The 57,671-nt window shown below is 55.3% G+C and carries 38 protein-coding genes (2 of these 38 only partly in view); 27 read left to right on the top strand and 11 right to left on the bottom strand.

Annotation, left to right across the window (positions count from 1 at the left end):
• Together H6G52_RS04590 and H6G52_RS04585 are read left to right on the top strand one after the other, a co-directional pair.
• Positions 1 to 1,386, top strand: the 3' portion of a protein-coding gene (locus tag H6G52_RS04590; protein ID WP_190526754.1) for a calcium-binding protein. The gene continues 846 nt to the left of window position 1, outside the view; 1,386 of the gene's 2,232 nt are visible here — the last part of the coding sequence; the start codon falls outside the window, past its left edge; it ends in the stop codon at positions 1,384 to 1,386.
• A 465-nt stretch (positions 1,387 to 1,851) separates the two neighbouring features.
• On the top strand, positions 1,852 to 2,358 hold the full coding sequence (locus H6G52_RS04585) for a Ycf51 family protein (RefSeq protein WP_099534598.1): 507 nt from the start codon (positions 1,852 to 1,854) through the stop codon (positions 2,356 to 2,358).
• Positions 2,359 to 2,493: 135 nt separating this feature from the next.
• Here H6G52_RS04585 and H6G52_RS04580 read toward each other — a convergent pair whose 3' ends face one another.
• The 4 genes from H6G52_RS04580 to hisD form a co-directional block, all read right to left on the bottom strand.
• Complete coding sequence (locus tag H6G52_RS04580; protein WP_190526920.1) at positions 2,494 to 4,431, bottom strand: serine/threonine phosphatase; 1,938 nt, start codon at positions 4,429 to 4,431, stop codon at positions 2,494 to 2,496.
• A 742-nt stretch (positions 4,432 to 5,173) separates the two neighbouring features.
• A complete protein-coding gene (locus H6G52_RS04575) occupies positions 5,174 to 6,148 on the bottom strand; it encodes a vitamin K epoxide reductase family protein (RefSeq protein WP_190526752.1) in 975 nt (324 codons plus the stop codon).
• Positions 6,149 to 6,413: 265 nt separating this feature from the next.
• Positions 6,414 to 7,484, bottom strand: a complete 1,071-nt coding sequence (gene acsF / locus H6G52_RS04570) for a magnesium-protoporphyrin IX monomethyl ester (oxidative) cyclase (protein WP_190526750.1) — start codon at positions 7,482 to 7,484, stop codon at positions 6,414 to 6,416.
• Positions 7,485 to 7,858: 374 nt separating this feature from the next.
• Positions 7,859 to 9,169: a histidinol dehydrogenase gene (hisD, locus tag H6G52_RS04565; RefSeq protein WP_190526918.1), complete on the bottom strand. Its 1,311-nt coding sequence runs from the start codon at positions 9,167 to 9,169 to the stop codon at positions 7,859 to 7,861.
• A gap of 574 nt (positions 9,170 to 9,743) precedes the next feature.
• On the opposite strand from hisD, the gene rpsT reads away from it, so the two are divergent.
• The 13 genes from rpsT to H6G52_RS04500 all read left to right on the top strand — a co-directional run bounded on the left by rpsT (position 9,744) and on the right by H6G52_RS04500 (position 33,019).
• Positions 9,744 to 10,034 carry a 30S ribosomal protein S20 gene (gene rpsT, locus H6G52_RS04560; RefSeq protein ID WP_190526748.1) on the top strand — a complete coding sequence of 97 codons (291 nt, stop codon included), beginning with the start codon at positions 9,744 to 9,746 and terminating at the stop codon, positions 10,032 to 10,034.
• 119 nt (positions 10,035 to 10,153) lie between these two features.
• Complete coding sequence (locus tag H6G52_RS04555; RefSeq protein WP_190526915.1) at positions 10,154 to 10,963, top strand: YchF/TatD family DNA exonuclease; 810 nt, start codon at positions 10,154 to 10,156, stop codon at positions 10,961 to 10,963.
• A 140-nt stretch (positions 10,964 to 11,103) separates the two neighbouring features.
• Positions 11,104 to 14,403, top strand: coding sequence for a DNA-directed RNA polymerase subunit beta (gene rpoB, locus H6G52_RS04550; protein ID WP_099534590.1), 3,300 nt, complete (start codon positions 11,104 to 11,106; stop codon positions 14,401 to 14,403).
• Between the two features lie 99 nt (positions 14,404 to 14,502).
• Positions 14,503 to 16,581 (top strand): DNA-directed RNA polymerase subunit gamma, encoded by a 2,079-nt coding sequence (locus tag H6G52_RS04545; RefSeq protein WP_190526914.1) that lies wholly within the window; start codon positions 14,503 to 14,505, stop codon positions 16,579 to 16,581.
• A 95-nt stretch (positions 16,582 to 16,676) separates the two neighbouring features.
• The gene (locus tag H6G52_RS04540; RefSeq protein WP_190526745.1) at positions 16,677 to 20,696 is read left to right on the top strand and encodes a DNA-directed RNA polymerase subunit beta'; all 4,020 of its coding nucleotides are present in this window, start codon (positions 16,677 to 16,679) and stop codon (positions 20,694 to 20,696) included.
• 185 nt (positions 20,697 to 20,881) lie between these two features.
• Entirely contained in the window at positions 20,882 to 22,012 is a 1,131-nt protein-coding gene (gcvT, locus tag H6G52_RS04535; protein WP_190355558.1) for a glycine cleavage system aminomethyltransferase GcvT, read from the top strand.
• Positions 22,013 to 22,097: 85 nt separating this feature from the next.
• A complete protein-coding gene (locus tag H6G52_RS04530) occupies positions 22,098 to 23,819 on the top strand; it encodes an NFACT family protein (protein WP_190355557.1) in 1,722 nt (573 codons plus the stop codon).
• Between the two features lie 137 nt (positions 23,820 to 23,956).
• The gene (locus tag H6G52_RS04525; protein WP_190355556.1) at positions 23,957 to 24,973 is read left to right on the top strand and encodes a hypothetical protein; all 1,017 of its coding nucleotides are present in this window, start codon (positions 23,957 to 23,959) and stop codon (positions 24,971 to 24,973) included.
• 216 nt (positions 24,974 to 25,189) lie between these two features.
• Positions 25,190 to 25,621: a universal stress protein gene (locus tag H6G52_RS04520; RefSeq protein WP_099531907.1), complete on the top strand. Its 432-nt coding sequence runs from the start codon at positions 25,190 to 25,192 to the stop codon at positions 25,619 to 25,621.
• 129 nt (positions 25,622 to 25,750) lie between these two features.
• The gene (pcrA, locus tag H6G52_RS04515) at positions 25,751 to 28,132 is read left to right on the top strand and encodes a DNA helicase PcrA (RefSeq protein ID WP_190526744.1); all 2,382 of its coding nucleotides are present in this window, start codon (positions 25,751 to 25,753) and stop codon (positions 28,130 to 28,132) included.
• A 216-nt stretch (positions 28,133 to 28,348) separates the two neighbouring features.
• Positions 28,349 to 29,236, top strand: coding sequence for a 4-hydroxy-tetrahydrodipicolinate synthase (gene dapA / locus H6G52_RS04510; protein ID WP_190355554.1), 888 nt, complete (start codon positions 28,349 to 28,351; stop codon positions 29,234 to 29,236).
• A 1,009-nt stretch (positions 29,237 to 30,245) separates the two neighbouring features.
• Positions 30,246 to 30,611 carry a hypothetical protein gene (locus H6G52_RS04505; RefSeq protein WP_190526742.1) on the top strand — a complete coding sequence of 122 codons (366 nt, stop codon included), beginning with the start codon at positions 30,246 to 30,248 and terminating at the stop codon, positions 30,609 to 30,611.
• Between the two features lie 155 nt (positions 30,612 to 30,766).
• Positions 30,767 to 33,019 carry a ribonuclease J gene (locus H6G52_RS04500; RefSeq protein ID WP_242026198.1) on the top strand — a complete coding sequence of 751 codons (2,253 nt, stop codon included), beginning with the start codon at positions 30,767 to 30,769 and terminating at the stop codon, positions 33,017 to 33,019.
• A 271-nt stretch (positions 33,020 to 33,290) separates the two neighbouring features.
• On the opposite strand, the gene H6G52_RS04495 is transcribed toward H6G52_RS04500, so the two are convergent.
• The 3 genes from H6G52_RS04495 to rpaB all read right to left on the bottom strand — a co-directional run bounded on the left by H6G52_RS04495 (position 33,291) and on the right by rpaB (position 35,482).
• Complete coding sequence (locus H6G52_RS04495; RefSeq protein ID WP_190526740.1) at positions 33,291 to 33,911, bottom strand: hypothetical protein; 621 nt, start codon at positions 33,909 to 33,911, stop codon at positions 33,291 to 33,293.
• A gap of 159 nt (positions 33,912 to 34,070) precedes the next feature.
• Positions 34,071 to 34,730 carry a cofactor assembly of complex C subunit B gene (locus H6G52_RS04490; RefSeq protein WP_190526738.1) on the bottom strand — a complete coding sequence of 220 codons (660 nt, stop codon included), beginning with the start codon at positions 34,728 to 34,730 and terminating at the stop codon, positions 34,071 to 34,073.
• 23 nt (positions 34,731 to 34,753) lie between these two features.
• Positions 34,754 to 35,482, bottom strand: coding sequence for a response regulator transcription factor RpaB (rpaB, locus tag H6G52_RS04485; protein WP_099531901.1), 729 nt, complete (start codon positions 35,480 to 35,482; stop codon positions 34,754 to 34,756).
• Positions 35,483 to 36,034: 552 nt separating this feature from the next.
• On the opposite strand from rpaB, the gene radA reads away from it, so the two are divergent.
• Positions 36,035 to 37,567 carry a DNA repair protein RadA gene (radA, locus tag H6G52_RS04480; RefSeq protein ID WP_190526736.1) on the top strand — a complete coding sequence of 511 codons (1,533 nt, stop codon included), beginning with the start codon at positions 36,035 to 36,037 and terminating at the stop codon, positions 37,565 to 37,567.
• 14 nt (positions 37,568 to 37,581) lie between these two features.
• Here the strand turns inward: radA and H6G52_RS04475 are convergent, their stop codons facing one another.
• Together H6G52_RS04475 and H6G52_RS04470 are read right to left on the bottom strand one after the other, a co-directional pair.
• Positions 37,582 to 38,082, bottom strand: coding sequence for a hypothetical protein (locus H6G52_RS04475; protein WP_190526734.1), 501 nt, complete (start codon positions 38,080 to 38,082; stop codon positions 37,582 to 37,584).
• A 345-nt stretch (positions 38,083 to 38,427) separates the two neighbouring features.
• A complete protein-coding gene (locus tag H6G52_RS04470) occupies positions 38,428 to 39,483 on the bottom strand; it encodes an adenosine deaminase (protein ID WP_190526732.1) in 1,056 nt (351 codons plus the stop codon).
• 26 nt (positions 39,484 to 39,509) lie between these two features.
• Between H6G52_RS04470 and H6G52_RS04465 the strand changes: the two genes are divergently transcribed.
• The 6 genes from H6G52_RS04465 (at position 39,510) to H6G52_RS04440 (ending at position 46,348) form a co-directional block, all read left to right on the top strand.
• Positions 39,510 to 39,677, top strand: coding sequence for a hypothetical protein (locus tag H6G52_RS04465; protein ID WP_158234326.1), 168 nt, complete (start codon positions 39,510 to 39,512; stop codon positions 39,675 to 39,677).
• Positions 39,678 to 39,737: 60 nt separating this feature from the next.
• Positions 39,738 to 41,063, top strand: a complete 1,326-nt coding sequence (locus H6G52_RS04460; RefSeq protein WP_190355548.1) for an adenylosuccinate synthase — start codon at positions 39,738 to 39,740, stop codon at positions 41,061 to 41,063.
• Positions 41,064 to 41,314: 251 nt separating this feature from the next.
• On the top strand, positions 41,315 to 41,614 hold the full coding sequence (gene rplY, locus H6G52_RS04455) for a 50S ribosomal protein L25 (protein ID WP_099531898.1): 300 nt from the start codon (positions 41,315 to 41,317) through the stop codon (positions 41,612 to 41,614).
• Between the two features lie 311 nt (positions 41,615 to 41,925).
• A complete protein-coding gene (locus tag H6G52_RS04450; RefSeq protein WP_190526730.1) occupies positions 41,926 to 43,470 on the top strand; it encodes a bifunctional aminoglycoside phosphotransferase/ATP-binding protein in 1,545 nt (514 codons plus the stop codon).
• 178 nt (positions 43,471 to 43,648) lie between these two features.
• Positions 43,649 to 43,957: a hypothetical protein gene (locus H6G52_RS04445; protein ID WP_099531896.1), complete on the top strand. Its 309-nt coding sequence runs from the start codon at positions 43,649 to 43,651 to the stop codon at positions 43,955 to 43,957.
• Between the two features lie 171 nt (positions 43,958 to 44,128).
• Complete coding sequence (locus H6G52_RS04440; protein WP_190526727.1) at positions 44,129 to 46,348, top strand: CHASE2 domain-containing protein; 2,220 nt, start codon at positions 44,129 to 44,131, stop codon at positions 46,346 to 46,348.
• 77 nt (positions 46,349 to 46,425) lie between these two features.
• Here the strand turns inward: H6G52_RS04440 and H6G52_RS04435 are convergent, their stop codons facing one another.
• Positions 46,426 to 49,746 carry an N-6 DNA methylase gene (locus H6G52_RS04435; protein ID WP_190526726.1) on the bottom strand — a complete coding sequence of 1,107 codons (3,321 nt, stop codon included), beginning with the start codon at positions 49,744 to 49,746 and terminating at the stop codon, positions 46,426 to 46,428.
• Positions 49,747 to 49,994: 248 nt separating this feature from the next.
• Complete coding sequence (gene eno / locus H6G52_RS04430) at positions 49,995 to 51,284, bottom strand: phosphopyruvate hydratase (RefSeq protein ID WP_190526912.1); 1,290 nt, start codon at positions 51,282 to 51,284, stop codon at positions 49,995 to 49,997.
• 758 nt (positions 51,285 to 52,042) lie between these two features.
• Here eno and H6G52_RS04425 point away from each other — a divergent pair.
• The 5 genes from H6G52_RS04425 to H6G52_RS04405 form a co-directional block, all read left to right on the top strand.
• Positions 52,043 to 53,758, top strand: a complete 1,716-nt coding sequence (locus tag H6G52_RS04425; protein ID WP_099531892.1) for an AarF/ABC1/UbiB kinase family protein — start codon at positions 52,043 to 52,045, stop codon at positions 53,756 to 53,758.
• A gap of 2 nt (positions 53,759 to 53,760) precedes the next feature.
• Positions 53,761 to 54,324 (top strand): crossover junction endodeoxyribonuclease RuvC, encoded by a 564-nt coding sequence (ruvC, locus tag H6G52_RS04420; RefSeq protein ID WP_190526724.1) that lies wholly within the window; start codon positions 53,761 to 53,763, stop codon positions 54,322 to 54,324.
• An 87-nt stretch (positions 54,325 to 54,411) separates the two neighbouring features.
• Positions 54,412 to 55,002, top strand: coding sequence for a tRNA adenosine(34) deaminase TadA (tadA, locus tag H6G52_RS04415; RefSeq protein WP_190526722.1), 591 nt, complete (start codon positions 54,412 to 54,414; stop codon positions 55,000 to 55,002).
• A gap of 881 nt (positions 55,003 to 55,883) precedes the next feature.
• Positions 55,884 to 56,414, top strand: a complete 531-nt coding sequence (locus H6G52_RS04410) for a Rab family GTPase (protein ID WP_099531890.1) — start codon at positions 55,884 to 55,886, stop codon at positions 56,412 to 56,414.
• Positions 56,415 to 56,519: 105 nt separating this feature from the next.
• Positions 56,520 to 57,671: the 5' portion of an adenylate/guanylate cyclase domain-containing protein gene (locus H6G52_RS04405; RefSeq protein WP_190526720.1), read on the top strand. 924 nt of this gene lie beyond the right edge of the window; 1,152 of the gene's 2,076 nt are visible here — the first part of the coding sequence; its start codon is at positions 56,520 to 56,522; the stop codon falls past the right edge of the window.

Here is a 57,671-nt window from a genome sequence, read left to right as displayed (position 1 = left end):
CGCAACAGTGGCACATTTTTTGATGGCAAGTATTATCTGGAAGCCAATCCGGATGCCGCAGCGGCGGTTGCCAGCGGCCAATTCAGCAGCGCTTTTGCCCACTTCCAAGCGGTTGGTTTTACGAAGGGTCTCAGTCCTTCGCCCAAGTTCAACCAAGATCTCTACCTGGACTTCAACGAAGACCTTTCCAAGGCCTTCAAGGGCGGACAGGTCAAGAATCTGTTCAAGCACTTCCTAGAATTCGGCATCAAGGAAAAACGGGATGCAGATTTCACGAATTCGCCTTTGTCTGACCGGCCCAGCGAGGGAGATGATTTCTTCCGGGGTGGTTCCAACAAAGATGTGTTCAATGGCCTGGGTGGCGATGACAAGATCTTTGGCTTCGGTGGCGATGACATCCTGACGGGCAATGCTGGGGATGACCTGATCTTTGGCGGCGATGGCAATGACTTTATTGTCGGTGGCGCTGGCAAAGATATCCTGGTGGGCGATCAGGGCGATGATTCGATCCTGGGTGGCGAAGGTGACGACTCGATCGAGGGTGGCTACGGTAAGGATGCCCTGTGGGGTGGTGCTGGTAAGGATGTGTTCCTGTTTGGCAAGTTGGATGTGACGGCCACTACGGGTTCCGATTCGTTGACGGGCGGCACGAGCGGATCGACCACGGGCGGCACGACGGGTTCGACTTCCACCACGGGGACTACGCTCGGAACCACCACCGGGACGACGAGCACGGGTACAACTGGTACGGGCACGACGGGCACGACGGGCACGACGGGCACGGGCACAGGTACAACTGGTACGGGTACGACGGGCACGGGCACAACCGGTTCCACGACGGGCAGCAGCTCGATCGACCCCTTGACCGGCGAAGCGACGATTTATGACTTCTCTACGAAGGACGATCGAATTGCCCTGGCGGCGAATTTGGGCTTCAAGTCCGGTGGCGATGTGCTGAAAGCCGTGACCCAAAAGGGCCGCGACGAAGATGGCAACTTCTTCTCGATCGTCAAGGTTTCCTCGGGCTTCTCGCTGAAGATCTACTCCGAAGCAGAATTGGTTGCCAGCAACTTCCGCATCTTTGGCCTGCCGGACACCAACACGGGCGGTAGCACGGGTGGTAGCACGGGCGGCGGTAGCAGCACAGGCGGCACCACGGGCGGCGGCACTACGGGTGGTAGCCTCAGCGGTTCCACCACCAACGTGACGAACATCACCAATATTACGAACATCACCAACATCACGAACATCACCAACATCAGCCTGGGCGGTGGTTTGTTGGGTCTGCCGCCCGGATTGGCGAAACAGATCGTTGGTGGCAAGCGGACGTTTGACACCCTGCCCCCCGGTATTGGTAAGCGCTTCGGCAAGGGTGATGACGATTAAAACCTGAGCCATTGGGGATCGGGGCCAAATCGCAGAACGGTTTCCGATCGCCAAGATGCAGAGGAGCTAATCGGTTGCGCTGATTCGGCTGCGCTCATGTGGTGCGCTTGCATCGGTGGAAGCAAAACCGATAGAGTCTGAGGGGTGGACAGTGAGCCACCCCTTTTTTTGGGTATTCCCAACTTTTGGGTATTCCCAACTTTTCAAAGATCCCATTAGAGGATGTCTGAAAAGCCAAAACTACTGCTTTGTGGGTTTCATCAACCGGCCCAGACAAGGGGCTGAAGCTTCTTGCCCCCGCAACTGTTGGCGATTGGTTCGCCCCTTAGGCTACTTTTCGGGCACTCTCGTAATAGCCAAAAGAATGTTGAAAGATCAATATCTGCAAGACAGCTAAATCTGAAAGATAGCCAATCTAAAAAACAACGAAGACAAAAAATAGCGAAGACAAGGGGAATGCAAGCGATGGATTTCAGTCAACTTTTGAATGGCAAAGGGCTGACGGAACTGGCGATCGAGGGGGCCAAGTGGACTTTGGCGGCCGATGGTCTGTTTTTGCTCTTGACCATTTTGGCGTTTGTGTTGGGCTGGGCCTGGCGGTTTCGACTGGTGGGAGTCACCGCGTTCACGATCGTGGTGGCGGCGGGGTTGTTTGGTTTTGGCCTCAGCCTCCGGGAACGGCCGCGCATTGAGGGAGCCGCCCCCTACCAACTGGTTTATGACACGGGAGCAACCCTCGCCACGATCGCCGTTTCGCCAGATTTACCAGCGGAGGCGTTGGTGGCCACCCTCAAGCAAGCCGCGATCGACCTCTACTCCCCTGGACGAGTGGGGGGTAAGCCTTCGTTGACCATCCGTGCGCGATCGGTCACTCATCCTGAGGATGGGATCTCGAAGCTCCAATACCTAGGGCAAATCGAGCGATCGCTCACCGTTCGCATCGATGAAAATCCCAAGATCACTCTGTTCTAGGAATTTAGCTTCTAGGAACTCAGCCCGCTCCCCGTTCGATCGACCGTGGCTTCCTGGATGTTGGTTAAACCATTGAGGAAGCCTGGCCGACTGGCCCAATTCAGTGCCCAGTTCTACGTCAATCAGCGCCCAGCTCTACATCAACATGCTGTCCATGTTGGGCTGCACCTTCGCTCGAATCAGCAGGGCCGTGATGTTGTCATGGCCATTGTGCTGATTTGCCAGCTCCACCAGTTGCGAAACCCCTTGGTCAAGGTTGGCGCGAGAGCTAATCAGTGGGGCTAAGTGGGTTTGCCAGTGGGTTTCAATCAAGTCGTTGTCGCTCAATCCATCGGAACAGAGCAACAACAGAGCATCTTCATCCAGATCCAAAAACTGGATTTCTGGATCCACTCCGGTGTTATCGCGGGGGCCCAGAGCTTGGGTGAGTTGATAGGCATCGGGGCGGCTGTAGGCGGCATCGGGGTCAATGCCGCGCTGAATTTCCCGCTGTCCGACTTCGTGGTCGGTGGTGATTTGCTCAAGACCCCGACGGCGGGTGAGCCGATAAAGCCGGCTGTCTCCCACGTGGGCCACGGCCACCTTGGAGTTGTGGACAAGCACTAAAACCAGGGTGGTTCCCATTCGTCCACTGCCCGATCGCTGCTCGCTTTGGTTTTCGTCGTAAATGGCCTGATTGGCAATGAAGATGCCCTCTCGAATGGCCTCGATCGGGGGCATTTCAGTTTGCCAATTGGTTTGGAAATAGTCCTGAAGGGTTTTGACCGCCAAGTGGCTGGCCACTTCCCCGCTGGCATGGCCCCCCATCCCGTCGCAGAGGATATAGAGATTGTGGGCCCGAACCGTCCTGCCGTTGGGGGTTTCCAGGCGCTGGAAGTTGGTGTAAATGCCGAAGTAGTCCTCATTATGATCGCGCTGGCGACCAATATCGGTGCGCCCCGCCTCATCCAGACTCGACAATTTCATGGGCAGGACGATCGTGGGTGTATCGTCCTCATCGTCATCCCGCAGGCTGCTGAGGGGAAGATTAGCGAGCGGATTGCCACCGTTAGGAACAACCGAGCTAGAAGGCATGGCCACGCTTTCGCTCAGGCTGGTGGCGGCGATCGCGGCTACGGGGGATTTTTGCTCCAAGTTGTCAGCAATGAGCCGCAGGTGCTGGCGCACCACGTCGGGGCTGGTGAACTGACCCCGAGCAATCAGTTGAGCCAGGTTAATTAGGGAGTCGGCTCCTGGGTGTTCCGCTTGGGTCAGCAACTGTAGCCAGGCTTCGCCCAAGTGCGTGAGGCTGCTGGCGGCGGTAGGCTGCTCCGGATGCGCGGTGGGGTCATGCAGACGCTTGAGGCTCAGAACGCTGTCTTCGTCAACACACAGGTTGTCGAGCACCAGCAGACTGGCGGTACATTGCACGGGAATTAGCTCTTCCCAAAGGTCGAGCATTTCGTAGAGATCGTGCAGGACTTGCAGGGTGGGTGTGTCGGGATCTCGCCACAGATCGCTCAGGGATTTCCAGTCCGATCGATCCTCAATCAACAGAACTTGCCAGCCTTCTCCTTGCCAGGTGTCGTAGACCTGGGGCAAGCGTTGGCCCAGTTGTGAATCGAGCAGCAGATAGGGTTGGGCAATGGAGGGAATCTGGGACTCGATCGAGAGTTCGTAAGTTGCGGGTTGAGAGCTGGGGGGCAAGGTGGGTTCCGCGTCGCCCTCGATCGGTTGGTGCAACCAGCGATCGAAAAATCGCAGTCGATAAGGTTGTTGATCCAGCACTTGGGTTTGATATTGGGCGCTGGCATCGATCGCCCGAATCGGGGTCAAGGGCCTGTAGCGCAGAAAAGGCTGGTCAGGATCATTGGTCTCGGGGGGATTTGGCCAAGCGGCATCCGGCTCCGGTGGCACCAAAAGAGCTTGCAGAACTGTCCCGATTGCTTGGCCACAGTCACTACAGGTGAGCTGACCGACGGGATTCTCAGTGCCGCATTCCGGACAGAGCAGTCGATCGAGCGAGGCACCACACTGCTGACAGTACTTGTTGTCATCAGGGTTTTCACATTGGCACTGGGGACAAATCTGCATAGCAGCCACTGTCAGAGGTCTCAAGAGTGATCAGGGTTGGTTGATCGATGGGTGATCAAGCTTGGGTGATTAAATCGAGTAATCAAATCACGAGGACTATTAAACGGAGCATCTAAACGAAACGCCTAAACAGAACGTCTAAACAGAATGCCTAAACAGAACATCGCGAATAGCCGTTGGCACGCCACCCTGATCGGAAATACTGGATCGAGTCAAGCCAAATGGGCCAGGTCAAAAGTGGCCGCCCCCGGCAAGATGTTTGACGATCTTTTCTGGATTCTAGCTGACTGCTCCTGGTCTCAATCGTAACGCTTCAGAGATTAAGGATCGTGTATAGATACCTCACTCTCTTGAATTGGCTTCGTTACGGCGTAATTAACGGTTTTGGGGGGGCGAGCCTTGAATATGGAAGTCCCAGCCAATTTAGGGCAGCTCCGGTCTCATACGCGCGATCGCGATCGAATGGCATCTGCACCCAGCACCTGAACCCAGTTTTGGAGTTCACCGCGTTCCGTATCCGGCCCCGCTGAGCTAGTGTCCATCTCCGTGGTGCTCGGGGGGGCTTAATCAGCCGCTGCTGACGCAAATTCCGTCTGTTTTAGCTTTTCTAGCGAAAAGTTGCCTGATCCGGCGAAGCATTTGCAAATTTTTCAAGATTTTCGGCCCAACTCCCCATCATGGCCCCAAAATCGACAACGCCCAACCTCCTGAACTCAGGTGTTGGGCTGAAAGTCATTGGGGTTTAAGGACTAGGGGCGGGTTCTGGGATCGGGGCGGCGCGGTTTGGCAGTTCCTGAAGGCTTCCTTGGCGGAAGGTGCGATCGCCCTGATAACCCGACAAATCCGCCAGGCGATCGAGCGGAGTCACCCCTTCATAGAGCTTGCCGCCAATTTTCCAGGAGGGGAAACTGCGAATTCCCGCCGCCCGACAAAGATCCGGTTTGGCGTTCTTGCCGTTGGGATCACACTCCACATAGGGCAGCTTTGCGGCCGCCTCCTTGCCAAACAGTTCTTTCTGCTCGTGGCAGTGGGGACACCAATAGGCTCCAAATTCCTGCGCCCCTGCTTTGGTCAGGTGCTCGGCTAAAGCAATTTCCGCTGGGCCGGAAGTGGTCTTGATGGTGAACATTTCCGAGCCGTTGGAACTGGATCCGCTGGGAGTGGCATAGACCCCCAAGGTTCCCACCAGTGTGATGATGGCCAGCCCGATCGCCGTAAAAATGGGTTTCCCTAAATCATCCCAACGGCGACTGCTGAGGGCCAGGCCAAACAGCGACAGGGAAAAGAACGCCGACCCCAAGCAATAGAGACAAGTCTCGCGAATTTCCGAGACCATCACATACATCAAATAGCCGCTGAACGTGGCCATCGCTGCGCCGCCCGCCACCAACAGCAAGCCGCTCCATTCTTCAATCTGCACTTGCAGATCCTTACGGGCCTGTTGGGTTACCAGGGGAGCCAGCGCCAACAACAACATCGCGCCATAACCCAACATTCCAATCAGCGGCAGCGGTATCCCCAACACCTCGGCATAGGGACTGTTCAGGACGCGATCGCACCCTTCTGTGGGGCAAGCCGCCTTTGCGCCCGTTAACTTCACCACGGTTAGATAGCTGGTGAGCACCAAACCGGTTCCGGCGATGCCCGCAATTACGGTGCGACCGTGGCGATGGAGCCAAGGCAGTTGGCGGCGGCGTTTTGTGCTAGAAGCAGTCATGGCAAGGCACAGAGAACCATCTCGATCGGGATACGGCAGAGCCGTCACTACAGACTTCAGGGTAGCGAACGGCCTTACCGCTGTCTAGGAAGGTCAACGAATCATTGCTTGATAGTGCGCAAATGACCGGCCGAATGGGCCAGAAAAAGCGATCAAAACGCAGAAAAGAGACAAAAGAAGAAGAGACAAAAAAGATGGCCAATGCTCAGCACTGGCCACCCAATCAGCTCGAAATGACAGTCAAATCAGGGCTAATTCCCGAGTTCTAGCGAGCCACCGACCAATTTTGGTCAACCCGGATGGGCGGCATCAGGAACAGGGCAATGAGCTGCCAAGCCGTGTTCAAAATCAACGGCAACTTTTGCAGGGTCTTCACGAAGCCCGGTTCGTTCGAGGCAGCGATTTCACCCAACTTGATGTTGTTGGCGGCACAGCGATCAAGCCGCTCATAGAACTCAGGGTTCTCCACATCCAGGATGATCGGGAACACCCGACCCGCCGTTTCGTTGGTCTTCTTAATTACTTCGATGTCATAGTCGCGAGCGTTCAGCCCGATCGCCGCGTAAAACCCGCTCCGTTGCAGATCGTTCAAGAACATCGTCGCAAACACCGACAGCAGGAAGAACCGGCACCAGAGACGGGCTTTCCAATCGTTCAGGAATTGGGGATTGGCCCGCAGCACCGCATCGAAAAAGTCGCCGTGGCGGTTCTCGTCTTGGCACCAGTTTTCAAAGAAGCGGAAGATCGGATAAATCCGGTCTTCGGGGTTCTTTTCCAGATGGCGATAGATCGTGATGTAGCGCCAGTAGCCGATCTTTTCCGACAGGTAGGTCGCGTAGAAGATGAACTTCGGTGCGAAGTAGGTGTAGCTCTTGCTTTGGGTCAGGAAGCCCAAATCTAGCGACAGGTTGAAGTCCGTCATCGCCTTGTTCAGGAAGCCCGCATGGCGTGCTTCATCCCGCGACATCAGCTCAAACCCTTCGGCCAGCACCGGGTTTTTGCCCTTCAGTTTCCGCGACAGTTCCTTGTAAAGCAAGAAGCCCGAAAACTCAGCGGTGCAGGAGCGCTCCAGAAACTCAATGAACAGCTCGCGGGTTTTGCCGTCAATGTGATCCCAGCTTTGGTTGAACTCCTCATCGCGCACGAAGTGGTGGCGGTTATAGTCCACCCGAAATTCTTCGATGATTGCTTGGAGTTCCTCTTCGTTGGCGGAGATATCCATCGCCGCCATTTCTTCGAAGTTGGTGGTGTAAAAGCGCGGCGTGAGGATCGTGTCCTTGGCGGGAACTTTGACTCCCGGCTGGACGGCTTGCGGTTTTTGGGGAGTGCTAACCATGAATTGCTTAGTGCGATCGAGGTACGGGTTGGGCGGATGACTGAGCCAAAGAGGATCTGGATCGATCTGACTGGCGCAATCTGAACGGATCTATCAGCGTGCTAGGGAAGGGTCGTCAACGGGATGATCAGCAGCGATTTTTTCCTGACAACTGCACAGCGGTTGTGTGGGATCAAAGGCTGCGTTGGGATTTTAAAAACGGCTTGCCAAAGATCACTAAAGATCAAAAGCCTTAAAAAAACTGTTGTTTAGTCTATCAATCTCCTTTGGGGGGATGGGGGATGGGATATGAAGAGTTACAACAACAGGTAACAATCTGCAACAAATCTCAACTTCTAATTGCCCTAAAGTGCCCAATTGCCTGCTGATCCCCCCTATCGTTCGGGACTGGGGCGATCGGTGCGCACCTTCACGGAATAGCCATGGGACGGCAGACCCTCCGCTTCCGCCAATGCCTGCACCGCCGAAGACACGGACGACAGGGCCCCGGCGGAATAGGAAATGATGCTGGAGTGCTTCATGAAGGTTTCCGTGCTCAGGGGCGAGGCATAGCGGGCTGCGCCGGAGGTGGGCAGGGTGTGGTTGGGGCCCGCGAGGTAGTCGCCCACTGCTTCCGGCGTGGAGTGGCCCAGGAAGATGGCTCCGGCATGTTTAATCCGCTCCAGGAGATCCCAGGGTTCCGCCACTTCCAATTCCAAGTGTTCCGGTGCAAATTCGTTAGATAATTCCGCCGCCAGCTCCAGCGTTTCCACCACGACGACCAGGCCGAAATGGGCGATCGCCTTTTCCGTATCAATCCGCCGAGGGTGATCCGCCAGTTGATCCTTGACCTCGCTCACCACCTTTCCGGCCAGGTCGCCATCGGTGGTGATCAGGATTGCGGCGGCCATGGGGTCATGCTCAGCCTGGGCTAGCAGGTCGGCGGCCAGGTGGGTGGGGTCAGCGGTGCGATCGGCAATCACGAGCACTTCTGAGGGCCCAGCGAGGGAGTCAATGCCCACCGTGCCGTAGACTTGCCCCTTGGCCAACATCACGTAAACATTGCCCGGTCCGGTGATCACGTCCACTTTCGGAATCGTTTCCGTCCCGTAGGCGAGGGCGGCGATCGCCTGGGCCCCGCCCACCCGGTAAATTTCCGTCACGCCCGCCTCTTGGGCCGCCACTAGCACGGCCGGGTTCAAAGCGCCCCCGGGCCCCGGCGGGGTCACCATCACAATTCGCTCCACCCCGGCCACCTTGGCCGGAATCGCATTCATCAGCACGGTGCTGGGATAGGCAGCCCGCCCACCGGGAACGTAGAGACCGGCGCGATCGACCGGCGTGTAGCGCTTGCCCAAGACCACATCTCGATCGCCAAATTGCACCCAGCTTTTGGGAACGCGCAGCCGGTGAAACTCCTCAATTTGTCGGCTCGCCAGTTGGATCGCCGACAGGAGTTCCTTAGAAACCTGTTGGTAGGCCGCATCCAGTTCCGACCCCGTGACGCGAAGTTGCTCGGCAGTTAAAATCTGCTTGTCAAACTCTTCCGTGTAGGCTAGCAAGGCCCGATCGCCTTGGCGCTTCACGGTTTGGAGGATCTGACGCACGGTGGCTTCCTTATGCGTCACCTGCTCATCGTGGGTGCGATCGCAAATCCGCCGTAGCTCCGACCGGGCCTCGGCCAATTCGGTAATAATTCGCAACATGGAGTCTTCGCGTCCTGGTCGTCCAATTCGGCGACCTCGCAGCGCCCCGTGGCTACCGACGAGATCGGCGTAGTCATCATTATAGAAACACTCGGCAGCCTGAAAACCTTGGCTCCTGAGAGCAAGGCTTAAAAAGCGATCGGGACTCTGGCGCGATCGCCGGGCTAATGCGGTGAGTATTAAAACATTTTTTAACAAAATTCCGGAGTTCTTTGCACGAGTTCCGGCAGCGGGTGTTATTATGGATCGCCGGGCAGTTCCAACACCGTCCAATCTCTCCTTGTCCAGCCTTGCCAAAGGGTGACTGCCAGAGCCGAAATTTTTTCTTGCTCACCAGCGTCACGACTCACCAGGCCCAAGGAACCAGTGCCGATGCTTCTTGACCGCTCATTGTAGCGGTGTCAGCCTGCGGAGCGACCCTGAGACTTTTCCTGGTCTCATCCTAGAACGAAGGCGCGGAAGACTCGACCACGAGAAACAAGCAAGAACCCAAATCCTCTGGTTTGGGTGTCCCCCTTGCCCCGGCATGGGAATCTAGTGTCAACGTTGCAATCGAAATCCTAAGAGATCGACCGTGGCTAATATTAAGTCTGCAATCAAGCGCGTTCAGATCGCAGAGCGTAATCGACTGCGTAATAAAGCTTATAAGTCGGCGGTGCGAACCCTGACCAAGAAATATCTGTCGTCGGTGGATGCTTACGCGGCTAACCCTTCGCCGGAAGCCCTGGAAGCTGTCCAAGCCAATCTGTCCAACGCCGCCAGCAAAATTGACAAGGCCGTGAAGCGGGGTGTTTATCACCGCAACAACGCCGCGCGCAAAAAGTCGCAGTTGGCCAGCTACCTGAAGAAGGCTGTCGCTGCTTAAGGGTTGGTTGGGCGATGGGGCCTCGCCACCCTTGGTGCGTTGTCCATCGCTGACTGAGACTGCTGGGCTGAGATCCCAAGCATTAACCCTTAGCCGTAGTCGAGGTGGGTAAACGCGCCGTGAAAGCGATCGACACGCACGTTCACGTTAATTTTCCCAACTTTAGTGATGATTTCAGCGCCGTTCGCCAGCGTTGGTTGGCGGCCGGCGTTGACGCGTTGGTTCACGCTTGTGTGCATCCGGGCGAGTTTGGGGCGATTCAGGCGATCGCTCAGGCTTGCCCTGAAGTGTTTTTCGCCGTTGGGCTACACCCACTGGAGGCGGAACATCAGTGGCAAGAGGCGTTGGGCGAGCAAATTCGCACCTTGGCTCAATCGGATCCGAAGGTGGTGGCCATTGGTGAAACCGGTCTCGACTTCTATAAATCAACGGCCCATCAAGTGCAGTTGGCGGCCTTTGGGGCCCAGCTTGATTTGGCCAGCGATTTGGGTCTGCCGGTGATCATCCATTGCCGCGATGCTGCTGAGGAAATGCTTGCGTTTCTGCGCGATCGCCCGGGTTGTCCGGCGGGAGTTTTGCACTGCTGGGGAGGTACCCCTCAGCAGGCATTGCAGTTTGTGGAGCTTGGGTTTCACATCAGCTTCAGCGGCACGGTCACCTTCAAGAATGCCCCAGACATTCAGGCATCCGCCAAGGTAGTGCCGCTCGATCGCCTGTTGGTGGAAACGGATTGCCCATTTTTGGCTCCCGTTCCCCATCGCGGTCGTCGCAATGAACCGGCCTACGTGGTTTCGGTGCTCAACCAGGTAGCCGCCCTGCGGAATCTTGACCCGATCGCCCTGGGTGAGCAGACCAGCGCCAATGCTCGCCAGTTGTTCCGACTGCCCCAGTCGATCGAACCCACCGTTCCCGCCCTGGCCCTCGCCTAGGGCCCCGCAGCCGGGCCGGGCGATCGCCCCTGCGATTTGCCCCTTGCCAAGCCCGGTCACCGTTGTTTTGCTGCTGTTTTGCTGCCCGCGTTCCATCTGCCAACGGGTTTGCACTTGGCATCACCGCCCCCAGGAGACGCATGACCGACAAACTCGCGACCACGACCCCTTCGTTTCTGCTGCCCGACCTGATTGAAATTCAACGGGCCAGCTTCCGTTGGTTTCTCGAAGAAGGCCTGATCGAAGAACTTGATAGCTTCTCCCCGATCACGGACTATACCGGCAAGTTGGAGCTGCACTTCATCGGCAAAAACTACAAGCTGAAGCGGCCCAAATACGACGTTGATGAAGCCAAGCGGCGGGATGCCACCTATTCGGTGCAAATGTATGTGCCGACCCGGTTGATCAACAAAGAAACCGGCGAAATCAAGGAGCAAGAAGTCTTTATTGGCGATCTGCCCCTGATGACGGAACGGGGAACCTTCATCATCAACGGCGCGGAACGGGTGATCGTGAATCAGATCGTCCGTAGCCCCGGCGTTTACTACAAGTTTGAAATCGACAAGAGCGGTCGCCGCACCTACTCCGCCAGCTTGATTCCCAACCGGGGCGCTTGGCTGAAGTTCGAGACCGACAAAAACGACATGGTTTGGGTGCGGATCGACAAGACCCGCAAACTGTCGGCCCAAGTGCTGCTGAAGGCCCTAGGTTGGACGACGGCGGAAATCCTCGATGGGCTGCGTCACCCGGAATATTTCCAACGGACGATCGAAAAAGAAGGCGACTTCTCGGAAGAAGAAGCGCTGATGGAGCTGTACCGCAAGCTGCGACCGGGCGAACCGCCGACGGTTTCGGGTGGTCAGCAACTGTTGGATTCGCGCTTCTTTGATCCCAAGCGCTACGACTTGGGCAAGGTGGGCCGTTACAAGATCAACCGCAAACTGCACCTGAATATTCCCGACACGGTGCGCGTGTTGACCCCGCAGGACATCCTGTCGGCGATCGATTACCTGATCAATCTGGAATTTGACCTGGGCAGCACCGACGACATCGACCACCTGGGCAACCGCCGGGTGCGTTCCGTGGGTGAACTGCTGCAAAACCAAGTGCGCGTGGGCTTGAACCGCCTAGAGCGGATCATTCGCGAGCGGATGACCGTATCCGATGCGGATTCCCTAACGCCCGCTTCTTTGGTCAACCCGAAACCTCTGGTGGCGGCGATTAAGGAGTTCTTCGGCTCCAGCCAACTGTCCCAGTTCATGGATCAGACCAACCCCTTGGCAGAGCTGACCCACAAGCGCCGTCTGAGTGCCCTCGGCCCCGGCGGTCTGACCCGGGAGCGGGCGGGCTTCGCGGTGCGCGACATTCACCCCAGCCACCATGGCCGGATTTGCCCGATCGAAACACCGGAAGGCCCCAACGCTGGTCTGATCGGCTCCCTGGCCACCCATGCCCGCGTCAATCCCTACGGCTTCATCACCACCCCGGTCTTCCCGGTGGAAAATGGCCGCGTCCGGCTCGATCGCTCGCCGATCTACATGACCGCCGACGAAGAGGACGATGTGCGCGTAGCTCCTGGGGATGTGCCCATGGACGAAAACGGCTACATCCTCGGGGAATCGGTGCCCGTGCGCTACCGCCAGGAATTCACCACCACCAGTCCCGATCAGGTGGACTACATCGCCGTTTCCCCGGTGCAGATTATCTCGGTAGCCACGTCCTTGATTCCGTTCCTGGAGCATGACGACGCAAACCGGGCCCTGATGGGATCGAACATGCAACGGCAGGCCGTGCCCCTGTTGCGGCCCGAGCGCCCCTTGGTGGGTACTGGCTTGGAAGCCCAGGCCGCCCGCGACTCGGGGATGGTGATCGTTTCCCGCACCGCCGGGGAAGTGGTCTACGTGTCCGCCAAGGAAATCCGCGTCAAGGATCCAGACGGCAACATCCTGGAATACGAGCTGCAAAAGTACCAGCGATCGAACCAGGACACCTGCCTTAACCAGCGGCCCTTGGTTTACAGTGGCGAGCGCGTGGTGGCCGGGCAAGTGCTGGCCGATGGCTCTTCCACGGAAGGCGGCGAACTGGCCCTGGGGCAAAACGTCACCGTCGTTTACATGCCCTGGGAAGGTTACAACTACGAAGACGCAATCCTAATCAGTGAGCGCCTGGTGGCCGAGGATGTCTATACCTCGATCCACGTCGAAAAATTCGAGATTGAAGCCCGCCAAACCAAGCTCGGCCCCGAAGAAATCACCCGCGAAATTCCCAACGTGGGCGAAGATGCCCTGCGCCAACTAGACGAGCACGGCATCATCCGGATCGGCGCTTGGGTGGAATCCGGTGACATCCTGGTCGGGAAAGTCACGCCCAAGGGTGAATCGGATCAACCGCCGGAAGAAAAACTGTTGCGGGCGATCTTCGGTGAAAAGGCCCGGGACGTGCGCGACAACTCCCTGCGCGTGCCGAACGGTGAAAAGGGTCGCGTCGTCGATGTGCGGGTATTTACCCGAGAACAGGGCGACGAACTGCCCCCCGGCGCGAACATGGTTGTGCGGGTTTATGTGGCCCAAAAGCGGAAAATCCAAGTGGGCGACAAGATGGCCGGTCGCCACGGCAACAAGGGGATCATCTCCAAGATCCTGCCCGTGGAAGATATGCCCTTCTTGCCCGACGGTAGCCCGGTCGATGTGGTGCTGAACCCGCTGGGGGTGCCCTCCCGGATGAACGTGGGTCAGGTGTTTGAGTGCTTGCTGGGTTGGGCCGGTGAGCAGTTGGGGATGCGCTTCAAGGTCACGCCCTTTGACGAAATGTACGGGGCAGAAGCCTCCCGCTTGGCGGTGCATGGCAAGTTGCAGGAAGCCCGCGACGAAACCGGCAAGGACTGGCTGTTTGAGCCGACGAATCCCGGCAAAATCACGGTCTACGACGGCCGAACAGGGGAACCGTTCGATCGCCCCGTCACCGTCGGCAAGGGCTACATGCTGAAGCTCGTCCACTTGGTCGATGACAAGATCCACGCCCGCAGCACCGGCCCCTACTCGCTGGTGACCCAACAGCCCCTCGGCGGTAAGGCCCAACAGGGCGGTCAGCGGTTCGGGGAAATGGAAGTGTGGGCCTTGGAAGCCTTTGGGGCCGCCTACATCCTGCAAGAGCTGCTGACGGTCAAGTCCGACGACATGCAGGGTCGTAACGAAGCCCTCAACGCGATCGTCAAGGGCAAAGCGATCCCGCGCCCTGGCACGCCGGAATCCTTCAAGGTGCTGATGCGCGAATTGCAATCCCTCTGCTTGGATATTGCCGTCCACAAGAGCGAAATCCAAGACGACGGCACCAGCCGCGATGTGGAGGTAGACCTGATGATCGATATCCCCGGCGTTCGCCGTGCGCCCACCCGTCCCACTTACGAAGTGTTTGCCCGTGAAGGGTTTGACGACGAGTAAGGTGTGAGTTCTGCGGATCGATCGCCCCCTGAATCTTCTATCTGGGGCGATCGACCCGATCCCGTTTGCCTGCTGATTGCCCACCGTCACCGAACAACCATGTCGAAACTCAAGCAGCGCTTTGACTACGTAAAGATCGGCATCGCCTCGCCCGAGCGGATTCGCCAATGGGGCGAGCGTACCTTGCCCAACGGTCAAATCGTCGGTGAAGTGACCAAGCCCGAAACGATCAACTACCGCACCCTGAAGCCCGAAATGGACGGGCTATTCTGCGAGCGGATTTTTGGCCCCGCCAAGGATTGGGAATGCCACTGTGGCAAATACAAGCGGGTGCGCCACCGCGGTATTGTCTGCGAACGTTGCGGCGTGGAAGTGACCGAATCGCGGGTGCGTCGTCACCGGATGGGCTTCATCAAACTGGCGGCCCCCGTCACCCACGTTTGGTATCTGAAGGGGATCCCCAGTTACATGGCGATCCTGTTGGATATGCCCCTGCGCGATGTGGAGCAGGTGGTGTACTTCAACTCCTACGTGGTGCTCGATCCGGGCAATGCGTCGGATCTCAGCTACAAGCAACTGCTGAGCGAAGAGCAGTGGATCGAAATTGAAGATCGCCTCTACGCCGATGACTCGGATCTCGAAGGCGTGGAAGTGGGCATCGGGGCCGAAGCGATTCAGCGCCTGTTGCAGGATATTCCCCTGGAGCAGGAAGCCGAGCGCTTGCGGGAAGAAATTGCCACGGCCAAGGGGCAAAAGCGGGCCAAGCTGATCAAGCGCCTGCGGGTGATTGACAACTTTGTGGCCACCGGGGCCAAGGCCGAGTGGATGGTGCTGGATGTGATTCCGGTGATCCCGCCCGACCTGCGACCGATGGTGCAGTTGGATGGGGGGCGGTTTGCCACCTCGGACTTGAACGATCTCTATCGTCGGGTGATTAACCGCAACAACCGGTTGGCTCGCTTGCAAGAGATCCTGGCTCCAGAAATCATTGTCCGCAACGAAAAGCGGATGTTGCAAGAAGCCGTTGATGCGCTGATTGATAACGGTCGGCGCGGTCGGACGGTGGTGGGAGCCAACAACCGCCCCCTGAAGTCCCTGTCGGACATCATTGAAGGGAAACAGGGTCGCTTCCGCCAAAACCTGCTGGGTAAACGGGTGGACTACTCCGGCCGTTCCGTAATCGTGGTCGGGCCGAATCTGAAGATTCACCAATGCGGTCTGCCCCGGGAAATGGCGATCGAGCTGTTTCAGCCCTTCGTGATCCACCGGTTGATCAAGCAAGGCCTGGTCAACAACATCAAGGCCGCCAAGAAGATGATCCAGCGCAACGACCCCGCCGTTTGGGATGTGCTGGAAGAGGTGATTGACGGCCACCCGGTGATGCTGAACCGCGCTCCGACCCTGCACCGGTTGGGGATTCAGGCCTTTGAGCCGATCTTGGTGGATGGGCGTGCCATTCAGTTGCACCCGTTGGTTTGTCCGGCCTTTAACGCGGACTTTGACGGTGACCAAATGGCAGTACACGTGCCCCTGTCGTTGGAAGCCCAGGCCGAAGCGCGCCTGCTGATGCTGGCTTCTAATAATGTGCTGTCCCCGGCAACGGGTCGCCCGATTATTACCCCTAGCCAAGACATGGTGTTGGGCTGCTACTACCTAACGGCCGAAAACCCGAACCAGAAGGCCGATGTGCTGCGCTACTTTGCCAGCCTGGATGATGCGACGATCGCCTACGATCGGGGCAAGGTGGGCCTCCATACCTATGTTTGGGTGCAGTACAACGGCCCCGTGGAGCATGACGAGGGCGTTGGGGAGCAGTGGGTGATGGTGGGTGAAGACACCATTGATGTGTCCCTGAATGGTGAAACCCCCGTGATTAACAACGGCCATGTGGTGGTAGAAGGCACGGCTTTGGCAGCCGGTGTGAGTGCGCCCGCCACGGGGCAAGTGATTCGGATTACGCCGGAGCAGGTGACGATTCGCGTGGCCCAGCCGGCCGAGTCGGTGACGATTCCCGCAGGCAGCACCGCCACCACCATCACCCTGGGCAAAAAGACCCGCCGCCCCCTCAGCCTCCGGCGCGAGTGCGATGGTGAACTGCTGGCCCAATACATCCGCACCACGCCGGGTCGCATTTTGCTGAACCAAACGATTCAACAGGCTGTCCTCAGCATCGGCTAATCCAGCCTGCGCGATCGCCCCGTTGGCCCCGGCCCCGATCGGGGCGATCGCTTTTCCCTGCTTGGCCCCATCACCGCAACAAGATCGAACCGATCATGGCTGACCAACCGACCCAACCCATCTTTTACAACCGCGTGATCCGTAAGGGTCAACTGCGGAACCTGATCGCCTGGGCCTTTACCCACTATGGAACGGCCCGCACCTCCCAGCTTGCCGATGCCCTGAAGGATCTGGGCTTTAAATTCGCCACCCGTGCCGGGGTCTCGATTAGTGTCGATGACCTGCAAATTCCGCCGATTAAGCGCCAACTGCTGGAAGCCGCCGAAGAGGAAATCCGCCGCACAGAAACCAAATATGTGCGCGGGGAAATTACGGAAGTGGAGCGCTTCCAAAAGGTAATCGACACCTGGAACGGCACCAGCGAAAACCTGAAAGATGAGGTGGTGCGCAACTTTGAATCCAACGATCCCCTGAACTCCGTCTACATGATGGCCTTCTCGGGAGCGCGGGGGAACCTGTCCCAGGTGCGCCAGTTGGTGGGGATGCGCGGCTTGATGGCGAACCCCCAAGGGGAAATCATCGACTTGCCGATTAAAACCAACTTCCGCGAAGGGCTGACCGTCACCGAATACATCATTTCCTCCTACGGGGCGCGTAAGGGGTTGGTGGATACGGCGTTGCGCACGGCGGACTCCGGTTACCTAACGCGCCGGTTGGTGGACGTGTCTCAGGACACGATCATTCGGGAAACCGATTGCGGCACGGAACGGGGGATTCCGGTTCGGGCCATGACCGACGATGAAAAAATCCTGATTCCGATTAGCTCCCGACTGTTGGGTCGGGTGGTGGCGGTGGATGTGGTTCATCCGCAAACCGGCGAGGTGCTGGCGGCCCGCAACCAAGACATTTCCGATGAGTTGGCCAAGGAAATCGAAGCGGCGGGCGTGGAAGAGGTGATCGTGCGATCGCCCCTGACCTGTGAAGCGGCCCGATCGGTCTGCCAAAAGTGCTATGGCTGGAGCTTGGCCCACGGCAGCATGGTGGACATGGGTGAAGCGGTGGGGATTATCGCGGCCCAGTCGATCGGGGAACCCGGGACACAGCTCACCATGCGCACCTTCCACACGGGGGGGGTCTTCACCGGGGAAGTGGCCGGTCAGATTCGTGCGCCCTTTGATGGGGTGGTCAAGTATCCCAAAAACCTGCGGGCCCGCTCCTTCCGCACCCGCCACGGGGAAGATGCCCTGTTGCTGGAAGCGCCCACCAAACTCACCGTGGAAGCCGGTGGCAAAAAGGAAACCTTCGAAGCTAGCCAAGGTTCGATCCTGATTGCCCGCAGCGGTGAAGAAGTGAAGCTGGGTCAAATGCTGGTGGAGGTGCAGGCCCAAGGGCGCACCACCCGGAAATCCACCGAAAAAGCCACCAAGGACGTGCCTTCGGACATGGCCGGTGAGGTGCTGTTCGATGGAGTCTATCCCGAAGAGAAAAAAGACCGCCAAGGCAACACCACCCGGATTGCTCAGCGGAGTGGGCTAATTTGGGTGCTGTCTGGGGAAGTCTACAACCTGCCGCCGGGGGCTGAACCCACGGTCAAAAATGGCAGCGTGGTAGAGGCCAACAGCATCCTGGCGGAAACCCGATTGGTGACGGAGCATGGCGGGGTGGTGCGCCTCCCGATCGAGGTGGCCGAAGCCGACGGCAAGGCCGGCAGCCGGGAAATTGAAATTATCACCGCCTCGGTGTTGCTGAATGAAGCTCGGATCCGCACCGAAAGCGCCCAAGGTCGCGATCACTACCTGATTGAGACCGATCGGGGACAACTGTTCTCCCTGATTGCCACCCCCGGCACCAAGGTGTTGCACAACCAAGTGGTGGCCGAGCTGATTGACGACCACTACCGCACCAGCACCGGCGGGATTCTGCGCTACTCCGGTGTGGAAGTGGCCAAAAAAGCCAAGGGCAAACAGGGCTATGAAGTGCTCCAAGGGGGCACGCTGCTTTGGATTCCCGAAGAAACCCACGAAATCAACAAGGACATCTCCCTGTTGATGGTGGAAGACGGCCAGTATGTGGAAGCGGGCACTGAGATCGTCAAGGACATCTTCTGCCAGAGCGCCGGTATCGTCGAAGTCATCCAAAAGAACGACATTCTGCGGGAAATTTCGATCAAGCCCGGTGATCTGCGGATGGTCGATGATCCGGACTTGGTGGCCACCGTCGATGGGCAAATCATCACCCCCGGTCAAGACATTATTCCGGGGCTGCCCGCCGAAGAGCTGGTTTGCGTGGAATATGTGGAAACGCCGGAAGGGTCGGGCCTGTTGCTGCGGCCGGTGATTGAGTTCACTGTGCCCGATGAGCCGGCCGTGCCGAGCCAAGATTCCGCCGAAGAAGCCGGGCGATCGATCAAACTGCGGGCCGTTCAGCGGATTCCGTTCAAGGACGGTGAGCGGGTTAAGTCCGTGGAAGGGATTGACCTGCTGCGCACCCAACTGATCCTGGAAATGGATAAGGGTACGCCGCAGTTGGCCGCCGATATCGAACTGGTGGATGATCCAACGGACGAAGACATCAAGCGCCTGCAACTGGTGATTTTGGAATCCCTGGTGGTGCGGCGGGATGTGTCTGCGGATCCGACCCAGGGCAGCACCCACACGCGCCTGCTGGTGAAGGATGGCGATCGGGTGGATCCGGGAGCCGTGGTGGCCCGCACCGAAATCCAAGCCAAAGACGGCGGGGAAGTGCGCGGCATTCGCGGCGACGGGGAAAGCCTGCGGCGTTTGCTGATCATGCGCCCCACCGATCAGGTGACCGTGGCGACCCAGGCAACTCCGACCGTCAAAGTGGATGACTTGGTGGTGGCGGGCAAGAGCGAAATTGCGCCCGGCCAGGTCAGCGCCGAATCGGGCCAAGTGCTGTCGATCGGGGAAGATCACCTGGTGTTGCGGGTGGCACGCCCCTACCGCGTGTCCTCCCAAGCCGTGTTGCACATTGACGATGGCGACTTGGTGCAGCGGGGTGACAATCTGGTGTTGCTGGTGTTTGAGCGCACCAAAACCGGAGACATCATCCAAGGTTTGCCCCGGATTGAGGAGCTGCTGGAAGCTCGGAAGCCCAAGGAAGCTTGCGTTTTGGCCCGTCGTCCCGGTACGGCCCAAGTGGTCTATGGGGAAGATGACACGGTGGAAGTCAAGATCATCGAGAACGATGGCACCTTGGCGGAATACCCAATTCGAGCCGGTCAAAACGTGCAGGTGGTCGATGGCCAAACGGCGAACGTGGCGGAACCGCTGACCGACGGCCCGGCCAACCCCCACGAAACCCTGGAAATCTTCTACAACTACTACGCGGAGTTGATGTCGCCCTACGAAGCGGCCCTCGACAGCTTGCAACGGGTGCAAAAATTCCTGGTGGATGAAGTGCAGTCCGTGTACCAGTCCCAGGGGATTGAAATCTCCGACAAGCACATTGAAGTGATTGTGCGGCAGATGACCTCCAAGGTGCGGATCGATGACGGTGGCGATACGACAATGCTGCCGGGTGAGTTGGTGGAACTGCAACAGGTGGAGCGGGTGAATGAAGCCATGTCGATTACCGGCGCGGCTCCGGCCCTCTACACGCCCGTGCTGTTGGGGATCACCAAGGCTTCGCTGAACACGGACAGTTTCATTTCGGCGGCCAGTTTCCAGGAAACCACGCGGGTACTGACGGAAGCGGCGATCGAAGGCAAATCCGACTGGCTGCGCGGCCTGAAGGAAAACGTGATCATCGGTCGTCTGATTCCGGCGGGTACGGGCTTCAATGCCTACGAAGAAGGCCTGGTGGATGAAATTAGCCCCTACGAAACCACGGGTTACACCCTGACCGATCCGCTCTACGGCGACGATGGAGAGCTGGCCGATGTGGTGCTGGACGATCGCACGGCGCGGGCCTATGAGCTGGAAGGGACGATCGACCTGGGCGCTGAGGCGGCCTATGGACTGAGTCGCAATCCGGCGATTATCGATGATGAGGACATCGGCGGCAGCTACGGCAGCCGCTACACCAGCAGCGGCGATGAGGAAGAGGAAGAGAGCTACACCGACGGCGGCGAAGATTTCGACGATGAAGACTAGGTGCTCAACCCTGTGACCCGATCGCCCGGCTCATCGGGTAGTGGGTGATGGGGGCAACACCTAACCTCAGCAACTTGATGCAGCCCCTTGGTGCATCCTGATTAAGCGTTATTCCGAGGAGCGATCCAGATCATTGAGATCATGGGATCGCTCCTTTTTGATGGCGGCGTGACCAACCCGGCATAATGAGAAAGGCCCCAATTTCTACCCTTGAGGACAATCCCTTGAGCGCGATCGAGCTACGCCGTACCCCCTTGTTTGCCGCCTGCGTTGAGTTGGGCGCAAAAATGACCGGTTTTGGCGGTTGGGAAATGCCAGTGCAGTTTGCTGGCCTGATGGAAGAGCACCGAACCGTGCGATCGGGCGTGGGCTGTTTTGACATTTCTCACATGGGCAAGCTGGAACTGCAAGGCCCCTGGCAAACGGCCTTGGGGCAGTTAGTGCCCAGCGATCTCAGCCCGCTCCAGCCGGGGCAAGGGAAATATACGGTGCTGCTGAACGAGCAGGGCGGCATTGTGGACGACTTGATTGTCTATAGCGAAGGGGCCGATCGCGCCACGGTGATTATTAATGCCGCCACCACCGCTAAGGATCTGGCTTGGTTGGCGGCTCACTTGGATCCGGCGGTGACGGTCATGGATCGATCGCCCGAGCAGATCTTGATTGCGGTGCAGGGGCCAACTGCCGCCGCCACCTTGCAACCCTGGATCGCGGCGGATTTGGGACAACTCAAGTTCTATCGATCGATTCGCACGCACCTGGGAACGGATGCCGTTTTCATGGCCCGCACCGGCTACACGGGCGAAGATGGCTTTGAAATCATGCTGGATCTGGAGGCGGGGCAACGGCTTTGGCAGCGGTTAATTGCAGCGGGCGTGGCTCCTTGTGGGCTGGGATCCCGTGACACCCTGCGCTTGGAGGCGGCCATGGCCCTCTATGGTCAGGACATCACCGAGGAAACCACGCCCTTTGAAGGCAGCTTAGATTGGCTGGTGCATCTCGATCGCAAGGGAGACTTCCTGGGGCGGGCGGCCCTGGAGGCTCAACAGGCGGCCGGCATTCCCCGCCGGCTGGTGGGATTGAGCTTGCCCGATCGCCACATCGCCCGCCATGATTACCCGGTGTTGCACCAGGGAGAACCGGTGGGCATCGTCACCAGCGGGACATTTTCACCCACCCTCAACCGCCCGATCGCCTTGGCCTACGTGCCCACGGCCCTGGCGGAAGTGGGGCAAGCCTTGGAGGTGCAAATTCGGAATAAATTCATCACCGCTGAGGTGGTCAATCGTCCCTTCTACCGCCGTCCCAAACCCTAGTGGTTTGCAGATTGCCCCTGATCGCCCCGATCGTCCCGATCGCCCTGACCCGCCGCCTGATCCGTTGCCCGCCCGAGAGTGTCCCATGCAACCCGTTGATTACACCACCCTGATAGCGAGTTTGTGGGAACTGCGGCGCGACTGGTTACCGGCCCGCTTGGAACAGGTTTTTCAGCGCGATCGCTTCACGGTCTACCTTTGCCTGCGAACGATCGATCGGCGCGGTTGGTTGGGCATTTCCTGGCATCCCCAGGCGGCGCGGCTCTGCGTTGGGGCCGCACCGCCCAAGGAACCGGACACCTTTACCTTTAGCCAACAGTTGTTGCATCAACTGAAAGGCTTGGCCCTGGTGTCTTTTGCAGAGGTGGCCCCTTGGGAGCGGGTGGTGGATTTGCAATTTGCCCGACGGCCGGGCGATCCGCCCCTGTGGCATCTGTATGTGGAAATTATGGGCAAGTACAGCAATGCCATTTTGACCACGGCGGACGGCACGATCGTCACCGCAGCCCACCAAGTGAGCGCCCAGCAGTCGCGGGTGCGGCCGATCCAAACGGGCGATCGCTACAGTGCGCCGCCCAAACTGACGGAGGCCACACCGCAACCAACCGAATCCTTTGATCGCTGGTGGGAGCGGGTTTCCCTGATTCCTGGCCCCATCAGTCGCCAACTGCTGAAAACCTATCGTGGCCTCAGCTCGCCCTTGGTCAAAAGCCTGCTGACCGCGGCCGAAATTGACCCCCAGCAGCCGGTGGAAACCCTGGAACTGGCAGGTCAGCGGCGGCTGTTTGAAGTTTGGCAAGGCTGGCTGAAACGGCTGGAAATGGGAGACTTTGCGCCCGGTTGGACGGAAGCGGGCTACGACGTGCTGGGGTGGCAGGAACAGCGATCGGCCCCATCGGTGCAAGACCTGCTCGATCGCTACTATGGCGATCGGCTCGATCGGGAAGCCTTCCAACGGCTTTGGCAACAGTTGCGGCAAAAGGTGAGCAACCTCGCCAGCAAGCTGCGCAAAAAAGTTGAAGAATTTACCGATCGCCTGGCCCAATCCGCCGAAGCCGACCAGTTTCGATCGCGGGCTGACCTGTTGATGGCCCATTTGCACCATTGGGAACCGGGGCTGGATCGAATCAGCCTGCCGGACTTTGAGACCGGCGCACCCGTGACCATCGCCCTAGATCCGGCGAAAACCGGTGTCCAAAACGCCCAACAGCTCTACAAAAAATATCAAAAGCTCGATCGCTCCCGCAGCGCGATCGAACCGCTACTGCTCGCCGCCCGCAGCGAATTAGCCTACCTGGAAGAGGTGGAAGAAAGCCTCAGTGAATTTGAGGACTACGGCGGCCCTGAAGATCTGAGCGCCCTCGAAGAAATTCGTGATGAACTGGTGCAGGAAGGTTATTTGGAGGATCCGGGCTATCGCCGGGCCTTGCCTGACCCCGGTGAAGGGTTCCGCAAATTCACCACCCCCAGCGGCTATGAAGTCTGGATTGGCCGCAACAATGCCCAGAACGATCGACTCTCCTTTCGGTTGGCCACGGCCTATGACTTGTGGTTCCATGCCCAGGAAATTCCCGGCAGCCATGTGCTGTTGCGGATGCCAGCGGGATCCCAGCCCGATCGCGCCGATTTGCAATTCACCGCCGACCTGGCCGCTCGCTACAGCCGGGCCCGGCAAGCAGAACAGGTTCCCGTGATTTACACGGAACCTCGGCATCTGTACAAACCCAAAGGCGCTAAACCGGGGCTAGTGATTTACAAGCATGAGCGGGTGATTTGGGGACAGCCACAGCGATCGCTGGTGGGCTAAGGATCTGGGCGGACTGAAGGGCGATCGCTCGAAATGCTTGATCGTTTTGCGGAAGACCCTGCCCAACCCCAGGGGCCAGACGGGGCGATCGTCCCCTGCTTCTGTTGGTTGCCCGCTGTCCAAGCAATCATCAATCTATGAATCTCTTGACCAATCACTGCGCACTATCGGCTTGGAGCCAGCGGGGCCGCCGCTTTGCTCTCCCGATCGTTCTGTTGTGGAGCTTGTGGAGTTCCGGGCCGGCCCAGGCGATCGGGATGCGAAGCTCGATCTCCCCGCGCCACCCCAGGGTCACCGCCTTTCCCCGCGCCCCCGTGACTGATCGGCTGGGCCCCTTGAGCCAATCGCCTAACGAACTCCCCTTCATTGGCCGGCGCTCCTTCAACTTTTTGGGAGGCAGCGGCACGGGGCAATCAATCACGATCGAGCCAGATGGCACCACCACCGTTGAGCGCCACGGCACGGCCAACAGCGCCATTGAGTATCGCGGCCGCTTTTCCAATCCCCTTTGGCTGAATGATCAACAGGGTCTTCTGATTGAAGGATCCCAAATCTATCAAGTTGGCCCCGATGGCCAGCGGCCCCAGAATTGCGATCGGGGGGCGGCTCCCTGTCGCGCAGAACTATGGGAACTCACCTCGGAAACCCCCGACCCAGCCGATTGGCCAGCCCCTCCGCCAGGGGAGCCTTTGGAGGATGTGGAAGATGAGCGATTCAGTCGCCAACCCTTTAATCGATCGCACTTTCAACAGGTGCAAGCGCTGAATCGGGCCTGTGGGTTTTATGACGTGACTTCCCCCTGCTCGGTGCGGATCTATCCCTTTAACAATCTGTCTCTGATAGCACGGCGGGATGGCACGGAATCCGTGGGCTACAGCCTGTCGTTTTATCGGCCCATTTCCCAAGCGGCCGCCTTAGCCTATGTGAAAATTCTGAACGATCATCAATCTTTCCGCCCGATCGAAACCCAGCGCCTGGCCGATCGCCTGGTGTACTATGGCTGTCCCTACGATGCAGGAGCCGAGCAACCAGCCCCCCTTTGTTCGGTGGAACTGTTTTATGCAACCCATTCGGGGTCTGATCGCTCGATCGAGCGATCGCCCAGCGGGGAACCCCTGATCAGCGGGCTGCGTTTTATCCAAAGCAGTCCCTAGGTCGGGGGATGAGTTTGGGTTGATCAGTTTCAATCCCCTGTTTTGAATCAACCGGTGATGAACTCCGGAACTGGCATTTCTTGGCGGGCGGCGTTTCCAGGCCGCCGCTCAACCGCAAGTGCTTACAATGTTAAGTCTGGTGGGGGCTGGAGCCAGATTCCAGAATGGGCGGTGTATGCTGCCTTTATCCGCAAAATCGTTAGCTAACTTGGTGCAGTGTTGAAATCAGTTTTGGTGGCCCTGGATCGATCGGCATTATCCGAGTCAGAAATTGCCATGCTGCGATCGCTCAATTTGAACGATCAGTGCAAAGTAATTTTGGTGCATGTGATTCCGCCCACCAGCACCGATCTAGATCAGCCGCTCGATCGCCCCCAAGGCACTGCACCGGATTTGTATCGCGAGATTGAAACCCAACTGGCGGCCTACCAAAAGCGCCTACCCTGCCCCAGCACCATTGAGATCATCAGTGGCGAACCCGCTGCGGAAATTGTCCGCTTGGCCAATATCCATCGCACCGACTTAATCATCATTGGCAGCCGGGGCCTCAGCGGTATCGATCGAATTTTGCAAGGTTCCGTCAGCAGCGATGTGCTGGAACAAGCGCCCTGTTCGGTGTTGGTGGTGAAGGCCAAAACTGCCGCTTGAGTTGTGCCCGATCGCCCTGAAACTGTCCAGCCCGATCGCCCCTTTTGCGTTGTGCTTGTGTTGGGGGTTGCCGGTTTTGGGTATTGCCCGTTTTTAGTTTTCCATCGCCTATCCTCGTTTTTTTCCCGCATGTCTGCGTTTCTTGCCCAACTGAACCCCGCCCAGCGCCGCGCCGTTGAACATTACCAGGGGCCCCTATTGGTGGTGGCGGGGGCTGGGTCGGGCAAAACCCGCGCCCTCACCTTCCGCATTGCCCATTTGATTCAACACCACCGCGTGGATCCGGATCAGATTTTGGCCGTCACCTTCACCAACAAGGCCGCGCGGGAAATGAAGGAGCGGATTGAAACCCTCTTTGCTCAACAGGAGGCGCGATCGCGCTTTGGCAAACCCTTTGACCTGCTGCGGCCCGAGGAACAAACGCGCCTGAAATCCCAGGTCTATAAAGACACCATCAAGCACCTATGGATCGGGACTTTTCACGCCCTCTGTGCTCGAATTTTGCGGTTTGATCTGGAAAAATTTCAGCATCCCAAAGGCTATCGTTGGACAAAAAATTTCACGATTTTTGATGAATCCGATGTCCAAAGCCTGATTAAGCAAATTGTGACGAAAGACCTGAATCTCGACGATAAAAAATTCCAGCCGAGACAGGTGCGTTTTGCCATTAGCAATGCCAAAAATCAGGGCCTGTCGCCGGAAGAGGTGGAGCGCAATGATCCCACTTTTCGCGGGCGCACAATCGCCACGGTTTATGATCGCTACCAAGCGGCTTTGGCGGCGAACAATGCTTTAGATTTTGATGATTTGATTGGGTTGCCCGTGCAACTTTTTCAGCAAAATGAATCGGTTTTGGGTTACTGGCACAGCCGATTCCGCCACATTCTCGTGGATGAATATCAGGATACCAACCGCACCCAATACGATTTGATTCGGCTGTTGGTGACCAATGGGGAATCTTCCGAAAGCTTTGACCAATGGAACCATCGATCGATCTTTGTGGTGGGCGATGCGGATCAGTCTATTTATTCGTTTCGGGCGGCGGACTTCACGATTTTGCTAGATTTTCAGGATGATTTTGGCGATCGACTGCCCGATGACGACACGCGGACGATGGTGAAGCTGGAGGAAAACTATCGATCGCGCGAAAACATCTTGCAGGTGGCCAACGAACTCATTGAACGCAACACAGAACGCATTGATAAAGTATTGCGACCCACTCGCGGGGCCGGTGACCCGATCGCGGTCTATGAATCCGACCACGAAATGGATGAAGCGGAGTATGTGGTTCAGAAAATCCGCAAGCTGGAGCAACAAAATCCCGAATTAAATTGGGGCAGCTTCGCCATTTTGTATCGCACCAATGCCCAATCTCGTCCCTTTGAAGATGTGCTGCTGCGGTTGGCAATTCCTTACACCATGGTGGGGGGATTACGGTTCTATGACCGCAAGGAAATTAAGGACACATTGGCCTATTTGCGCCTGCTCACCAATCCCAACGATAGTATTAGCCTGAAGCGGGTGATTAATGTGCCCAAGCGCGGGGTGGGCAAGACAACGCTCGATCGCCTAGAGAATGCGGCCGATCAGTTGGGCGTGCCGCTCTGGGAAATTTTGAGCGATGAAACTTCGGTGAAAACCCTGGCCGGACGGACGGCTAAGCCCTTGTTGGAGTTTGTGCAAATGATTCAGACCTGGCAAGCCCAGGTGGATCAACAACCCGCCGCCACAATTTTGGATGGCATTCTTCAGGGATCGGGCTATGTGCGGGAACTGCAAGCGGAGGGCACGGACGAAGCGAGCGATCGCCTGGCGAATTTGGCGGAATTGGCCAACGCCATGACCCAATATGCGGAAGACACCAGCGACGGCTCCTTGACGAACTTTCTGGAAAATGCGGCACTAGCTTCGGATTTGGATGATTTGAAGGAGGGCAAAAACGCCGTTTCCCTGATGACGCTCCATGCGGCCAAGGGGCTGGAATTTCCGGTGGTGTTTTTGGTGGGGCTGGAACAGGGGCTGTTTCCCAACTTCCGTTCCATGGACGATCCCCGATCGCTCGAAGAGGAGCGCCGTCTTTGTTATGTGGGCATTACCCGCGCCCAGGAGCAATTGTTCTTAACCCATGCCCAGGAGCGACGGCTGTGGGGAGGAATGCGCGAGCCTTCGGTTCCCTCGGTGTTTTTGGGCGAGCTGCCGCCGGAGCACCTGATTACTGAGGGGCGGAGCAACCGCCGATCGGGGCCGGCGGCCTTGGGATCAGCAACGGGATCGGCCAATCGGCGATCGGCCGCGGCCCGCCCCACCCCCAAACCCAATCCGCGCCCGACCAAAACCACGCCGCCCCAAGCTTGGGAAGTGGGCGATCGGGTGATTCACGACACCTTTGGCGAAGGGAAGGTGATGCATGTGTTTGAAACCGGGCGCAAAGTCACCATTTCGGTGCGGTTTCCCGGCTTGGGTCAAAAAATCTTTGATCCCAACCTGGCTCCCCTCCAGCGCTTGGATTAGGCCACTGCCCGATCGCGAGGGTCGAAGTTTTTCTGATGCGATCGACCCAGGGAGGGATCTCTGAAAAATGGCGAAAACCGGTTGATTAACCCTTCAGAAAACTCGCTGGAAACCCCGCAAGCGCCCGATCGCCCATTGGGCCGTGCGCGATCGCCCAAATCGGCTAAGATGGCATCAACTAAACGTAACGTCGCTCTAACTTAAGGACAATACTGGGTGATTGACTTCGGACGAGTCATGACCGCGATGATCGTGCCGTTTGCCCAAGATGGCAGCGTTAACTACACGATCGTCGAGCAACTGACGCGCAATCTCGTGGCGCACGGAACCGACACGCTGGTGGTGTGCGGCACGACCGGTGAATCGCCAACCTTAACCTGGGACGAAGAATACGAACTGTTTCGCGTCGTTAAGCAAGCGGCGGGCCGTGCCAAGGTGATGGCCGGCACGGGATCCAACTCAACCCGCGAGGCGATCGCCGCCACCGAAAAGGCCGCTAAGCTCGGTCTGGATGGTTCGTTGCAAGTGGTTCCCTACTACAACAAACCGCCCCAAGAGGGACTCGCCGCCCATTTCCGGGCGATCGCCGCCGCCGTGCCCGAGTTCCCCCTCATGCTGTACAACATTCCGGGACGCACGGGCCAAAACCTGCTGCCGGAAACGGTGGCCCAACTGGCGGAATTGCCAAATATTGTGGCGATCAAAGAAGCCAGCGGTAACCTTGACCAGGTGAGCGCCGTCCGCCGTCTGACTCCGCCCACCTTCAAGATCTATTCTGGAGACGATTCCCTGACCTTGCCGATGTTGGCGGTGGGGGCCTCGGGGGTGGTCAGCGTGGCCAGCCATCTCGTGGGTGATCGAATTCAAAGCATGATTCGCGCCTTTGAAGCGGGTCAGGTCAACGACGCATTGACAGAACATTTGGCTTTGTTACCCTTGTTTAAAGCCTTGTTCTTGACCACGAATCCAATTCCCGTCAAAGCAGCGCTAGAACTGTTAGGCTGGGAAGTGGGGGAACCGCGCCTGCCGTTGATCCCTTGCCCGGATCCTGTTCGCCAAGCCTTGAAACAGGCAATGGCGGAGTTAGACCTGCTGCCACAGTGAACTAGCAACAGTCGCTGACAACCAACGGGCGATCGATCAGTGATTATTGGGGCACTGATGGGCAATTAGCGGACGATGAACCCAGTGCGCGATCAACCCTTTCCCGATCGCCCCAAGCCAACAGGCGAAGGACAGCGCTAGGGCGATGACTGCACAAGCTATTGGGTCAAAGATTGAGCAAAATACTAGGTAGAAAGTACTGAGTAGAGTGTTGATCAACGACTTTCAACTTTGCTCAAAATCAGCAACACCAATCCGAAAAATTGCAAATTGGTTGCTTTGATGAATTTTTGAGTTAGTTTCAGATTGCTGATAGTTGAGTCACGGACTCTTGGACAAAATAAACTGCCCGATCGCTCCAGTCATTCACTCACCATCATCCCGATCGAGTGGCATAGGATTAAATCATCCAAATTAAGTTATCCAAATCCCAGAACTTGGATTAGACTGAGAGCAAATTGGCACTGCCCAGCCCTGCAAAACTTGAAGGCAGCTTAAAATTAAAGAACTAGATTCCGGATTAACTAAAAGTTCTGACTAAAAATTTTGAATCAGCCGTTTGCTTAAGCAATGCAGTTCAGCAATGCAGTTCAGCCGGTTCATGAAACAGTCCCATAAAAAAAATCCCCTAAGCGGCTCAACTAAAATCTTGCTCAAAACCAATTGAAAAACCCAATTAGCCCATTAAACAAGCCCATTGCCGTTAACCATGTTAAAAAACGCCCGATCGCTCAGCATGACTCAATCATCGCTTTTTCGACAACCTGTGAAATCCGCAAAATTTTCAACGGCTCATCGCGAGCAGGGAGCTGCAAGCTAATCATGAATCCGGAATATCCAACAGTGGCTTGTTTAATAAAAATGGGAGTCCTCGCATTTGATTGCTCTTAGGCCGGTTGAGGGGTTCGATTTTTTGAACAATCTTTTGAACGCTCTAAATCATCCTCATTTGGAATCCCCACTTGGAATCCTAATTTTGAGAGCAACCATTGTGTTGAATTTAGATTGATTGGCGGTGGTGAATTGGATCGATCGAACGGATCCACCGACTGATCTTGAAGCAAGTTTTTTTCCCGGATGGTTACTCCTTGATGCAATCCATGAGTTTGGTGAATGTGTTGAGCCTAGAAAATTCGGCACAGCATTCCACAGAATTTTGCCCAGCAGATTTGCCCCGCAGAATTTTGTACGGCAGGATTTTGCGCCGCTTTTCAAAAAGCGTCTTCTTGAAGAATTTTTGAAAAACCTTCAAGAAGGTTCTGCCAGCTTCGAGCCCCAACCCCGACCTAAGTTTCCCGCAGCAGCAACCCACCGCCGATCGCGTGATTCGGCTGGGGACGACGGGTTGATTGAGACAACCAGCTCAATCGTTTAACAGGCTGAGTACCGCCCATCACTAACCATCACGAATCAGGTTTGCTCCTTTCCCGACGAGAGGGCATGACGGTACTCCCCAATTCGTTGCTAACAGTCTGGTGACCGATTCCAACGCTAAGTAGTGCAATTTTTGAGTGCAATTTTTGGAGGCAAATGACTCAAGTCAGAAAGCGAATTCGTCAGCAAGCAGATTCCGAATCTTCCGTGGCTAACGGTGGCGAGCTGGCCAGCGAGTTGGCCCGTGGAGTGAATCCCGAAGTTTCCGCAACCCCGATCGCCCCTGGAAGTAAAAACGTGGCAGCAAAAGACGTGAAAGATAGCTCCCGTGACGATGTTCGGCGCTCTGCCCCTAGCGTAATTCGCAAGCGAAATTCCAACTCCCAAACCACCCCCAAGAAATTGTTGCAAGCAGATCATGCTGCGACCTTGGATCAATCGTTTGCTCAATCAACCGATCGCACCTTTTCCCCCTCTATCCCTATGAGTCAAAACCTCGTGACTGCTTCCCCCAGAACTAACTTTTCGGCCGCGCAACCTTCAACCCAATTCATCAGTAACGGCAAGCCCGGAACGCTGAAAATTATTCCCCTGGGTGGCTTGCACGAAATTGGTAAGAACACCTGCATCTTCGAGTATGAAGATGAAATCATGATGTTGGATGCGGGGCTGGCTTTCCCCACCGATGGAATGCACGGCATTCAAATTGTGCTGCCGGATATGACTTATCTGCGGGACAATCGCGAAAAAATTAAGGGCATGATTGTCACCCACGGTCACGAAGACCACATTGGCGGCATTGCCTTCCACCTGAAGCAAGTGGATATTCCGGTGATCTATGGGCCGCGGCTGGCGATGGCGCTGCTGTCGGACAAGTTGGAAGAGGCCGGCGTGAGCGATCGCACGGAAATTCGCACCGTGGGCCCGCGCGAATTTGTGCGGGTGGGAACCAAGTTTCTGGTGGAGTTTATCCGCAATACCCACTCGATGGCCGATAGCTTTTCGGTGGCGATTCACACGCCGTTGGGTGTGGTGATTCACACGGGTGATTTCAAGTTCGATCACACGCCCGTTGATGGTGAATATTTCGATCTTCAGCGGTTGGCGGAATACGGTGAAAAGGGCGTTTTGTGCCTGATTAGTGATTCAACCAACGCCGAAATTCCTGGTTTCACCCCTTCGGAAAAATCGGTTTATCCGAACTTGGAACGGGCCTTTGCGAAAGCGCCGGGTCGCCTGTTGGTGACAACCTTTGCGTCATCGGTGCATCGGGTGAACATGATTTTGGACATTGCCCACAAGCAAGGCCGGGTGGTGTCGGTGTTGGGTCGATCGATGCTGAATACGATCGCCCATGCACGCAATTTGGGCTATGTGAAATGCCCGGATGATCTGTTCGTGCCGATTCATGAACTGCAAAATTACCCCGATCACAAGGTGGTGATTTTGACCACCGGTTCCCAGGGCGAGCCGCTGTCGGCCCTGACGCGAATTTCCAAGGGCGAACATCGCCAAATCAAAATCCGTAATGGGGATACGGTGGTGCTGTCGGCGAATCCGATTCCCGGCAACACGATCGCGGTGGTGAACACGATCGACCGGCTGATGATGCTGGGGGCGAATGTGGTCTATGGGCGCGACAAGGGCATTCACGTTTCCGGTCACGGCTCCCAGGAAGATCACAAGCTGATGATTAGCCTGACGCGGCCCAAGTTCTTCATGCCGGTGCATGGTGAGCACCGGATGTTGGTGAAGCACGCGGAAATTGCCCAGAGCTTGGGCATTCCGGCGGACAACATGGTGATCATCGAAAATGGCGATGTGGTGGAACTGACCCAGGATTCGATCAAGATTGGCGATCGGGTTCCTTCGGGGATTGAACTGGTGGATGCGTCTCGATCGGGCGTGGTGAGCGATCGGGCCCTGCGCGAACGGCAACAGTTGGCCAACGAAGGCCTGGTGACCGTTGCCGCCAGCATCTACAGCACGGGTCAGTTGGCCTGCGATCCTCAGGTACACATGAGCGGTGTGGTTAGCAGCATTGACCCATCCAAGCTGACTGGGGCGATCGGGGCGACCTTGAAAAACTTCCTCAGCAACCGGTTTGAGCGCTTTGTCACCAACCCGGCTCGCCGCAGTGATGACGATATCGATTGGGGCGGCCTGAAGGTGGAACTGGAGCGCGAGTTCCAGCGGCTGTTGCGTCGCGACTTTGTGGGCACGCCTCAAGTGGTCGTGTTGGTGCAGCCGATCGCGGCTCCGATTTCTGTGCGACGCGATCGCCCGGCTCCGGCCGCTCCGACGGGCAACACTGCCGTTGCCGCTGCCACCGACTCGATCGCCCCTGAGTCTCCCGCCGCGCCTTCGGGTCGCCGCCGCCGCCGCACCGCTGCCAGTGTCGCCTCCTAAGGCCAACACCTGAAATCCGCTGATCGATTGCAATTGGTTGAAAGTTGCTGATCGATCGCGGCAATTTCTAATTTCCTAATCTTCAGTAGCACAGCAAGCTTCAGTGGCTGAGTTCAGAAATCCTCCAATTCTTGATCAATGTTGGTTGAGAAATGGGACGAGCCAGCCCCCGAAGACTGCTGTGCTACTGCATTGATGAATTTTTTATGAATCTGTGTCAGTACCCCAAAGTACTTCTCAAATATCCAAATATCCTCTCAGGGGCTTCCATTTAAGGGGCTTTGCCAGTCACGCAGAACGTCAAAATTCCAAGAATTCGATCGAGCTGATTGAGGTAATACTCATCTAAATCAATTTCTAAAATTAGCCTACTGTCGCGATCATGTAGCCCTAAAAACTTCCAAGTGGTTCCAGTGGTCACCACTCCATAAACCGAGGAAATGGGATCATTGGCCTGCTGATTGAATCGCCAAGCTGCGACCATTTCAGCCACACATTGCCCCAAACCACTATTGATGTTTTCGCGCTTGGCTTCTACCAATACCGTCACAGGTGATTTCAGGAGCAATAGTTCGGGCGATCGTGCCACTAAAAAATCGCAACGGCCGTTCAATCCACAGCTCGGATCAATATCAAAATCAATCCCAGAAAACAGGCTAATTTGCCCTGCCAGTTGTCGCCGCAGCTCCACCAAGATAGGCGCAATAATCCATTCCGATCGGGCCTTTTCCGTATTACTGGCTAGGGCCAAAGGAACATTTTCTTGCAGCAGTTCCCGCAGGCGATCGCTCGGATTAATCGGCGGCACGGGCGCAAAATGATGAGGTCGATCGTAGAGATCCAGGGAAAATTGGTCGATCGCCTGAGCCAAACTAAAGTCGCTGTATGCCATAACCCGCTCTCGATCGATGAGGTATTACCGGCCGTAAGGAATTAGTTCCATCGCTCGTGCTGCCCCATGTGGGCTAGTTCTTTAATAGGGCATGGTTCCGATCGTACAGCGCTTCCCCATGGTTGCGAGCCACCGTTGATCGCGAGTCATTGCTATGCCTCACAAAGTTGCGGCTGCGATCGAGTTGGCGAGCTTGTCCGCAATGCCCGCAATCCAGCGCTCGTCTTGGTTGGTGTAACTGCGGGGGGCGTTGGCTCCCAAAATCAACACGCCCCGATCGCCCAAAGGCTGCACAATCACGCCCTGGGTATTTTCGGGTAAATAGTCAAACTCAATGCGGCCGGGATAAACCTTCAAATCCACGAGATAGATCGGTTGTTGTTTATTGATCGCCCGCTGGACAATCGGCCCCGGTTTGACGATCGCTTGTGGGCCCAAAACGCCGCGCCGAAGCAACGTTTGCCCAGCCGTGCAATCGCCCCGGTAAACCACCACCGATCGGGTCACCGTGTTGGTTAGCAACAGGTGGGAAGCCCAGGCCAGTTCCACCTGCAACGGGCGATCAAGATCGGGCGCTAGCTCAAACCCTTCCGGCCCCGTTAGCTCCACCGCGTCCGGCAACTTGGGTTGCACCCGCTGCCAGAGCAACCCCGTCAAAATTAAGAAAGCACAGGCGATCGTCCCGGCCACGTCCGATCGCGCCTGCCACTCACTGATTTGAGGAGTCCAGAGCCGATTCACAAACAGCCCCACCCCGATCGCCATGCCCACCGCGATCGGCAAATTTTGCAGCCAACGATTGGTTTGCGATCGCGCCATAGCTGCCGAGGGCTGCCGGGCCCCTAAACCTCGTTTGCGTCCAGAATGCGTTGGAACAGGTAACCCGTGCCCCGCGCCGTCAGGATTAGTTCTGGATTGCTGGGGTCTTCCTCCAGCTTGGCCCGCAGTCGAGAAATATGCACATCCACCACGCGGGTGTCCACATGGCGCTCGGGTGTGTAGCCCCAAACTTCCTGCAAAATTTCTGCCCGTGAGAACGGTTCGCCCGATCGCGACACCAACAGCTCCAGCAGGCTAAACTCCATTCCCGTCAGCCGAATGCGCTCATCGCCCTTGTAAACCTGGCGCTTGTTGGTGTCAATGCGGATGTTGGCCACCTGAATCACGCCAGAGCTGGGAATTCCAGAGGCGTGGTTTTTGTCCACTCGCCGCAACACCGAGCGAATCCGAGCTTCCAACTCCTTGGGCGAAAAGGGCTTCACCACATAATCATCGGCCCCCAATTCCAGACCCGTGATTCGATCGGCCACATCGCCCAGCGCCGTGAGCATAATGATCGGAATATCCGATTCCTTGCGGAGTTCCTGGCACACGCCATAGCCATCCAGCTTCGGCATCATCACATCCAACACCACCAGATCCGGCCCCGCCTTCCGAAACACGTCCAAGGCTTCTTCGCCATCGGCAGCCGTGACCACCTCATAGCCAATCATGGACAGGCGGGTTTCTAGAATGCGGCGAATGCTGGCTTCGTCGTCAACAACCAGGATTTTTTCTTTGTGACTATCCAAGGAGAGGCCTCCTCCAATGGCTTTAACTTCTGCGTGAACTTTTGCGTGTTTTTGAATCGCTATCTTTCGGCTTTTATCGCTTTATTGTACCGAGGACATTTAAAGAGGCAATTCTAACCGCCGTTTCTCTTCCGTTTTGGAGATTACCAGTTGATCGCGGCGCAGGTTGAGGGCTGATTTCGTCAAAATGGATTGACAAATTACCCGCTCTGATGTGCGATGGGAGCGCATTTGACCCCAGTTCTTTGGAGTCGGGAATTGTAACTGATTGGGAACGCACCCTTTATTAAAAACAAGCGGGGTGTTTGTCGCAATGTTGCAACGAAATTGAAACAATTGCAGAAATTTCTTAATTTGTTGCGCTTTTGTGGATTCTCCTTTCGGGGGTTGCCATTCTAGGGGTTGCCATCCTAGGGCAGAGGCTAATTAACGGCAATCGAGGGCTGGGAGCACTGAATTGAACCAGTACCAATTGGGGTGGAAAACGGCGGTCAAGGGCTGGATCAACCAGGGCCGGATCAAGAAGGGCCGGATCAAAGGGGAGACGATCGAATGGCGAAGGTAAAAACCCGCTACGTTTGCAGCGCCTGCGGAGGCGTGGAGGCCCAAATGTTCGGGCGCTGTCCCAGTTGTGGCCAGTGGGGCACTCTGGTGGAAGAGGTGTTGGCTGCGGAACCCAGCACCACGGGCCGGGCCGCCGTGGCCGCCACAACCCGATCGCGCAAGGGATCTCGCCCCCAAGAGCCGGCCAGCCCGATCGCGGCTCGCACCTTGGCCGAAATTCGCGATCGCCCCCGATCTCGCTGGGCTTCGGGGTTTCGAGAACTCGATCGAGTCTTGGGCGGGGGAATTGTGCCCGGCTCCTTGGTGTTAATTGGCGGCGATCCGGGCATTGGTAAATCAACCCTGCTGTTGCAAACGGCTAACCAACTGGCTCGATCGCGCCGGGTACTCTACGTTTGTGCCGAAGAATCGGGACAGCAGGTGAAACTGCGGGCCCAGCGATTGGGGGTACAGGCTCCGGCGGCGGAACCGATCTCGGGCCAACTCCCGGAGGAATCGCCGGACGATCGCGCCGATCTGTACCTGCTGCCGGAAACGGATTTAGAGCCAATTTTGGCGGAAATTGAAAGCTTGCGACCGGCCATCGCCATCATTGACAGTGTGCAGGCAATTTATCTGCCCGCGCTGGCTTCTGCGCCGGGATCCGTGGCCCAGGTGCGGGAATGTACTTCGGCCCTGATGCGCCTGGCCAAGCGGCAGGATGTGGCCATGTTGCTGGTGGGCCATGTGACCAAGGAGGGGGCGATTGCCGGGCCCAAGGTGCTGGAGCATTTGGTGGATACGGTGCTCTATTTTGAGGGCGATCGATTTGCCAGTTTTCGCCTGTTGCGATCGGTTAAAAATCGTTTCGGCGCTACTCAGGAATTGGGGGTGTTTGAAATGGTCGATCGGGGGCTGTTGGAAGTCGCAAACCCCTCCGCCCTCTTTTTGGGTAACCGAGATGAGCGCGTGCCGGGCACGGCGACCATTGTGGCCTGCGAAGGAACCCGCCCGATCGTGGCGGAACTGCAAGCTCTCGTCAGCCCCACGAGCTATTCCTCGCCGCGCCGCGTCACCACGGGCATGGAATATAACCGGCTGCTGCAAATTTTGGCGGTGCTCGAAAAACGGGTGGGCGTGCCCCTCTCTCGGCTCGATGCCTACGTGTCCACCTCCGGCGGCCTGAGTGTGGAGGAACCGGCGGCGGATTTGGGTGTGGCCGTGGCCTTGGTGGCCAGTTTCCGCGATCGCATCGTTGATCCGGGCACGGTGCTGATCGGCGAGGTGGGTTTGGGCGGCCAAGTGCGTCCTGTTTCCCAACTGGAATTACGGCTCAAGGAAGCCGCGAAATTGGGATTTAAACGGGCGATCGTGCCCAAGGGTTCCGATGTACGAATTCGGGGAATGGAACTGATTCCCGTGGGGCGGTTGGTGGATGCGATCGGGGCGGCCATGGCGCGATCGATCGCGGCCGATGCCGCCCCTGATCCGGAAACCAGCGATTCGCACTCAAGCACACCCCAATCCCAAATTGAAGATTGAGTGAGCCTGTAGAGCTAACGACCAGACAGCGTGAAATTGAAAAGATTTCCTAAAGCGATACCCAAGCCTGTGCTAGCGGAACCAGTGATTCCACCCCAAAATAACGCCCTGAGTTTTCCAACCATTAATCGCAAATTATCAATGGCAAAAAACTGTAGAGCAGATGCAATTAACGGCACTGTAATGGGCAAGGCCCAGGGAATGACCGCTAGCCCTGCGCCAGATGTGAACACCAAAGCAACAACAATGACTACGCCACCCGCCAGTCCGCCAATTGCTAAAATTCGTAATCCCGCCACAATTCCAATGACTGGCAATACTAGGGGAATCGCCATAGAATAAGCCACACCTAGCAGCGACATAGAAAAGTCGGGACTGGTGAAAGCGGCTCTCAGAAACAAACCCGTGAGCAGATGGAAAAGACCACTTCCTGCAAGTTGTAAGTAGGCTTTTCTAGCGGCTGCTTGATCATCAAGAGAGCTAACAAGTCGGCTAATTCGGGTTTCTTTTTTCATTGGCATAACAATCAATTGACTATGAATTGGAGGCAATGCCTTGTGATGACAGACTTTGGAGTTGATCCGAGGTATACCGAAAACGAAAACAAAAAAGTTACGACAACCTCAAAAATAAGATTGTCTTGAAACCTGCTTCTACAGCAACGTAAGTTATTGCATTAAAATGGGCTGTTCGATTGTTTCTTGCACGGTTATACAAAAAATCCTCCCGGAATGAGGAGGATCTCAAAGATCTGAAACATGATCATGATCGAGATTATGATCGATGGCCCCGCCGTTTCAACGATGTTGCAGTCTGCACTGGCTGGGCACTTCACCCGATCCGACAACTAGAAAATTTGTCTAAACCGGCAGTGGTTCACTGATCGCCCGATCACGCGGAATTTTGCGATCGAACAAACTGCCCAAGACGGCCGCCGGGCGAGCACTGTGGGGCCAAGCAAACGCATGACGAAATGCTGCTTCTTGGCAGGCTTCCAGTTGCTCAAAATCAATCACATCCAAGGTCAGCAGGGTTTCGTATTCAAAGGGCAATCGCACATTATGCAAACCCGCATTGTCGGTGCAAATAGCAATCTCAACCCCCGCCTCAAAGCAGCGATCGAACACGGTTTTCAGTTCCCGTAAATCGCTCATGGTTCCCGTTTTGAGATAGGTGGTGGGACATACTTCCAAGCATTGTCCCCGGCGGGCCAAATCGGGTAGCAGTTCGGGATATTGCAAGGGAATTTGAATCCCATGGCCAATGCGCATCAGCAGCGGTAAAAGGTCGGGACATTGCCCCATGGGAGTTTCGTAAACATGGCCCGTGGTTTTGAGACCCAGCGATCGCGCCAATTCGTATAGCTCAATCCACTCATGCAATCGATCGCCATACAAATCGTCACCGCCCGCCAGGTCGATCGCGCAAACATAGTCCCGCGACTGAGCTGCTAACTCCACGATCGCCCGATTCACCTCATAGGGCAACTTGACATGCATACATAAAATTTGGCTGGTGACGATCGGGCAATCCACCACCTGGCTGGCCTGGCCTACCGTTTGCACAATGTCAGCCATTCGATCGATCCGCTCTCCCATTGGCAAATGCTCAGGGGTGCGCAGATAGGGCGTGTAGCGCAACTCCAAATAGGCCAAATTTTCGAAAATGTAGGCCCCCCGAATCAGGCGATAGATGAAATAGGGCAACATTTCCTGGGTCTGCACACTTTCCACCAATGAGTGCAACTCCAAATACTCCGCCAGGGTTTTGCGAGGACGGGTGTAGAAATCCTCAAATGCCCCATAGTCTGGAAATTGGGTCGTTAAGTCCGATCGATGCCGTTCAAAATAGCGCCACAGCACCCGAGGCACGACCGAACCACCCAAATGCCGATGCAGTTCTGCATGTAATGCCATAGAAGCGTCCCCGAGAGTACTGAGTCTTGCGAGCGATCGCGATCGAGGCTGGAAATCGTCCCGATCGGGCCCAAGCACCGACGATCATTTCGATATTTTTATTGTTGCTTAAGAAAATTAAATCGGGCGCGATCGCCCGAGCCTATATCCCCCCGAGCGATTTCACCCAGTCACCGCCTCGATCGCCCGGTTGACACCTTTACACCTCGATCCTGATAATCGTCGTTTGTGTAAACTCAAACACCGCTAAACCGTTGGCTAACGTCGTTGTAATTGGGGCCCAGTGGGGCGACGAGGGCAAAGGCAAAATTACAGATCTCCTCAGTCGGTCGGCCGACGTGGTAGTTCGCTACCAAGGGGGGGTCAATGCCGGACACACGGTCGTCGTTCAAGACCAAGTGTTCAAGCTGCACCTCATTCCGTCTGGCATTTTGTATCCCGAAACCGAGTGCATCATTGGCTCGGGCACGGTCATTGATCCGCAAGTGCTGATTGAAGAACTCGATCAGCTCGTAGCGTTGGGCATTTCAACGGACAACCTGTTGATTGCGGAAACGGCCCACGTGACCATGCCCTATCACCGGCTGATCGATCGCGCGGCGGAGGAAAAACGCGGTAACTACAAGATTGGGACGACGGGGCGCGGCATTGGCCCGACCTACGCCGACAAATCCGAGCGTACCGGCATCCGGGTCATGGATTTGATCGATCGCGAGGCGCTGCCAGACTTGCTGCGTTGGACGATCGCCCAAAAGAACGTCATTCTCGAAAAGCTCTACGACCTGCCGCCGCTGGACGCGGAAGCGGTGATTGAAGAGTATTTGGCCTATGGCGATCGACTGCGGCCCCATGTGATCGACGCATCGCTCAAAATTGCCGACGCGGTGAAGCAAAAACGGAACGTTCTGTTTGAAGGGGCCCAGGGAACCCTGTTGGACCTGGATCACGGGACTTATCCCTATGTCACCTCTTCCAATCCGGTGGCTGGGGGAGCCTGCATTGGGGCAGGCGTGGGCCCCACAATCATCGATCGGGTGATTGGCGTGGCTAAGGCTTACACCACCCGCGTTGGCGAAGGCCCCTTCCCCACGGAAGCCCTGGACGAAACCGGAGAACATTTGGGCGAACGGGGGGCCGAGTTTGGCACCACCACGGGCCGCAAGCGCCGTTGCGGTTGGTTTGATGCGGTCATTGGTCGCTATGCCGCCCGGATCAACGGCCTGGATTGCTTGGCCATCACCAAGTTGGACGTGTTGGATGAGCTGGCGGAAATCAAAGTTTGCGTGGCCTACGAAATTGACGGCCAACGCTGCGAAAATTTCCCCGCCGGGTCGCACCAATTCGCCAAGTGCCAGCCGATTTACGAAACCCTGCCCGGTTGGCAAACTTCCACCAGCGGTTGCCGCAACCTGGAAGATTTGCCCAAGCAGGCGCTGGACTACCTGAAGTTTTTGGCGGAGTTGATGGACGTGCCGATCGCGATTGTTTCCCTGGGAGCCAGCCGCGACCAAACGATCATCATCGAAGACCCCATTCACGGCCCCAAACGCGCCTTGCTGTACGAAAACGGCCAGAGTTAGCCCTAAGAACCAGTGGCCAAAATCATCCCCATCAGGGTTAGTCGCAATCCGTTAACCCTGGGGGGTATCTGGCTACGGGCCCTTGCCTGAAAATGTCCTGATGATTCAGGCTCCCTTTCAACGGCTCAAGCCTGGGGAATGGGGTTGAATTTCTGTTAATATTCTTTGGCTTTCTACGCCGACGATAGCTCGATCGCCCGCCGATTCTTGCTTGACTGATTGCGATCGATCCCACAATAGGAGAACCATCCATGAGCCTTACTTTTGAAGCCCAAGTCCGTCCCGAAGGCAGCAAGCCCGGTGCTCTGCGTCGCGAAGGTTTGATTCCGGCGAACCTCTACGGTCACGACGGCGCAAACTCGGTGTTGCTGACGATCAACGCCCGGGATTTGGGTTATATGCTGCGATCGGTTAAGGTGGGCGAAACTCCGGTTGAACTCACGATCGCTGATTTGAACTGGAAGGGTTCCGTGGTGCTGCAAGAAGTGCAAAAGCACCCCTGGAAGTCAACCATGGTCTATCACGTCAGCTTCCTGGCCGCGAAGGGCTAAATCGCCTAGCAATCTAACTGGATGCTTGATGAAGCGAGAGTAGGGCAATTGAGTTTCGATTGCCCTACTTTGTGTTTTGAACATATTTGGAGCGCATTTGGAACGTATCTGGAACGTATCTGGAACGTATTTGGAACCCATCTTGAATTGGGAGTCCTGGGCGTTCAATTCGGCTGATTGAGGATTTGTTGAAAGCTTGTTAAGAGCTTGTTGAGCGCTTGTATTGAAAATTTGTTGCATTGCATTCGCTGCACTGAACCTGTTGAATGCAAGCAGCGAGATTGAGCCAGTCCCCCTCAGGAGTTTTGTGCATGGATTCGACGCTGCCGCCCTTGGTGCAACAGATGCTTCAGCCGGAGTTCTATCCCCATCCGGTGCAGGAGCCGATCGCCCTGATTCAAACCCACGTTTCCTTTGTGTTCATCACGGGAGACTGGGTTTATAAACTCAAAAAGCCGGTGAACTTTGGCTTTTTGGACTATTCCACCCTGGAGCGGCGTAAGGAATTTTGCGCTCAAGAAATTGCGCTCAACCAACGCAGTGCAGCGGAACTCTATGTGGGCGTAGTTCCCATTATTCAAACGGGCGATCGCTACCAATTGGCGGAAGTGGGCGAAGCTGAAGCCAGCAATGGGGCGGTGGAATATGCCGTCAAAATGCATCAATTTCCTCAGGAAAATTTGATGAGCGCCCGGTTCGATCGCGGCGAAATCACCGAAGCAGAGATCATTGAGCTGGCCCGGGTGGTGGCGGAATTTCACCGCACCGCTCCCACCAGTGATTACATCAATACCTTTGGGGAAATCCCGCAAATTAAAGTTTCCTTTGATGAAAACTTTCAACAAACCACGGGTTACATTGGCGGGCCCCAAACCCAAGCGCAATTTGACCTGACCCAAAGTTGGACAGAAGCTTTTTTTGCGGAAAATGGGGAGCTATTCCAAAGTCGTGTGACCGGCGGGTTCATTCGCAATGGCCATGGCGATTTGCACTTGGGCAATATCTGTTGGCTGAACGATCGCCCGCTGTTGTTTGACTGCATTGAGTTCAACGAACCTTTCCGGTTTGTGGACACAATTTACGACGTGGCTTTTTTGGCCATGGACTTGGAAGCTCGGGGCCGCATTGACTTGGCCAATGCCTTTGTCAATGAATATGCGGAGCGATCGGGCGATTGGGCTGGTTTGGCCCTGTTGCCGCTGTATCTGAGCCGCCAATCCTACGTGCGGGCCAAGGTCACCTCCTTTTTGCTGAATGACCCGGCGATTCCGGAGGCCGATCGAGCCGCTGCCCACGATCGGGCCACCGCCTACTATCGCCAAGCGGCCAGCTATGCCCAACCCCGATCGGGTCAGGTAATTTTGATGTGTGGTCTGTCGGGATCGGGCAAATCAACCGTGGCTCGGCAATTGGCTCGCCAAACCAACGGGATTCAGATTCGATCGGACGCGGTGCGCAAACATTTGGGCGCTGTGCCCCTGGACCAAAAGGGGCCGCAATCCCTTTACAGTGCCGAAATGACCGCCAAAACCTACGATCACCTGCTGCAATTGGGGCTGGATCTGGCCAGTCGGGGCGAAACGGTGATTCTCGATGCCAAGTATGATCGCCGAGCCTTGCGCCAAACGGTGATTGCCGCCACCCAAGAACGGGAATTGGATTTGGAAATTGTCCATTGCCAAGCCCCGATCGAGGTGCTGCGCGATCGGCTCAATCAGCGAACCGGCGACATTGCCGATGCCACGGCTGATCTGTTGGCGGCTCAAGTGGCGGCCTTCGAGGCCTTCAGCAATGAGGAACGCCTTTGGGTGCGCGAGGTAGACACAGCCCGGGGGGGCGATTTAAAGTTGCAGTAGCTGATTTTCCCGGTGGCGGCTGTTGGCCCTGCGCAAGTTGCCTGCGGTCATTGGTGCTAAGTAAGTTGGTGCTGAGTAATTTGGCGCTGAGTAATCTGGTTCCCAATTCGCGCTCAGTGCTTGGCAAACTTGGCAAATTTGGGCAACGGCCGCCCCGATCGCGACAATCCCCAGACCCGTGAGCTATCTGTATCAAGGCTTAGTTTGGTTCTTGCTGTTTTGGCTTGCCCTGGTGGGGGTGGGCTACAGCACACTGTCAGCTTTGGTGCTGGCGATTTTTGGTGGCGCTGCTGGATCAATTATTTCCGTGTGGTGGCAGCAGCCGGCCGCCGATCCGGTGGTGACGCGGCGAACGTTCGATCGGGTGGAGCGTGCGCCGCGTCCCTATCCTTACGAAACCCTGGAATCTTCGCGCCTCAAGCGCCAGGGCCGTCGCCGTCGCCAAATTGGCTGGCTAGATCAGTGGTTGCGGGTGCGGCCTCGCTAGGGTCGAATAACGGCTGATCGGTATTACCCTAGCGGCAGGAAATTTTTTTCAGGGTAAGTGCCTTGTTTTCAGGGTAAGTGCATTGTCTTAACCCAAGTGCTCTGACTGAGAGCTGACCGTTGTTACGGAGTTCAACAGTCGGCAGCACCCACCGAAGAGGAAACAAGCACCGTGTGGCAATGGGGTCAATGGCGCAATCAACGCCTGCCCTGGCAAACGCGCCAGGTCGCTGATGTTTTGTTGGTGGCGGCGGTGGCCGGTGGCTTGCTGTTGGCTCGCTCTTGGGGCTGGCTCCAGCAGGCGGAATTGGTGGCCTATGACTGGCTGATTCGGGCCCGATCGACCCCGCCCCTGCGCGATCGGGTGGTGATTGTGGGGGTGGATGAACCGGATATTCAATTTTTGAAGGTTTGGCCCGCCCGCGATCGAGACTTGGCCAAACTGTTGGAAACACTCGTGGCGGCCCGTCCCGTGGCGATCGGGCTGGATATTTACCGAGATTTGCCCCTACCCCCTGGTCAGGAACGCCTAGAGGAAATTTTTCAGAACAGTCCTGTCCCGATCGTCGGCATTCGGCTGATGCCCGACTCGGAAAAAAAAGGCATCCTGCCCGCAGCGTCCCTGGCTCGCTATCAGCAAATTGGGTTTAACAACATCATCATCGATCCCGATCGGCTGGTGCGCCGCCATATTCTCTATTGGTGGCATACGGATCCAAAAACGCGCCAACGCCAAATGCATCAGAGCTTTGCCTTTGTGTTGGCCCAACTGTATTTGCAACAGCGCCAAGTGACCCTGACCAAAACCGAAGATCCCAAACAACTGCAACTGGGGCGGCTGCGGTTGTCCCCGATCGACCCCAACAGTGGCGGCTACCAGGGCATTGATGCCGGTGGTTACCAAATCCTGGCCGATTGGCGGGGCCCCTCCAGAACTGTGCCGGTGGTTTGGTGGCGGGACGTGGTGCAGGGGAAGGTGTCGCCCGCGCAACTCAGTGGGCGAATTGTGGTCATTGGGGCCATGACCGAAAGCCTGAAGGACTATGCCTACACGCCCTACAGCAACCAAGGACGGGATTCGGCCCAACCCATCTTTGGGGTGGAATTGCAGGCCCAGGCGATCGAGCAACTGTTGGAATCCGCGATCGAGGGGCGGCCGCCCATTCGCACTTGGCCCGACTGGGTGGAACAGGTTTGGATTTTGCTGTGGACCGCGGCCGGGGCGATCGCCGTAAAGCGATCGCGCTCCATGGGCCAGGCGGCTTTTCACCTGGCCTTGGCCCTGTTAGGCATCGGTAGCTTCACCAGCCTGAGCCTGGGGTGGGGGTGGTGGATTCCGATCGTGCCGGTGGCCATGGGCACGCTGGCCAGCGCCGGGGGGCTGTGGCTGCTGGCCTTTCAGCGGCAACAGGAACAGACCCGATCGACCCTCTTTTTTCAGCAAGTTTTGGCCGCCATTCCCGAGCCACTGTTTGTGAAAGACCAAAATCGGCGCTGGATTGCCGTGAATCCCGCCTTTTGCAACTTCACGGGGCTAACCACCACCGATCTGCTGGGTAAAAGGGCAGAGGATGTGTTTTCTCCTGAGTTGGCCGCTGCCCTCACGGCGGAAGATCAACGGGCGATCGACCAGTTGGGGCCCGCCGAGACCCAATTCGCCTGGCCCGATCCCTTTGGTCGAGAACGAATGGTGAGCACCAAGCGCACCCTCCACCGCGATCGAGCCGGGAATCAGTTCCTGGTGGGGGTGATGCGCGACATTACCGAGCAGTGCCGAGCCGAAGCGGAATTACGCCGCACCGCCGCCGAACTGCGGGACTATACCCAGCAACTGGAGCTAGCCCACGATGTGTTGCAATACCAAGCCCGCCACGATGGCCTCACGGGATTGGTGAACCGTAAATATTTCTATGAGCGCTTGGATGTGGCGCTGCAACAAGCCCGCCAGGATCGGTTCATGAGCGCGGTTTTATATCTGGATTTGGATGGGTTCAAGGCTGTGAACGACACCTTGGGCCATCGGGCCGGCGATCTGTTGCTGATTGAATGTGCCCAACGCCTGACCCAAAACCTGCGAGGCAGCGACACGATCGCCCGATTTGGCGGTGATGAATTTGTGGCGTTGTTGCCGGCCATTCCCCAAGGGGACGTGGCGGCCAGGGTGGCCGAAAAACTCCTGGCCGCCGTCAGCAAGCCCTATCGCGTTGAGGGCTGTGATTGCCAAATTACGGTCAGCATTGGCGTGGCTCTGTTTCCCGATGATGCGGAAACGGCCGATCAACTCATTGAATATGCCGATTCCGCCATGTTTGCGGCCAAGGGGATGGGAAAAAATGCGTTTTGTCTCTATGGCGAGCTGCCAGCCGAGCCTAATCGGGTTCTGAGAGAGTAGTCAAGTCAATCAGGCTAACGTTGAGAAGTTACGCTGCCGCAATTAGGAACGTTGACTTTTAGAACTTATTGGACAGATTATGCAAAGCGATCACTCGTATAGGCTTTGATTTTTCTAGGCTTCACGACTTGCCAAGGATAACGAGGCTGAAGCTTATTGAGTGGAAAACTTGCAAGACGGTTTTCTATGTGGTTCTTTTCATTATTCGTTAGTCCAAACATTGCATAAACAGTGTCATCAATCTGACTAAGGACGGTCAAAAAATCGGATTCAACTTGTTGAAAGCCAGCAGAGCGTTGCCGATAGTCTTGCATCAAAGCTGCATAATCTTGAGGAACCAGCAGCTTCTGAATAATCGCTCTAGAAATCGTTGCTTCTTCGTCGGCATTAAGTATCAGGAGCTTGTAGACCAGCTCAGCAATGTCAGTATCTATGAGTTCTAGCCAAAATGATCCGGCTCGAATACAGTTCTCATCTAAGGTGAGTTCTTCCACATAAACATCTTCGGTACTCCAGTTAGTAAAGTTGAGTCCTAAATTACGATCGCTCAATTTATAGCGACTTATTTCAATTCGAGTCTCAATTTCAGATAAAAGCCACTCATCGGGGTTATTTTTAGCGATTGTCGCTAGCCGAGCAAGTTCGTTGTACCCCTTGACTAACTGTTGTTCAGTTGCTGAATCCAGATCTCTAACCCAAGGCAAAGCTTCTAAGATTCGAGGATAATTTGTTGCATAAAACCCTTGAATAACTCCACTTCTTAATCGAATTGCCCAGTAGAATCTGGCTAATTTGCTATTGAGATAGGCAACTACAGCTTCGGCTCGACTGCCTTCGCTTTTAGGTAATGCAACAATCGTAGTATCTAAGCTCGCAAGACCATTTTCTGTAGTTTCCGATGTAATGATAGTGGCAGTGAGAGATTGAGTGAATTTAGCAACAGCAATGAAAACACGATGGGCTTGATCAACCCATAAACTTGGCTTTCCGACAGCTTCTAAATCAACCCAACCATCAGGTTCACCATGCCACCCCATTGCTAAACTGCGTCCAGCAATAACTTGAATTGGTTTGGTTCCTGTTGGTTCTGGTGTAACTTCTGCACCACTGCGTTGAATACCATACGTCCACCAAAAGGGACGGTTATTCCTGCTCAATTGTTGGGCAACAGCTTCCTTCAGCTCAACAATATTGCCACCGTTTCCAGTGGGATATAGCTTTTTGAAAATCGGGACATCTTCAGGATGCAGTAACGGCAGCAAATAATCTCCCCACAGTCCTTCTCGCAGATTACTTGGATCGATGTCAGTCACTCTGGGGCTAATTTTGGCATCAAAAAAATCTTTGTAATTAACTTTTACGGGTGGTTCATCACTTGTCCATTTAGAAGGAACATAAAGTTCAATTTCATCATCTTCCTGGGCTGGCACCCGCTCAATCACTAAAATCAAGGGGACTCGTGCAACGTCCCAGACAGGCTTATCGGTAAACTCCAACCACACAATTTTGCGTAATGCGGCTTCTCGCCCTGGGTAAAGCAATTTCCAAACCTTTGCTGCTGCTTCCGAGTTGGCATAGCCACCACTCACCACCATGCCTAACCAGCCGCCATGTTCCAGCGATTCCGCCAACGCCCGGTAGAGAAATACCAAGCCAGTATCCGCATTCTGTCCCCAAATTTGATGCCATAGCCCGCGCATCTCATCGTTATATTTCACCCGCTCTGCCCGAATGTAGGGAGGGTTGCCCACAATATATTTCCACTGCTGACTATCCCGCTCTGCGGAGCCAGGAGCCAAGAAACCTGCTCCTAGTAGCGGAACTAGATCGGATTCCCGCAGCAAGCTGTTTAGGTTATAGATATGAATTTTAGGAATATCTTTGGGGTTGGTTGAGGGTTTGAAGCGTACTAGTGCCCACATCAATTGAAAGTGGCTGATAAATGCTGCAAATGGGTTGAGATCAAATCCCCAAACGGTGGCTTGTAATTCTTGTGAAACGGCATCTGAATCAAGCCCTCTTGTTTTTGCATCTTCCAGACACCGATGGATGTATCGCACTAAAAATGAACCGCTTCCACAGGAGGGATCAAGCAATGTGCCTTCGCCGTGCTGAAATACGGTTTGTTCCAACAACCAATCCACGATCGATGGTGGTGTATAAAATTCCCCTAATCGTTTCCGTTTAGCAGGAGGCAAGAAAGTTTGATAAATATCTCCCAGAATTTCTTCCGACAATCCAGAAAAGTCGTAGGCATTGAATCGAAGAATTAGACGCTGTAAAGCTTCATCTAATGCCCCATTTGTTTCATAAATCCAGTCAAACAAGTTACGCTCAAATGGTTCTTGATACAACCGTCCGACATCTTCTGCCACCAGTTGCACTAACGCCTTAGCATCCCCTGTTAGATAGTCAACAAACGCTGCCCAATCTCGGGGGCCCCCATTCGACAAACGCCGCTTCTCATTTTTTGTAAGACCTAAATCTTCTATCAATCGTAAAAACAACACACGAGCAACCAACACTGCAACTGAATCAGCAACGAAAGATTCTCGAATTCGTTGTTTAAGTCCTTCCGTTGTCAATTTTTTACCATTCTTATCAAGAACTCGCCCATACTGATCTTCAAATCGAGGGAGCAAATCTTCAAATAAGTGGCGATGGAAGTCAAATTTAAACCGAAGCCGAACCAATGCCCGTCGCTGAGTATCGCCTGTATCTACTAGGTTGCGCTGAATTTCCTGTTCCTGTTGTTTAAATTCTTCATACTGTTGAATGAGTGAGGTGATTACCTGTTCTGCTGCTGTACCGAGTTCAATAAAGCTCATTTGCAAATCTTGGCGCAAACGGTCTAATGTCTCTGGTGCATCAAGTTTTAAGTAAACATAGGGTAATTGTCCATCAATGAAGGTTGCCCATTGATTGCCATGTGTTGCCTGTTCATAGGAGATAAATTTAAGTTTTTCTTTTAATTCTTCAAACGTTATTTCAGATAAGTTGCATGGTTCTTCAAATCCTGAAGTAGGATCCCCTGTGGGTAAGACAATCCAGAGATAATGGGCTGTTAAAAACAAGACATATCGGGTTAGACCCTCAATGTACTTACATTTCTGATTCCAGAGCCTACGTCGTCCAGCTTCTGTATTCAGTTCTGCATCATCTTTTTTTAGGTCTCCTACAACCCAGGCAATTTTCTCAGGAGTCAGTAGCTTGATATCTGGATAGCCACCACCACCGCGATCTTCAGTAATAACCCGATCCTTGGGATAATCCAGTAACCCAGCTAAGAAATCACGGACATTTGGGTTGTATGACCGCTCTGGTCGATTCCAATCCAAAGCAAGCCATTTTTTTAAAGGGTTTTGTTGCTGTTTTGGTGATCTGATATTTTTAGACACGATACATAACCTCTTTACTTTTAAATGTTTCTAGAAAGGTGTCAGCAGGGGACTTGGTTGGCACTAAATTGAAAAGTGCAGATAATTTTTTAAGAAGAAACTGTTCCTTGAGGGTCAAAAGTACCTCAAAAATCTTGAAATCTACTCACTGATGTTGATTTACGATCCTTGCCAGTAGCCCAAGCAGGATAACAACGGTTGAGCAGCCTGAACCGATCGGCCAGGCTGCACCAGCTTTCAGGAGAAGCCTAGCTCGAGAACTTCGGGCCCAAGCCGATCGCCCCGGCATAAACCGCCCGATCGCCCAGTTGATCCTCAATTCGTAGCAGGCGGTTATATTTCGCTACCCGTTCGCTCCGACAGAGAGAACCGGTTTTGATTTGACCGGCGCGTGTGGCCACGGCCAAATCGGCGATCGTCGTGTCTTCCGTTTCGCCGGAACGGTGGCTAATCACCGAGCGCAGGCCGCTGCGGGTGGCCAGGTCGATCGCCTCCAGGGTTTCCGTCAGCGTCCCGATTTGGTTCAGCTTAATCAAAATGGCATTGGCTGCCTTCAGCTCAATCCCCTTTTGCAAGCGCGTTGGATTGGTCACAAACAGATCATCGCCCACCAGTTGGGTGCGGCTGCCCAGGCTGGCATTCATCGCCGCCCAGTTGTCCCAATCGTCTTCGCTCAGGCCGTCCTCGATCGACACGATCGGGTACTGGCTCGCCAACTTGTCCAAATAGGCGATCGTCTCCGCCGGGCTGTGGGTTGCCCCATCAAAGGCATAATTCCCACCCTTGTACAACTCCGTCGAAGCCACATCCAGGGCCAGCGCCACTTGCTCGCCCGGTTTGTAGCCGGCCTTCTCGATCGCCGCAATCAGCAAATCGAGCGCCTCTTGGTTGGAACCCAAGTTCGGCGCAAAGCCGCCCTCATCGCCCACGCCCGTCAGCAGGTTTTTATCCTTCAGCACCTTGCTCAGGGCTGCAAACACTTCCGCCCCCCAGCGCAGGGCCTCCGCAAAGCTGCTGGCCCCGTGGGGCACAATCATGAATTCTTGGATGTCCACATTGTTGTCCGCGTGGGCCCCGCCGTTAATCACGTTCATGAGGGGCACGGGCAACACGTTCGACAAGGGGCCGCCCAGGTAGCGATAGAGGGGCAACCCGGCGGTGGCGGCGGCGGCCTTCGCCGTGGCCAGCGACACGGCCAAAATGGCATTCGCACCGATTTTGGACTTGTTGGGCGTGCCATCCAGCTCAATCATGGCCAGGTCAATGCTGGCTTGATCAAGCGCATCCATGCCGTAGAGTTCCGGCGAAATTTGCTCTTCAATATTTTCAACGGCTTTCAGCACGCCCTTGCCACCATAGCGGCTGGGGTCGTCATCCCGCAGTTCGTGTGCTTCAAAAGTACCGGTGGATGCGCCGCTGGGAACCTGAGCCAGGCCGGTTACCCCCGATTCGAGGGTGACTTCGGCTTCGACGGTGGGACGACCCCGCGAATCCAAAATTTCTCGCGCGTGAATTTCGACGATCCCCGTGTCGGTCATTTCCATGCGTTTTCTCCAAATCCAAAAGCGAACTCGATGCGGGCCGTTGGGATGGGCATTGTGCCCCGCGATCGGGTGGCCAAGTGCGATCGCCCCATCCAGCGGTCAATTGCCAGAATCAGAATAAGTCTTCATGGGTCGTTTGCGCGGGTTTTGCGCGTGAGATCCCGTGAACCTGCTGTGATGCTTCTAGGCGGCTCTGGTGCTTTGATGGCAGCGAGCTTTGGGGTTTGGACTTGGACAGATCAAGGCTGGAGCACTTGAATCCCAAACTTAAACCTCAAAAGTCGGAACTCTCAAAACCTCAGCTCCGAGGTCTGAACACTGAAGCTGGCCATTGTTGACCTTGGGTGATCTGTTCTGCTGCATCAACCATTACGGCTTGGGCAGCCAATTGGGGTCTGAAATGGGCCTTGGTGGCACTTCCGTCAGTTAATTGAGTTAATTGAGCGGTATCGGACTGATTCTGGCTCTGTCGTAACCGTAAGATCGGCCGATCGCCCCAAAACTTTAGGGATCGATCGGGAGCTGATGCCCCGATCATCCTGATCGCCCCGATCGATCCAATTCCTCCAGCCGTGACCTGCGTTAGCGCCTGGACTGAGATTAGGGCTTGGATTAGGGCTTGCTGAGATTAATTGGCTGGAATTAATTGGCTGGAATTAATTGGCTGGAATTAATTGGCTGGAATTAGTTGGCTGAGACTGGCTTCGCCAAAATCCCCTACACTGAGACTGCTACTTTGCTCGATCGCTCGAATGCTGGTTAAAGCCAAGCCCCAGCCCCTAGCCCCCCGTTGGCAAAAACCCCGATATTCCAGTTGGGAACGGCAGAAGGACGTGACGATCGCAATCGGGCGATTTGTCTCGGCCCTGTGGTGGGATCGTGTTCGCAAACAAAACAGCAGTGAGCAACGCAGTCGCCGGGCCCAGTGGCTAGCCCAAACCCTGGTGAACTTGGGGCCCGCGTTTATCAAAGTGGGACAGGCCCTGTCCACCCGCCCCGATCTGTTGCCGGGGGAATATATCACCGCCCTCAGCCGATTGCAGGATGCCGTGCCGCCCTTCAGCACGGATCTGGCGATCGCCACGATCGAAGCGGAGCTGGGCCAATCTGTTCAGGAACTCTTTCTGGAATTTGAACCGGAGCCGATCGCGGCGGCCAGTTTGGGGCAAGTTCACCGGGCCGTGCTGCCCGGGGGCGATCGGGTCGTGGTCAAAGTTCAGCGCCCGGGTCTAGAGCCGCTGTTTGATCTGGATTTCAAAGTTCTGCGGCGTTTAATTCACTGGAGCGAGCTGCTCTTTCCCTGGACTCAGCAATACGATTTGGAGTCCATCTATCAAGAATTTTTTCGGATTCTTTATCAAGAAATTGACTACGTTCACGAGGCCCACAACGCCGATCACTTTCGCCAAAACTTTCAGGAATTTCAAAACGTCCGAGTTCCCAAAATTCATTGGCCCTACACCACTTCCCGCGTGCTGGTGATGGAATATCTGCCGGGAATTAAGGTGGATGACTGCGAAGCGCTGGTGTCCTGTGGCATTGACACCAAAAAGCTGAATCAGTTGGGCGTTTGTTGCTACTTAAAACAGCTTTTGCAAGATGGTTTCTTTCAAGCAGATCCCCATCCGGGAAACCTGGCAGTGACCCAAGATGGATCGCTGATTTTCTATGACTTTGGCATGTTTGTGGAAGTGAAATCCCTGGCCAAAGAACAGATGCTGCAAACCCTGTTTGCGGTTCTGAAAAAAGATAGTGAATCGGTGTTGGAATCCCTAATTTCCATGGGATTAATTGAGCCGGTTTCGGACATGCGACCGGTGCGGAAACTGCTGCAATTTACCCTGGAACGGTTTGCGGAGCGGCCGGTGGATGTGAATGCATTCACGGAAATGCGCCGGGAAATTGCCACTTTATTTGAGCAGCAACCGTTCCGACTGCCGGCCCAAATGACTTACATTTTGAAGTCGATTACAACGCTGGATGGCATTGCGCGGCGACTGGATCCGGAATATAACCTGATTGCGCTGGCCAAACCCTTTGTGAAGCAGTTTGCGGGCATTGATCCCAATCGATCGCTCGCGGAAGGGCCAGGAGCCAACAAAACCCAAAAATGGCTGGGCTTGGCTAAGTTGGCCCTGGATACGGTGCAAGCGCAACTGAGCAAGCCGAATCCAACGGTGCTGGCAATTCAGCGGCTGGAGCAACGAATTGAACGGGGTGAGCTGGAACTGCGGGTGCGATCGACGGAAACCGATCGGGCCCTGAAACGCCTGAACCTGTCGATCGAATGTTTGATGTACACCTGCTTGGCGGGCTGTCTGTTAATTAGCGGGGCGGTTTTGGTGACGGGGCCCCTGGCTCACTGGGCGGCCTTTGTGTTTGCGGGGTCGGGAGTGGCGGTGGTGTTGCTGGTGCGGGCGTTGGTGCGGCTGTCGGTGCGCAAGCGGCTCGATCGGTTCATGGAGTAGCTATGGCCGATCGGGAACGGATTCTGGGTCTTGATCCGGGGCTAGCCATTTTAGGATTTGGGGCAATTAGTGTTCCCGCTGTTGGGGATCCGGTTTTTGGGGGTGATGGTTCGTTGGGTTGGCGATCGAGCGATCCGGTGGCGATCGACCCGGTGGCGATCGAATTGATCGACTTTGGTATCATTGCCACCCCTGCCGGCCAGCCCATTGGCGATCGGTTGGTGACCCTTCACGACGATTTGCACGCGGTCATTGACCAAATTGAGCCGGATCGGGTGGCGATCGAAAAACTCTTTTTTTATCGGATGGGCAACACGATCGCCGTAGCCCAAGCCCGTGGGGTGGTGTTGCTGGTTTTGGCTCAACGGCAACTTCCTTGGGTAGAATTCACACCGGCCCAAATTAAGCAAGCCCTCACCGGCTACGGCAACGCCAAGAAGCCCGAAGTGCAAGCCGCCGTGGCCCGGGAACTGAATTTGACCACCTTGCCCAAGCCGGACGATGCGGCCGATGCGTTGGCCGTGGCGATCGCCGCTTGGGGGGCGGAGGCTGCCAATCGCGGCTAGGAGCCAAGCGGCTCACGGGTAGCGTTAATTGGCTAGAAACCAGTTGGTAGCAGGTTGTTGGAGTTGCAAAGTTGCGGGGCGAGAGCGATGTTGCGAATCAGTCAGGGGCTGGAAACACCACAACTGATCACCTCGGGAAACGCTGCTCGCAAAAGCTGCCAAATCGATCGCACGCTCCTGGAGCCGGAACACCCCCAACATCAACATTGGATGGGTCACGCCTTGCAATTGGCCGCCGCTGCCGGGGCCGCTGGGGATGTGCCCGTGGGGGCGATCGTGGTGGATGGACAAGGCCAAGCGATCGCGCAGGCCGAAAACCGCAAGCAACGGGATGGCGATCCCACGGGTCATGCGGAAATTTTGGCGCTTCAACGGGCCGGGCGATCGCGCCAAAATTGGCATCTAAACGATTGCGTTCTTTACGTCACTCTGGAGCCTTGCCCCATGTGTGCGGGGGCAATTATTAACGCTAGACTTGGGTTGCTTGTTTTTGGGGCGATCGATCCCAAAGCGGGAGCCATTTGTTCTGTGCTTAATTTGCCCGCCAGTGCCGCTTCTAATCACCGATTGCCGGTTATTGGCGGTGTCTTGGGCCAAGACTGTCAGCAACAATTACAAGCCTGGTTTCAACAGAAGCGTCCCGATCGATTCTGTACCCAGCCTTCGGAAAGCACCTGAATAGTATCTTGGAGTACTTGCCAAACGCCAGTTGTTGTGAAATTAAAAACCGCAGCCTCTTATTTTTACTACTAGATTCGTTGATTTATAAACTTTTGATATGTCGATTTTGATTTTTCAAATATCCCTATTGGCACCATTATCTCATTCATTTTAAAAATCTCCAAATCCATCATTTGATGAATAATTCAATCAATTAATTATCAATTTAGTAATTAATTTCTCGGATCAATCTTTTAAATGAATGTTTAGGATTGATGTTTAAATCCAGAACTAGAAATTACATCTAAACTGATTATCGCGTTACATGGTAAATGCCATCAAGCAGTTAGTTGGTATGCAATGATCACCCTCCTAATTATTGGATCTGAAACTCATTCAAATCAAAATTCAAGAGATCTAATTTTCACTCATCTAGGCTATATCTTCCTTCACTAATTAACTCTGAGAAATCTGAAGGGCTGATCGGGGACGAACAAAATTGAAAGAGATAGAAAGCTGCTGTTGGATGATCGTAACTACTTGTGAAGAGATTAAGTGCTTTTAAGAAAACCTTATTCTGAAAATAATAAAATTATTGTTCACTGCTGAAATGGCGAAAGTTTGATGATGGCTGCCGCAAATCCCCCAACCTGTGATCAACGATGCAGAGATGATCGACGCATAGTTGATCGATCGCCAGCCATCTCCCCAACCTCTGAGGCATCGGAACTTCAACCGTTTGCAGGCCCCCACCCGATCGTCAACAGTGCCAGACAAAGCCTGAGCACTGGCCCCGACAAGCCAAAAACTATAGGCTAAAAACTAAAAGATGCCTGGAATCCTTCCTGGAATCCTTCAAGGTATAATTTGACTTCGCTGAGACTTGTGTTGGGGGCAGAATGGCAACTATTTCTAAAAAAATTTGTCTGGTTGGCGATTTTAGTGTTGGCAAAACCAGTCTAATTCGTAGGTTTGTTGATCGTCAATTTAGTGATCAATATTTGTCAACCGTTGGCGTTAAGATCTCCAAGAAACTAATTGATGCCACTAGCCTTAAATTGCCAGAAGGCGACAAGTTTCAATTAATGGTCTGGGATATTGAAGGACGCACAGATTACAAGCCGATCGATGTGTCCTATCTCCGTGGTGCGAGTGGAATCATTATTGTTTCTGACAGTAGCCGCATGGAAACGGTAGAAAACCTCGACCGCCACCTACAAATGTTTCAGCAAGTTAATCCTAAGGGATCCGTCGTGATTGCCTTTAATAAGGCAGATCTCATTGAACCAACAATGCTGACTAAGGTTATGGGGTTGCATAGCTTTGCCCATGAGTCTCAGGTGGTGGCGACCTATGCCACTTCCGCCAAAACGGGCGATAATGTTGACAAGATGTTCCTAGAGCTATCGCAATCGATGCTCAATGGGTAACCGAAGGAGAGCTATAGTCTTCAAGGTCTTCATGGATGCAATAGTTGGCATCCACAGTGGGTAATTTAAAGTCAACTTTGCTGTTGCTGCGGCCTCTTGAGCAGAATGAAATTATCCTTGCCTCAGCATATCCAATTGATTGTTGTGAACGAAGCCTTCCAGGTGGTTTCGGTTCAGGGCAATGTGGCTCCTTTGATCGACTCAGGATTGCTGGAGATGTTGGTGGAGTCTGCGGAGGCGGGAGCGATCGCCCCGATCGAGGCCCCAACGGATGGGGCTGTGGATCACTCCACCGGCCAGTTGGCACCCACTGCCCCGGGTCTCAGTCCTGAGCAACTGGCTGCGCAATTGCTGGGGCTGGAGATTTATGAACTGTTCCCAGAACTCTTTGGGATTGATGAAATTTTGGTGGAGGTGGCAGCGGGCGATCGCCCAGAATTCAACATCAAGGGCATTGGCCGTGTCACCGCCCATGGCTCCCCAATCTATTTTGATATTCATATTACGGCGCACCCCAGCCCAACTGCTGAACACTATTTAATTTTTTTCCTAGAAGATGTAACTGATCGCATGAGCTTGGAGCAAGTGTTGGTTCAAGCGACTAATGAAAAACATCTGTTGATTCGGAATTTAGAGGAAACCAAGCAACAGATTGATCAAATTATTTCAGCTATGAGTGAAATGCTGCTTTTGGTTTCAGAAGCAGGGTTAATTCGGATGGTGAATCCGGCCACTCGTCATCTGTTGGGTTACGAAGCTGAGGAGTTAATTGGTCAGCCCATGTCGGCAATTTTGGCGCGCCGAGATGCCCCATCGGCTCCAGAGCCAGGACACCTATTGGCGGCGGAGGAAGGGGAAGCAGTTTGCCAAACTAAGACCGGCGCAATTTTGGTGATTGCCTTTTCCCGATCGCGCCTCACCAACACCCTAACGGGACAATTGGGGCGTGCAGAAACGGTTCAAGATTTTCTATATGTGGGGCGCGATGTTACGGAAGAAAAACGCCGCCAACGATATCAATCGGTTCAACATTTAATTACGCGAATTATTTCTGAGTCGAATATTGCCACCCAAGCTCTGTCGGCAGTGGTTCGAGCTTTGTGCCAAGAATTTGATTGGCAATTGGGAGAATTTTGGTTAATCGATCGCACAGACGTTGGCAGCGGAAATCCATCTGCCCATTGCATTGATCACTGGCTGTCTCCCATGCTGGAAATTAGCCACGATTGGAAGCCAGTGCGTTGCCTGCGCTTGAAT

Source organism: Limnothrix sp. FACHB-881, assembly GCF_014698135.1.
Classification (GTDB): Bacteria; Cyanobacteriota; Cyanobacteriia; order CACIAM-69d; family CACIAM-69d; genus CACIAM-69d.
The sequence above is the reverse complement of the archived record's forward strand: the minus strand, read 5'-3'. Positions and strand labels throughout refer to the sequence as shown.

Bases quoted from the DNA above. Each gene is read 5' to 3' on its own strand.
- H6G52_RS04495 (WP_190526740.1), bottom strand. From the start codon at position 33,911: ATGGCATACAGCGACTTTAGTTTGGCTCAGGCGATCGACCAATTTTCC.
- H6G52_RS04585 (WP_099534598.1), top strand. From the start codon at position 1,852: ATGGATTTCAGTCAACTTTTGAATGGCAAAGGGCTGACGGAACTGGCG.
- H6G52_RS04475 (WP_190526734.1), bottom strand. From the start codon at position 38,082: ATGAAAAAAGAAACCCGAATTAGCCGACTTGTTAGCTCTCTTGATGAT.
- H6G52_RS04450 (WP_190526730.1), top strand. From the start codon at position 41,926: ATGGATTCGACGCTGCCGCCCTTGGTGCAACAGATGCTTCAGCCGGAG.
- radA (WP_190526736.1), top strand. From the start codon at position 36,035: ATGGCGAAGGTAAAAACCCGCTACGTTTGCAGCGCCTGCGGAGGCGTG.
- rpoB (WP_099534590.1), top strand. From the start codon at position 11,104: ATGACCGACAAACTCGCGACCACGACCCCTTCGTTTCTGCTGCCCGAC.
- rplY (WP_099531898.1), top strand. From the start codon at position 41,315: ATGAGCCTTACTTTTGAAGCCCAAGTCCGTCCCGAAGGCAGCAAGCCC.
- pcrA (WP_190526744.1), top strand. From the start codon at position 25,751: ATGTCTGCGTTTCTTGCCCAACTGAACCCCGCCCAGCGCCGCGCCGTT.
- H6G52_RS04530 (WP_190355557.1), top strand. From the start codon at position 22,098: ATGCAACCCGTTGATTACACCACCCTGATAGCGAGTTTGTGGGAACTG.
- gcvT (WP_190355558.1), top strand. From the start codon at position 20,882: ATGAGAAAGGCCCCAATTTCTACCCTTGAGGACAATCCCTTGAGCGCG.
- ruvC (WP_190526724.1), top strand. From the start codon at position 53,761: ATGGCCGATCGGGAACGGATTCTGGGTCTTGATCCGGGGCTAGCCATT.
- H6G52_RS04545 (WP_190526914.1), top strand. From the start codon at position 14,503: ATGTCGAAACTCAAGCAGCGCTTTGACTACGTAAAGATCGGCATCGCC.
- H6G52_RS04575 (WP_190526752.1), bottom strand. From the start codon at position 6,148: ATGACTGCTTCTAGCACAAAACGCCGCCGCCAACTGCCTTGGCTCCAT.
- H6G52_RS04525 (WP_190355556.1), top strand. From the start codon at position 23,957: ATGAATCTCTTGACCAATCACTGCGCACTATCGGCTTGGAGCCAGCGG.
- acsF (WP_190526750.1), bottom strand. From the start codon at position 7,484: ATGGTTAGCACTCCCCAAAAACCGCAAGCCGTCCAGCCGGGAGTCAAA.
- H6G52_RS04490 (WP_190526738.1), bottom strand. From the start codon at position 34,730: ATGGCGCGATCGCAAACCAATCGTTGGCTGCAAAATTTGCCGATCGCG.
- H6G52_RS04410 (WP_099531890.1), top strand. From the start codon at position 55,884: ATGGCAACTATTTCTAAAAAAATTTGTCTGGTTGGCGATTTTAGTGTT.
- tadA (WP_190526722.1), top strand. From the start codon at position 54,412: ATGTTGCGAATCAGTCAGGGGCTGGAAACACCACAACTGATCACCTCG.
- H6G52_RS04425 (WP_099531892.1), top strand. From the start codon at position 52,043: ATGCTGGTTAAAGCCAAGCCCCAGCCCCTAGCCCCCCGTTGGCAAAAA.
- H6G52_RS04500 (WP_242026198.1), top strand. From the start codon at position 30,767: ATGACTCAAGTCAGAAAGCGAATTCGTCAGCAAGCAGATTCCGAATCT.
- H6G52_RS04470 (WP_190526732.1), bottom strand. From the start codon at position 39,483: ATGGCATTACATGCAGAACTGCATCGGCATTTGGGTGGTTCGGTCGTG.
- H6G52_RS04580 (WP_190526920.1), bottom strand. From the start codon at position 4,431: ATGCAGATTTGTCCCCAGTGCCAATGTGAAAACCCTGATGACAACAAG.
- eno (WP_190526912.1), bottom strand. From the start codon at position 51,284: ATGACCGACACGGGGATCGTCGAAATTCACGCGCGAGAAATTTTGGAT.
- H6G52_RS04540 (WP_190526745.1), top strand. From the start codon at position 16,677: ATGGCTGACCAACCGACCCAACCCATCTTTTACAACCGCGTGATCCGT.
- hisD (WP_190526918.1), bottom strand. From the start codon at position 9,169: ATGTTGCGAATTATTACCGAATTGGCCGAGGCCCGGTCGGAGCTACGG.